The organism is Mobiluncus sp., assembly GCF_034180645.1.
Classification (GTDB): domain Bacteria; phylum Actinomycetota; class Actinomycetes; order Actinomycetales; family Actinomycetaceae; genus Mobiluncus.
Window position 1 is genome coordinate 1 of record NZ_JAXFNY010000007.1, and the last position, 57,671, is coordinate 57,671.

The following is a 57,671-nucleotide window of genomic DNA, read 5'->3' on the forward strand; positions in this document are numbered from 1 at the left end:
TTTCCGAAAACAGTGAAAGGCAATCTTTCGGCATAGTTCATGTTCTTGACGTAATAGGCCAGATTCGTCAGTTCGATACGCGAGAACTCATCGGAGAAACAGTGCGCGGAAAAGTAGCCGGCAGACTGCGCCACGTAGGCATAAGCCCGTTCTATCGCGTGCAAGATGGTGCCGTCAGTGTTGTTGGGTTCGGGCGGGAAATCCTCCCACTGCCAGTCTCGATCATATAGCGGCGCCAACGCGGCGGGACGGAACCAGAACATGGTGCCCAACGGGGCGATGGGCTCAACGTCCTTTGACAGGGGGACCTGGCATCCCAAATCGTTGAGAAGTTCCACAGTGTTGTTATAGTTCAAGCCCCAACTCGTGTAGATATAGGGCGCAAAATAGTCCGCATGGTTCGGAGGCGGCGGGAACATCATCCCCAAGCGTGGCTCTTGACGGAACTTATCAATCAGATTGGCCACATATTCCCTGGTGGCAAACATGTTCTCAAAGCACTTCAACGCAAAACCGTCACCAATCGAGCCCTGGCTCAGCTGAGTGACTTTCTTATCGTGAGCAAAGCACACCAAATCGTAATCATTGATGATGTCTTTGACCCCCACCAGCAGCGCGGACACGTCGCGGCCGCGATTCTCGATGAGGCGAATAATCACGTTGTAGGGAAGGTCCTGGGTTGCTTCCCGAACTATCTGAGCCTTTTCCTCGCTGCCGACCGTGATGATGATGTCAGTGCCGGCGGGCATAGTGGACACATAGGCCAAGAGTTTGGGCAGTATATCCACGTAATAAACGTGCAAAACCATGGCGATTTTCAAATCGGGGGCGTTTTCCACACTGGGCGGGTTCACAGCGCGAGTGGGGAACACGTAGGTGAGCTTCAGATTGTTCACCAAGTTCATGAGGTTCATGGTCCTTAGCGCATTGTTCCAAATCAGGTTCACATCGTAGTCGGTGTGATCGCGCAGATATTCATAGAGGTCACGAGTGTCCTGACCGGCTGATTGCATCAAGACGTCACGGTAATCGTGAAAGAACGAACGGCGCTTAAAAATCGGACAGCGTTTTTCCTGAATGAGTTTTACCGGAGCAAACATGATGGGGGCAAAGTTATAGCCCTGCAAATCCTCAGTATTGACGTACACATCGGATTTGAAACCGAGTTGTTCAAAACGTTTCGTAAAGGGAATCTCGTGTTTCCCGACCGAATCGTCATAATCCTTGATAGTTGGCAAATCGCGCCAATAGTCCTGGAACACCTGGGCGGTAATCAGGGAACGACGATAGGCGTGGAAATGCGACTGGAGATGACGGGGGATGTAGCCTTCCGGGGTCGTGCCGAAAGGATCCATGGGGTATTCATGAAACCAGGTGATGCCCCAGAAATCTATATCTCGCTGATTCATCTCGGTAAACATTTCCGAGAAAGGATAGACCGGACCCATAATCGTGGCATTGAACATGATGACTTCATCGAACTGCGCCAAATGGTCCCACCCGGTTGTTTCCAGGGCGGTCTTATAGGCCCAAGCGTCGAGCCCTTCGTTCTCACGTACAATCAGCCGATCCGACCAGGACTCGAATTTCTCCCGACCCGCCTGATTCAGCGCTCCGTTAACCACAATGCACAGTTCGTCAAGGTTTTTCCGCATGTCCAGGACCATCGTGTCAACGTAGTCGTCGACCACCCCGTCCCGATCATAGAAAAAGAAAATCCCGAACCGCTTGGGGTTTTCCGGCATGACAGTCATGTTTCACCTTCCATAATTTGCCTGTTGCTGAGGCGAGCCCAATCCCCAGGTCACCCGGTTGCTTTCACGAAGTGCTGGCTGATTCACTAGGAAACGATGGGGGCTTCGCCCGCGGCCGCAAGGATTTCGGTAATCTTGTCAGGATTTCCCCACTCGCCCGGAGAATCATAAGGACGGTCGGGGTAAGCGCCATAGTCGAGGGTGATGTCGAGATTGTTTTCCTTAATGTAGGACTCCACACGTTCAGCGAGGGACTGCGGTTTGCCAGTGCAAACGTTGATGATGCCGTCCACAGCGTCCTGAGTGGCGGCAACGGCAATCTGACGTGCCAGTTCGTCTACGGTGATGAAGTCGTAAAGGTTCTTGCCCATAGTAAAGGGAAAGCGCTTTTGCCCGGCCTGGCCGGCTTTCAACAGTTTGGAAAAAATCGAGTCACCGCGTAAATCGTCACCGGTGATGTAGTAGGCACGGAGCCACTGCACCTGAACATCATGCTGTTTAGCCGTCAGGAAAGTGAACTGGCGCAACGCATTTTTCGCAATGCCGTAAAGCGACTCGGGGTTGCAATTAGCGGTTTCATCGATAGCGCCCTCCCAATAACCCACTTCGTGCATGGTCCCCATGGTGGCAAAGTGCTTTAAGCCGCCTTTAAAGAGGTTCTCGGTGAAATGCATATGCGCCGCGAGGTCATCGATATGGCTGGCGGAATTGTGTTTGAACCCATCGCGCCAAGCCATGTGCAAGACAATCTCGGGACGGCCAATCTCATCATAGATAGTCGGCGACCCTGAAAAAATATCCGCCTGCACCACGGTGGCCCGCGGGTCAATCCCGGAGGTGACGCGGTCTATTACGGAAACCTCATGACCGCGCTCTAACAACTTCACGACAACGTGCCGACCAATGTAACCGCCAGCACCAGTAACCAGAATCTTCTTTCCCACGCCCCAATGCTACCAGCGCCATACCCGGCTTACCCAAATAGCTCCCAGTTTCGTTAGACTAAATGTGTTGGATATTCCAGGAGGAATCTTGAGCAAAGTCGCTGTCGTAACCCGTACCCACAACCGCCCCTTGTTCCTGGCTCGTGTCTTAAAAACCGTCGCGGAACAAACGTTTTCGGATTATGTGCACCTCATCGTGAACGATGCGGGCAGTCCGGATGCTGTCAGGGCTGCCGTAGCGCAGCTGCCCGCAGCTGCGCAATCTCGGGTCGAAGTCATTAACAACGAAGTGTCTCGCGGCCGCGAGGCGGCGGTTAATCCCGGCCTTTCCCGGGCTGGCGAAATGGGCGTGACCTATGTGGCAGTGTTGGACGACGACGATAGTTGGGAACCGGATTTCCTCACGGACTGTGTTTCTTGGCTGGATAGCAAGCCGAATTACGTTGGGGTCGCTACGCGCACCACCTTGGTTTATGAGGAAATCAACCCGGAGGGTAGCGCAGTGGTTGAGCTTCGCCGCGGCCCGCTGGCTCCAGATAAACATACCGTTGCTTTGGAGGACATTCTGCAGGTCAATTGGGTGCCCCCGGTTTCTCTGCTGTTCCGCACTGAAACGTTGCCGAAACTCACGGGTTGGCGCGAAGATTTGCCGGTTTTGTCCGACTGGGATTTTTTCCTGCGCATGCTTTTGTTGGGACCGGTGGGATTCATCGACTCACCCTTGGCGAACTGGCATCACCGGGCTAACGCTGTAGGCGATGATGGCAATTCGGTTGTGGTGGCCGCACAGGATCACAATGATTTTCACGCCATTATCCGGGACCAGGCTCTGCGCGAAGCGTTGACCTGCACCGTGTCCCCGAGTACGCAACCCGATTTGAAAACTTTGGCCCAGCCGCTTTTGCTGGCACATTACGCCAAAGCTCTGCGAGAAGAAAACGAAAGTTTAACCCAGCAGCTTACGGAGCTACAGCTCCAACAGCGGGAGCGCAACGAAGAAATCGTGCGCTATTTTGATGAAAAAACGCAACGCCTGAGCGTTCAGCTCGGAGAGGTCGGCGAATCCGTTTTGCTGCTGCACGAACGGATGAACTCGATGGGTTTCAAGGCGCGGTTGCACCGTCTATTTCATCGCGGCTGAGTCTGCTCCGCAGGCCTCGATTTTATACACCGTGGCTTCGCCCAGCTGCGCGACCGGAGTGAAGCCTCTGGCCACGTCCACGTTGTGCAGGCCCGGGTAGGTAAAGTCACCTGCGGACACTCCCGTGGCATCAGCGTAATAGTGGGTGATTTGTTCCTGCCGAATAATGGCGCAGACCTTGGGGTTCGTGCCGATTTCGCGGAAGTGGTCGGCCAGGTACTTGCGGTTTGCGTCAAAGGCCGACCCGGACAGCTGCAGGTAATAGGTCGGTATGCCCGTGACGGCGTACAGGAGGCCTTCTCCGGCGGAGGGATCGCCGATGACCAGGGAGTCTTGCGGCAGCTGGAGGTTAGACATGGCAGAGAATTCTTCGCTCGACACCCACGGGGCGTGGAATTGGGAACCGGGCACGAAGGCGATGGTGGCCAGCAGTACCCGGTCAGGATAGAACCGTGGAGCTATCGGAGCGGCCGCCAGCCCAGTGAGCAGGACCATGGTGAGGGAGGCGACCCCGACACGCGCCACGAGAACTCGTGACGGCACCGCGCGGGACAGAACGACCGCGAGTTCTCCTACCGCGCCCGCCGCGAATACGGGCAGGAACACGGCAATCCCGGATCCGATACGGTCATAAGCCCCGTACCACAGGCCGGTGAGGATGCTGAGCGGCCCCAGCGACACTTTTGTGGCCGCCACCAGGACCAATATCCCGGCAACAATCGTCACCAGCCGCAGGTCGCGGCATTTTGCGGTGTACCAAACCAGGCCTAGCAAGCTGAGCAGGCCCAAGGGAAGTGGCAGCCACCAGGGGTCTTGATAGATTTGGCTCAGGCCGAGCATGGCCGCGAGCGCCCGCAAGGTCTCCAGATTGTCCCCGGCTTGGGTGGCCCGCGCCCCGATTCCCAGCCGAGCCAGGCCGAGGGGCACCACCAGTCCCCCAGCCAGGGCTGCTAAGACAACCCCCAACCACCACCACGGCTTGAGTTGGCGTTTCACGACCGCGTTCAACAGGCAGGCGAACACGGCCAGACAGAGGAAACCGAAAATGGAGGGGTGGGCATGAACGGCGGCGAAAATCACCAAAGCACCCAACAAGGTCTTGGGAAAAAATCGCTCCCATAGCCGTGAGAGGGTGACGTCTGGGGCCTCGCCCGCATGCCAACTCGCCAAAGTATCCACCGATCTCAGGACGACCCACAGAGCCGGGGGCCACCACATGACCGCCAAAATGTAAGGGTAGAGGGATTGCAAAACCCCTAGGTAGTAAGGAAAAACCAGGGGCCAGGGGCTCAGCAGGACCGCCAGGGGGACGCTGGGGTGGCGCTGGCCAAAGGCGTATTGGGCCAGCAGGGCGACTCCGAGCGGCCACGCGGTGAGAGTGAGGGCCATCAGCAGGGCGTTGGATAGGAGCGTGGGGGTGGCGTAGGGGACAAAGAGGCTCAGCAGCGTCGCCCACTGAGCCGGGTAGTACACGCCCTGACGGCCGGGATACAGCGAGTCCAAGGCCCCTTTCCAGGCGGCGCCGCCGTCCTCAGCCACAACCCGCACCGAGGAATAATGGAACATCGCATCGAAAGATTGCGAGGGAGACGCCAGTATCGGCAAGGTTTGCACGAACGGTAGCAGTTGAATAATGCCGGCCGTCACCAGAGCCAGGACCAGCGAAATCACGAACCAGATCCGCGACACAGAGGCATCGGAGGACACCGGGCGCGCCGGAATCTGCGCAATCATGGCGTGTCCTCCCCGTGGCTGGTGTCTCAGGGAATACACCCGTTTAGAGCAGATTGCGGCCACCAGGAACACCAGGAAAGGCCCGACTACCTGCAGGTTCCACGGAATATGCAGCCAGGCCAGGACCTGACCGATTACGGCCAGAATACCGGCGGTAATCGGGGCTCCCAGAGCGAGGGCTGGCAGGAGGCGGAAACGCGCAGCCAAGGCCAGGAGAAAACCGGGAAGAATCAGGATAACCGCCAGCACGGCTATACACAGCAGGAATGCCGTCATCGCGCCGATCCCGATTCTGGCGCAGGCGACTCGCCTGACGCGGGGGGCGCGGCTGTCATCGGGGCGGGCATTGAACCCACGCCAGCACGCAGCGCCCGCAGGATTGTTGCGGCGCGCTGGGCCCGGTCACGGGTCAGTCGCGGGGCAAACACCAGGTTGAAGGCCACGAATTTCGCCAGCCACACCGCGTAACCCAGCCGCCAAGTCACCGGTATCGGGGCGATGCCACGAATCAGCCAGCACGTGTTGCGCACCAGGTAGAACACTCGGAACGGCGAGTGAACATGTACGACTTGGGCGCGACCCGGAATCTTCACGACATCGTCGCCAAGTTGATGGTCAATAGTCGCGCCGGTCACCAGGACGGTGCCGCGGCCGGCCGCGTTGGCTCGGGCGGACCATTCCAAATCTACGTGGTCAATGAACATGTCCGCGTTCATCGGCCCCACGGCTCGCCAGGTTTCCACCGGAACGTACAGTCCGGAGGCAATGAGGAAAGCCGCGGGCAGTATGCCCCCGTAGGAGAGATTCGCGGATGCCGCCCGCAAGGTCGTATCCGGATAGCGGCGCGGGCCGAAGCGGGTAAAGCGGTAGGCCAGTATGTCTCGTTTACTCGCATCGGTTTCGCGTTGGTCAAAAGCCAGGCCGCCCAGCGCCCCGATGTCGCCGACCAAACGCCCGTAAGCCTCTTCGATTTGTGCCACGTAGTCGCTGGCGAACACCGAGTCGTGGTCAAAGAACAGCAATGCGGTTGCGCCGTGACGGATAGCATGGCGGGCGCCGAGGTTTTGGGCAGCCGCGATGCCGAGGTTGCGCCCGAGTTCCAACACCACTACCCCGCGTTTAGTCCAAGACTGCCAGTATTCATGCAGTTCCGCAGGGGGTTCCGGGGTGTTGTCGACTATCAACACCCGTTGGACCTGGGATTGCAGCGAGGCAATGACTGCATCGAGCCGGGTCGTATCGGGAGCATAAGCCACCCCGATTGCCCACACTCTTGAGCCAGTCTGACCCACATAACCTCCTGAAACGAAAAGGAATTACGCGCCCAAAGACGCCACGTAATCCAAAGTCGCCTGGTAGTCCGGCAGTAAGCCCTGTTCACGAGCCTCGGCTAGACTCGGCGCGGCCGTGTCCTTTTCCGAAAGAATGACTTGCAGCGGCCGGCCCGCCAAGTCACAATCCGGCCACTTCAGCGCCACCTCAGGGTCGACCGGGGAAACCCCGTGTTCGCGCCCCGGATTGTAGCCCGCGGAGCACAGGTAAACCACGGTGGAGTTGTCCTCCAGCGCTACGAAACAGTGCCCCAAGCCCTCCGAAAGGTAGATGGCCCGGCGATGTTCGCCCTCCAGCAGCACCGAATCCCACTGACCAAAGGTGGGGGAACCCACGCGAATATCGACCGCGAAATCCAACACGGCACCACGCGGACACATCACGTACTTGGCCTGGCTAGGCGGCACCTGCGCGAAATGAATCCCGCGCACCACCCCGGCTTTTGAAATGGAGCAGTTCGCCTGCACCAGGTTTAGCGGATGACCCACGACCCCGGCAAACTCGTCCATCTTGTACATTTCCATGAACGCGCCGCGCTCATCGGGGAACTGTTTGGGGGTAATCTCCCAAGCTCCGGCAATTTTTAGTTCGCGGTATTCCATCGTGTATTCCCTCCCTAGTCGGTGGCTGTTTCAGCCAACAATAGTTTAGTGGGTTTTTCCGCGCCCGCTCAGCAGCTCAGGCCGGTTAGCGGGCAAATCCACTGGCCGCCATGGTTTCGGCGTAGACCTCGTCGTATTCCGCGGCGATGGCGGTCGGCGAGTAGCGGTCCCCGACAGTTTCAGCGACTTCGCGGGGCTCCATCGTGGCGGTAGCAGCCTGCAGCTCTTGGCAAGCCTCAGCCCAAAACTTCGAGTTCTTTTCCGTCACGATGCGCACGACCGGTTCGGTATCCGCGCTAATCCACTGCAAATCGCGGGCGCCTTCACCCAAGACCAGGGGCCGACCCGTCAGGAGGGCCTGGAGGGCGGGCACGTAAAAGTTTTCCTCCTTGGTGGGGCCAATGAACAGATCCGCGGCGTTGAGGGCTTCCATCACTCCGACCTCGTTGGCGGAGACAAAACGCACGTACTCCTCCAGTTTCAGATCCTTAATCTTTTCCTGACTCCGAATCTTCGCAACCCCTTCACCGACCCAGGTCAGGGTCGCGTCCACCCCGGCGGCGCGTAAGGTTTTCACCGTGCGAATCGCCACTTCCGGCTGATGTTTCGCGTTGACCGCACCAACCGAAACCAGGCGCAACTGACCCGCCACGCGCGGGCGTGGGACAAACTCGTTATCAGCGGGAACAGGGCTTTCTACCCCCTCGAGTGGCGGCAGCGAAGGATACAGCGGGGACGGCACAATGTAGGGCACCGCGGCGGTGTAGGACGAAAATCGCCGGGAGGCAATATCCTCGAGCATTTTTACCGCCGGGGCAATCAAACCGTCCGGACGCAGCAGGATTTCCTCCACCGGCAGGATTTCCTGAGGCCAGTCCATCGGGCTGGTCAGCTGCCACGGTTCGGTATGCACCCAGGCACATGCCAGCTGTTCTTCCTCCCGCTCGGGCAACCCAAACGGAATCAAGGAACGCTGATTCATGGTGTGAATAATGTCGAAACCTGGAGCTAGGGCGTACACAATCTGAGCGGCACGTTCGAAGTCCTCCGGGGCGCGCATTGCATTGGGAAAGCCCCGCACTTCCACGTTGGCGTCCACGTAGTGACTTTCCTCACTGCCAGCCGCTTCAGAACGCAAATGCACCACCGTCACCTGGTGATTCATCCCGATAGCCTGGGCATTCATGCGCACAAACACGCCGGTGTTGGGAGATTCAATCGTGGGATATTCAGTAGTAACAATGGCAACCTTCATACTGTCCATTATGTCTCATTACTTCGGCCGGGTTGCCGGTTCGGGGTTACTCGACGGTATTGGCCTGACAAGAGCGGGTGGGGCGGACCCACGGAGCTAGCGGACGGGGAGAGCCCACTAGCGCACGTGTCCGGGGCAGGTGTCGTAGTTAACGCGATACAGGCGCTGGCCGATGAACTCGTAGTCCCCCGTATCCACCACGTTTTCCGCAATCTTCCGAAGCATGTGCTGGGGCGGGCGAAACTTTACATTCGGTTCTTTCCACATCCAGATGTAGGTGCCGTATCGCGAGCCGGCCGCAGAAGTGTCGTTGTCCGAGTAATAGTGGGTCACCCCTTTTTCCTTTAGATAGTCACAAGTTTCGGGGGAAATTTGGCCGTCATAGAGGTCTTTCGTGACTTCCAGGGCTCGCCCGGTAGGGTAGCTCATGGCGGGACGCACCACGTGGACTCCACCCAAAATCCACCAAAACGGGGTGCCAATCTGCGGAGCGCCCCAAATGACGGCATCGCGCGGCAAAGTCGGAGCCACCCGTTCGATGAACGCCTGTTCTGAGGCCGTGACCATCGTGCCGCGAACGATGACCGCCGGATCATAGGAACCGTTGATAACCGTGAGGCGTCCCCCCACGGTCCCTCCGCATCCGCCGACCAGCACCACCGCGGCAAGTGACCACGAAAACCAGCGATAGGCCTGCGGGCGCGACACCCAACGAGGCATGGCGGCGAGCCGTTCCAAACCGCGCGACAGGGCTAGTGACCCCAGGGGATAGGCACACATCAATACCAGCGGGGCAATCCGACCGGACTGCAGATACCACGGCGCCGTGAGGTAGTATCCCGGCCACACCGGCCCGGCCGCCAGCAGGAAAAACGCCGTGCTCACGACTAGCCCGCCTACCAGCCACAACAGTCGGCGCTGACGCACCAACCACACGCTTGCCACCACCGCTGCCACCGTATAAATCGAGCCACCCAGCCCGAAACCCGCAAAGAACGGGCCTTTCGGGTAATCCACCAGCAGCCGCCAGGTCATGTCCCAAGTGTGGTTATGCGGGTTGGCAAACTTCGACATGGAAACCAGGCGAGGCACCATCACCTGCCAAAACCCGCCCCCCAGCACCGCCGCAATGACCAGTGGCACGAACAGCTTTATCCCTCGGGACACCTGCCAGCCTCGCCACCAGCGCCACCCCAGCACCAGCACCGGCCCGGACATCAGCAGCACCAGATTGAACACCGACGCCGGGTGGGTGCAGCCCAGACCGGCCAGTCCCACCAGCCAACCCAGGCTCATCCACGGAGCGAGCTGGGAGGACAGCAGGCTGCGGCGGAGGTTGCCGCGGACTTTTTGCCCGAGCCGTCGTGCCGCTTGACCGGCAGAAGGGGTGTCATCGGGTATTTCTAGGGACGTCCCGGCAGTCTCGTGGCGTGGATATTTCACCGGGGTGGGACGCAAGCGATAGATGGCGACGGCGAAAATCACCATGCCCGGGGTCGCTATGAGGGAGAAGGTGTAGGGCGGGGTGGCCAGGTTCGCCATGTAGTTGGCGGTGAAGGTCGAGCTGGTGGCCGCACCCAAGGCGGTCAAAGCCGCAATGGTGCGGCTCGCGTCTCCCGCGCCTTTCCAGGACGTCAGCGCCAATAGGGCAAACAGCCCCAACAGAGCCGGCCACAGCACCAGCACGGCGGTCATCGCGCCCGCGTAAGACTGTAGCGGGGAGCCGGGCAGCAGCGCCACCAGGTTATGGAAGATATTGGGGTAATAGGCCCCGACCCCTTCGTTCATGGGAGCCAACGTGACCCAGGGGCTGGCGGAGGCAAACTCACGCGTATAGCGAATCCCGGACAGGTGAAACACCACGTCCCAGGTTTGGGGCACCCGTGTCGCCATACGGGTCGCTACCAGGTAGGGCAACGCCGATAGCACCGCGCAGCCGACGAAAACTGCCCACAGACCGCCAGAAACGACAGTTGAGGGAACCCGGGGCCAAACCGCTCGTGACACTGAACGCAGGGTCCACAGCCGACCCACCACGAAAGGCAGACAGATGAGCACCAGCAGCGGCAACGCCAGCCACGCCCGCCACGGCAGGTGCAGCCCGATGGCAATCCAAGTCGCCCCGGCCCACACTCCCAAGCTCACCGCCGGAGCGGCCACAACGCGCAAAGCCCCGTGAACCCCCAAACCCCACAGCACCGTCAGCCCCGGCGCCAGCAGGTAGACCAGGGCTACCAGCGTCGCGCCGGCCAGTACCAAAACGTCAGTCACCGTGGGTGGCTCCTTTCGAGCCAGCGTTTGGTGGGGTTTTCAGGAAAGCATCGAGGATTTCGTCAATGACTTTCGACTGGGATTGAAAAGACAGCGGGTCGGCGGCAGCGGCGGCGGCTTGCTTGTAGCTGGTGATTGCTTGGGGGGTCAGACTTTGCAGGGCAGCCACGATGCTGGGCACACTGAAATCCTCAGAAACCACCCCGAGCCCGTATTCATCGACCACGTTGACCATTTCGACTGTTGGCCCGATGGCAACGGCCAGCCGGGCTTGGACAAAGTCGAAAAGTTTATTCGGCAAGGTCAAGCGGGCGTTCGTGTGCGTGGGGGGAATCCAGAAAACGCCTACATCATAAGCGTTGAGGGTGGCCGGCAGTTCAAAGGGCTTCACCGGGTCATGGAAGCGAATCCGCGGGTTGCCCCCCGCGACTTCGCGCAGTTTTGCCAGGTAAGCGCCCCCGTCCCCAGCGGGAATCAGGTACAAATCCAGGGTGAAACGCGAACCGGCTTGAATGGTGGCCTCAATCATGGCTTCAATATTGCGCCCGAATACCGCCCCGCCGGAATGCACCAGGCGGATGACTCCGTCAGGTACGGGCGTGGGTTGCAAATCCGCGTAGGGAGCCGCGTTCATCAACAGGCGGGGTCGCACCCCGTACTGGCTCTCATAAAGTTTGGCGATTTCGGTTCCGACCGTGGTCGCGGCGGCAGTTTGGGGCAAATATTTCCGACAAATGTGTTCCATCAGGGGTTTGACCAAGATTCGCCACGAGGCAATATGGGTGCGTTCCCCGGGAGCCCATTCATGCAGGTCAGCCCACACTGGAGCCTGGTTACGTCGGGCGATTGCGAAGGCTAAAGGCAGGGCTCTTGCGTCGTTGGCGACGATGGCGTCAAAAGTCCGGTCTGATAAAGCCCGTAGCGCGTACCGGTTTCCCGGTGCCGCCAGTTCTGCCTGGTTATGCAGGTGCAGAGCCAGGCGCAAAACCCCCAGAGGGGTTTGCGGCAAAGATTTTGCCCAGTCGGGCACTTGGATATGTTCGCTAACATAGTCGGGCTTTGGCCCGTAGCCCAAGCTGGTGACGTGACCGTGTTTGGCAACCACGCTAATCTCGCGCAGTACTCGCGCGTCACTTTCAATGTTTGAGAAAGAAATCACCAGGATTCTAGGGTCATTGGGCATGGTCACATCATACCGCCCGTAGGAAAAAACAGCGCTGGTATTATCGTTTCAACAAGAGGAGTCAACGTGAGCAAATCCAGTGAGGATTATCTGCGGGTCTTACACCTGGGTGACCCGGCGCATACCGCCACCCTGCTGGCTCGCGCCGCGAATGAGACTGGGCGAGACTGGCGGGTGCTACCACTGGCGCAAAGCCCACAGGCAGCGAACCCGGTTGCGCAAACGTTGGGTCGAGCCTGGCGCGGAGCCTGGTGGGAGGCACGTTTCTGGGGTGCGAAGTTGGCTCGTCCCCGTGTACATCTGCATTCGGCGATGGCACTGCCCCACGTGGGTTGGGCTTTGGGGGATTACGTGTTGCATCTGCACGGCACGGATATTCGCACACGTCGCTACGAACCTGCCTATACCAACCGGATTCATGACGCGGTAGCCCACGCCCGCCAAGTGTTTTATTCTACTCCTGACCTGCGTGAACATCTCACAGATTGGCGGCCGGAAGCGCGGCTGATCCCGGTGCCGGTGGACCTGGATTGCCCGGCCGCAATTAATCCTTATCGTGGTGAAGCACGCTCCACTGGTTCCTATGTTTTCTTTGTTTCCCGGTGGGAAGCCGTGAAGGGGGGAAACACCCAGGTAGAGGCCGCTAAGTGTCTGCGTGCACGGCTACCCCAGTCAGTTACGCTGGTCGGTTTGCAATGGGGAGACTCGCAGCTGATAGGTGCAGCCCGCCAGGCGGGAGTCTGCCTGATTCCAAAACTACCGGGAGCGCAATACCGCCAGGTTATCCGGGACGCGGCGGCCTGTGTCGGGCAAACCGCCGGGATTCTCAGCGCCTCTGAACTAGAAGCGCTGGCGGAGGACGTGCCGCTCATCGCCCCGTTGAATCCGTCTTGGTATGACGCCTCGCACCCGTCACTGGTTGACGTTCCTGTCTGGGGCGGAACCGCCTTGAATCCCATGGACAGCGAGAACATAGCGAAACTCACGCTAGCGGCGCTGCAGACTCCGGTCTCGCAGCGCCCACTGACCCGTGACTGGGTGCAGCGCTTCCACTCACCCACTGCTGCTCTCACCGGGGTTCTGGAAGGGTATCGCGCCGCAGGCTGGTAACGCGAGCTTTAGGCGTCGGTCGCCAGTTTCGCGTTGGCAAAAGCCGCGGTCGCGTCGCTGTCTGCACTGGCGCCGCCACCGACTCGCAGGTAGCGTGCGGCGGGGAAACGCGAGGGCGTGAGGATACCACGGCCGTCAAAAACCGCTTTTGCTCCAGGCAAGTCCATCGCGGACAGTTCCCGATATTCAGCGTGGTCAGCCTGGAGAATGGCGGCCTCGACCGGCTCGCCCAGGTGGTAGGGCTCCCAGCCAAACCCGCGCAACTCCTCGTCACTGAACATCGGGTCGTGTACCACCACGTGTGCCCCACGCTGCGAAAGCTCCGCGACAGTAGCAAACACGCCGGAAAACGCGGTTTCTTTCACACCGCCGCGATAGGCCGCGCCCAGCACCACCACGGTAGCTCCCGAAAGCGCCGTACCCCGCTCTTCCAGGGCTTGTGAGAGACGTTCCACCACGTAACCCGGCATTTCCGAGTTGGCCACCCGGGCAGAACGCACCACCGTTGCGTCAGGGTCGGTCGAGAGGTAGAGCCGGGGATAGACCGGAATGCAGTGCCCGCCCACGGCGATACCGGGACGGTGAATGTGGGAATACGGCTGAGAGTTACAGGCGTTGATGACCTTCATCACGTCAATCCCGGCGCTATCGGCGAAACGCGCGAACTGGTTGGCCAGCCCGATGTTGACATCCCGGTAGGTGGTTTCGGCCAGTTTCGCCATTTCGGCTGCTTCGGCGCTGCCCATATCCCACACGCCGTTCGGTTGGGGCAGGTCGGGGCGCTGGTCAAAATCCAACACCGCGCGATAGAACTCAATACCGCGCCGGGTGCCTTCCACGCTCAGCCCCCCCACGAGTTTCGGGTAACGGCGCAGGTCAGCGTACACCCGTCCGGTGAGAACCCGCTCTGGGGAAAACACCATCCAAAAGTCCTGGCTCTCGCGCAGACCCGAGAGTTTTTCAAGCATCGGCTGGAAACGGTGACGAGTCGTGCCCACCGGAAGGGTCGTTTCGTAACTGACCAACGTGCCGGCGGTGAGGTTTTCTCCGACCGAGGTCGTGGCGGCATCCATAATTGTCAGGTCTGGCTCCCAGGTCTGGTCGTTGACGAACAGCGGCACTACGATGACTACCGCGTCAGCTCCGGGAATCGCATCGGCATAGTCCGTGGTGGCGTGCAGCTGTCCAGCCGGAACCAGCTTCGCCAGGTATTCGCCCAGGTGGGCTTCCCCGGGAAACGGCTCCACCCCGCTGTTGATGGCCTCAACCGTGTGCGGATTGATGTCTACCCCCACAACCTGATGACCCTTTGCAGCGTATTGGGTCGCCAGCGGCAGGCCTATCTTTCCCATTCCCACAACAGCGATTTTCACGGCGTTTCCTTTCTTTCGCGGCACTTACGTGATATCTGTGCGGCATCGCAGCGCGGACTTCGCACCATCTGTCCACGGTTGATTCTACGCTAGACTGACACCATGAGTGCTGAGCTTCCCGCATCCCCAGCCGGGTCAAACCCGGAAAAGCCGGGGAACCCTGGGGAACACGAGGCTCCGACCGCACCGCCCTCGACCGCAGACACCCCCGGACTGCGGTCTTGGCTCGGCCGCCACCGAGTCCTCACCGATGTGCTGACTATGCTGGGCGGCACCGGCGGGGCTCAGCTGATTACCTTGCTGGGTTACCTGGTTTTGGCCAGGATTTATACCGACAGCGATTTCGGCGTGCTTTCCATCATTGTTTCTATCGGTTCAATCGGCGCGGTGCTCGCGGCGGGACGCTACGATCCGGCCATCATGCTGCCAGATACTGACCGGGAAGCGAAACAGGTCGTGCGCCTGTCGGTGACGATTAACGTGATTTTTTCTGTCATTTTCCTGTCCGGGTGCGTGGTGGCGACCTTTGCGCTGAGCCATGTCTGGCCACAGGTCGCCCCGCTGTTGATTTTTGCCGCCCTGTATGTCACGGTTACTTCCTTGAGTTCCATTTGGACGTTTTGGTTGAATCGGCTGGGGGAATATCGCCAAATTTCAGCCAATCGTCTGTTTAGCGCCGTGGCGCAGGTCGGGTTACAGATTGGGGCTTGGCTGGTTGGTTTGGGTGGGGCCGTCGGGCTCATTGGCGGGCGGATTTTGGGTGTCCTGGCGGCGACCATCACCTTAGGTTATCGGGCGCGAAGCAGCCGGGTGGAGGTGGACAAGACCCAGGGGGCGAGACGGCGAACCTTGCGCCGATACCGGAAGATGCCCCTGTTGAACGGGCCGTCCGCTATTGCGGACGCGGTGCGGGTAAACGGCATAAATCTGATGATTGCGGCGATTTTTTCCACCGCCATGCTGGGGCAGTTTTCTTTCGCGTGGCTCATCGTGCAGGCTCCGGTCGCCCTGATTAACGGCGCGGTGTCGCAAGTGTATTTCCGTGAGCTGACCAATACTCCACGCGGTCAATTACGGGCGATGGCCGCCAGCGTCACGAAACGCGGCGCTTTGGCGGGTCTGGTGCCGTTTGCGGCTTTGGCGGCGCTGTCCCCGTGGCTGATTCCGCTGATTTTCGGGGCACGCTGGGAGATGGCGGGGCTGATTGTGACGATTTTATGTCCGTGGCTCTACATGAACTTGGTGACATCCCCGGTTTCCAACATTTTTGTGGTCACCGAAACGCAGCAGGTTTCCCTAGGGTTTTCCCTCGTGTTTGCTGCGGTTCCCCTCGGGTTGCTGGGGCTGGCAGGCTGGCTCGGCTGGGGAATCCTCACCACCTGCGGGGTTTTGAGCGCCGCCATGACCGTCATGCTGGTCGTATTCATCGGGCTCGCCCTGCACGTCGCTGCCCGCTTCGACATGGTAGCAGCCTAGTTGTTCTTACTAATCCACACCTGTTTAATTCTCATAGTTATCTATTTGCACTAGAGCAAAATAAATTGCTGGAATCAACATCATGGCATACCCAAGCAACAGTTGGAGCGGCTCAACCAAAAAAGAATTCCTGGACCAAATAAAACCTGCTAGTACAACAACGATAACCACTGTTAGATACAGTAGTTTTTGAAGTCTACTAAATCGCGTCTTTAAGCAACAAAGCACACTAGCGAGTACCATTATTACCCAAAGAACCGAGCCTCCAACTAACATTATCCAGTCAATCACTGTTGATTCAGCTCTCGCGAAGTGAGGAGAATAAATGACCTGTTGATACCAGGCTAACCACGAAAGTAGCACTCCTGACATTACGACAAGGATTGATGCAACGATTAATCTGGAAATGTTTTTCATGAGACTTGATACTAACTACCGAGGGGATAAAAATCTACAGTTCGGCGTACCTTATGTATTTTGAGCGCCGCCATGACCGTCATGCTGGTCGCATTCATCGGGCTTGCCCAGCATCCGCGCGACCTCGTTTATTACAAACGAGGCCACTATCAGTGCGGTTCCTAAAGGCATTAAAAACCAAGAGCTAATCGAGCTGAGGAACTCCATGAACAGGTATACGCCGTCAATAGGACGCTCTTCTGCCACAAAGCCGGGCGTGAACTGGGGTTGAACAAATCGCATCACCACCGCAAGGACGACGACAACAATACCCGCCACCAAATACTTTCGCGCCCTGTATTCCATGACTCCCCCTTAGCTTCGGTCAGTAACACCGCAGATGAACTCCGCGACTTCATCGTCACGGCGCCTTAAAGTTAGCATTTGGGCAGTGGGCTGTCTAGGCTCTTTTTACAGACTAGATTCAGCCCTGGGCTGCGTGTTCGACCAGGATTTTTACGGCTTCATGCGCTGCGGTACCAGTTCCGTAGGGGGTGGCGGCGGTCGGCTCAGGCAGAGGCCGGGTCGCCGCCTGGACCAGCGTGGATGGTTCAGCCAGCTGGTTCCAGCCCAGCTCCACGGTTTCCACCCACTCGGTTTGGGGACGCACCGTGGTGGCAGGGACCCGTAGCAAAAATGCTTCCTTTTGCAGCCCCCCGGAATCCGTGACGATGTGGCGAGCCTGCTGCGCCGCCGCCACCAGCTGCGGATATGCCAGCGGTTCGTGCAGGTGAACGGCTCCGCGCGCCAGGTTCACGCCCGCCGCCTCCGCTTTGGCGCGCAAGCGCGGATGGGCTAGCAGCACGACGGGGAACGGCAGGTCCGCGAGAGCCGCCACCACGGCCTCGAGACGGCTCGGTTCGTCGGTGTTTTCGGCTCGGTGAATGGTGGCTAGGGCGTATTGGGAGGGTGCCAATCCGAGTTCGGCGGGGATAGGGTTCGCAATCTGCCCGGATTGAACCCGGTCGCGAATCGTGAACAGTACGTCAGTCATCACGTCTCCGACCAGGACCGAGCGGTCCTCTAGGCCTTCATCTGCCAGGTGGCGCATCGCGACCTGGGTGGGTGCCAGCAGCAAATCCGCGGCGTGGTCGGTGAGCACACGGTTGATTTCTTCGGGCATATCCCGGTTAAAGGAACGCAGCCCGGCCTCCAGGTGCGCGACCCGCTGGTGAACCTTCACCGCCGCGAGCGCCCCGGCCAGCGTCGAGTTTGTGTCCCCATAAACCAGCACCCAGTCCGGCTGCGCCTCACCAATGACCGGTTCCAGCTCAGCCAGCATCCGCCCGGTTTGCACCCCGTGACTGGCGCTACCCACGTTGAGATGTACGTCGGGACGCGGAATCTCCAGGTCTTGAAAGAACACTTCGGACAACATCGGGTCGTAGTGCTGACCAGTATGGACAATGACATGTTCCACCGACGCCTCGGCACATGCCTTCGCAATCGGCGCCAGTTTCACAAACTGGGGGCGCGCCCCCACAATCGACATGATTAACACGACTCTAACTTACCAAGCCTGGGGCATCTGTACCTAGGCGCGAAGCAAGCGAACCCGGGAAACACCGCACAAAACTAGTGACGTATCCGCGCCAATACCACCCGAGCCGCGTTCTGGCCGGTCAAACGCAACGAACGGTGCTCTTCCACCCACTTTCGCGTCTCACCGGTGCGCAATCGCCCCTCTAAAACGCTGGTCAGAGCCATTTTCAGGACTTCGCGGTCGTAAGGCAGAGCCAAACCTAACCGGTTTTTGGTGATATCCGCGCCGGCTGGGCCCGCACCCACGTAAATGACCGGAGTTCCGCAAGCCAGCCCCGCCAATACCTTGGTCGGGTAGGCGAAATCGTAGCCCAGCCCAGGTTTGATACTGACCAGGCAAGCCCGCGCCTGACGCTGCCAGGCCGCGGCCTCAACCGGAGACACCTGGTCAAACAGGATTCGCCCCGGCTCCAAGCGCTGGGCAATATCGCGCATCGCCGCGAAAGAACTGCCCTGCCCCAAGAACAGTAGGCGAGCGCGGGGAAACTTCGGGGCAACTTCGGCAAACGCCTCGGCAAAAATTTCCGCCCCCTGCCATTCCGAAGCCGTCCCGGCATAAACCAACCAATCCGTCTGTGCGACCTCATCGACGCTCAACCCCGCCACCGGCTGCGGGGTGGGACCGAGCGCGGTGAACACCTCGGTATCTATCCCGTTTTCTACCACCGCCACCCGCCGGGCTCCCAGCTCCTGACAACGGGATGCCACCTTGTCAGACACGGCAATGACCGTGGCGGCTCCACGCAGCGCGAAACGTTCCACCGCCCGCAACGCCCGCACCACCCAGGCAGGTGCGCTCGTCTGGGCCGCATCTGACCAAATATCGGCGGCGTAATACACGTAAGGACGGCGTTTCCAAGCTGCCAAAACGCGCAGCATCGCCCCCGTAGTCGGCGGCGGCTCGCTGACATAGACCCTGGGGCTCGGGGCGAACAGGAGCCGGAAAAACGCGGGAATGTCAAAGCTCATATAGGGCAGGTAGCCGCGAATGTAACCGGTTTCGTCACGTTTGGCCTGAACTCGTTGGATGTGCAAAAGGTTCCCCGCGCCGGTTTGCGTCTCGACTTGCGCCCGCGCGTCGCGCTCAGTGCCGGGAGCGGGAATCGTGGTCAGGACATTGACAGCAGCCCGGTGTTCCAGCAGGGCTTTCACCAGGGCTTCGAGCCGGAACGAAGCCGCGGCCGGCTCCGGGGCGAAAATCCGGGAAACCACGGTGACATCAGGACGTGCGCGCATAGTTCCATTCTTTCCAAGTTTTTCCGGTCACGAGGACGGATTGGCTGCGTTTTTCGGTTTGTCGAAGTGTGGCATTAAGGTGCCTATTGTTACGTCAGTCTGCCAGGCTCGGCGCAGCCAAGCGGTTTTGCGGGTCTGATGACGGACAGGTGCCGGCGTCGCGGCGGGTGGTCAGGAGCCCTACAGGTCGACCGTTTGTCCCGTGTCTCGCGACTGAACCATCGCTTCTAACACCCTGAGAGTCTGCAGCGCGTCCGTGAGCGGCACGATTCGGCTAGCATCCCCGTTCAGGGCGGCCACAAAGATCTCGTGCTCCACCCGCAGCGGTTCGCGCTGGTTCAAGGCGTACTGGGTGACTTCTCCAACGCTCACCCCGCGAACGTTCGCCACCTGATCCCATTCCACAGCTTTGGTGCCATTTTCATAGAACGTCAAAGTGGAGTTCATTGTGTCCGCAACCAGCGCACCCTTTTCACCGGTGACGGTGGTCAGGCGCTCCTTGAAAGGACTGAACCAGTTGACGATGTGGTTCACCAGCACCCCGTTTTCCAGCACCCCGGTGGCGAACAGCAAATCTTCATGTTCGCGCCCGGATTTGCGAGCCGTCCGGGCGGACACGGATTGGTAGCGCGAACCCGCAATCCACGCGGTCAAATCCACGTCATGAGTCGCCAGGTCCTTAATGACCCCCACGTCAGAAATTCGAGCCGGGAACGGGCCTTGGCGCCGCGTAGCAATCTGGAACACCTCCCCGAGCTCGCCGGCGGCAACCCGCTTTTGTAGCTCGATCAAGGCCGGGTTGCAGCGTTCTACGTAACCGGCGGCACCGACCAGGTTGGCCCGCTGGAAAGCGCTCACGATTTGCTCGCCTTCCGCAACCGTGCGAGCCAGGGGCTTTTCGATGAGAGCCGGAACACCCGCGGCGGCCAGCTGCAGCGCCACTTCCAGGTGAAAAGCCGTGGGCACCGCCACGACCGCGGCTTCAATATCGGCCTCAATCAGGGCTGACACGTCAGGAAGCACCTCCAGCTCCCCCGCCACCCCGAACTTGTCACCGGCCGGATCCGCTACGGCGACGAGGGTTTCGCCGGGGGTTTCGCGGACGTTGCGGACGTGGTGGCGACCCATTGATCCAATACCGATTACTCCAACACGTATTTCTTTCATGACTTTCCTATCTGCTTTGAGTTCCGGCTAAAACGGTCCCCCGGAGCGTTTCTAAACGCCTCCACACCACCACGCGGCGCCCCCATTAACGGATCGGCGCCACACCGTTGTCTAAGCACCGGCTTTGGCCAGGGCGTTGACGGCAGTCACGATACGCTCCAAGTCTTCCTGATCCAGGGAAGGATGCACCGGCAGAGACACGACTTCACGAGCGGCCGCTTCGGTCTGGGGCAGGTCCAAGCCCGGCGCGAAGTGGCACAAAGACGGCAGCCGGTGATTAGGAATCGGGTAGTACACACCCGAACCAATCTGGTATTCCTCGCGCAGCGCCTGGACAAACCCATCGCGGTCGGCCGTGACCCGAATCGTGTATTGGTGGAACACGTGGGAGGCTTGCGGAGCAATGGTCGGGACGGCGACTCCCTGCAGGTTCGCGCTCAGGAAAGCAGCGTTTTCCTGGCGTTTCGCGGTCCAGCCCGCGACCTTTTTCAGCTGCTCACGCCCGATTGCGGCGTGAATATTCGTCATGCGCAGGTTAAAGCCGATGACTTCGTTTTGGTACTGCTTTTCCATGCCCTGATTGCGGTACAGGCGGCACTTGCGGGCATGCTCGGGGGTTTCGGAAGTAATCATCCCGCCTTCGCCGGAGGTCATATTCTTGGTTGGGTACAGCGAGAATGCCCCAAAGGTCCCAAATGTTCCAACCGGCTGGCCGTTCCAAGTCGCTCCGTGAGCCTGGCAGGCATCCTCGAAAATCATCAGGTCGTGTTCGTGCGCAATCCGACCCAGCTCGGTCATATTCGCCGGGTGTCCATAGAGGTGGACCGGCAAAATCGCCTTTGTGTTCGGCGTGATAGCCGCCTCAACTGCGCCGGGATCGAGGCAGAAATGCTCCGCCTCAATGTCAGCAAACACGGGCTTTGCCCCGGTCAGCGCCACCGAATTCGCCGTGGCAGCAAAGGTAAATGACGGCACGATGACTTCGTCGCCCGCCCCGATCCCAGCCGCCAGCAGACCGCACAGTAGGGCGGAAGTGCCGGCGTTGACCGCCACGGTTTCCCTCCCCGCCCCCAGCTGGGCGCCGAAAACTTGTTCGAACTCAGCCACTACGCTACCCTGAGCCAACATTCCGGTGCGCAGTACCGCATCCACTGCTTCGCGTTCTTCCGCGCCGATAATCGGCTTGGCTGCGGGGATGAATTCTTTACTCATATTGTCTCCTTGCTTGTGTACTCTCTAAAGCCTCAGGCTTCGTCCAAAGTCAGCGTTCCGTCAGTTTCGGTATAGGTCTGTCCAGTCACGGGACACCGCCAGCACCCAGCTTTGCCTTCCACCGCTTCGAGGCGCACCCCGGCGCGCCCTACCCACCCAATCTGGCGAGCCGGAACGCCAACCACCAGGGCGTAATCGGGAACGTCACGGCTGACCACCGCGCCGGAACCGACTGTGGCCCACCGCCCCACGGTCACCGGGGCGATGCACACTGCCCGAGCCCCGATGGCGCAGCCATGGCGCAATGTCACCCCCACGGCTTCCCAATCAGTTGCGGATTTCAAGGTGCCGTCCGGGTTGATGGCCCGCGGCCACTGGTCATTGGTCAAGACCGCGGCCGGACCGACAAACACGCCGTCTTCCAGCACCGCCGGTTCATAAACCAGGGCATAGTTTTGAATTTTGCAATTCGCGCCGACTTTCACGCCGGCATCGATGTAGGCCCCGCGTCCCACGATGCAGTTTTCTCCCAACACCGCATCTTCGCGGACTTGGGCGTAATCCCAAATCGAGCAGCCGCCACCGATTGCAGCCGACGGCGCAATTTGGGCGGTTTCAACGATACGACCCATAGCTGCCTTTCTGACCAAATCAAACTCCTCCATCTTATCCCAACGGAGCCTGGCAGAACCTGGTGGAAAGCGGGCGGGCCAAACAATATCCGAATTTGGTAATCGAAATCTGCGATTAAATCGGGGTACGTGACTATATAGACCAGCAACCCCGATTTAAACGCAAATTAGAATCGCTCAGCAACGAACACCCCCGATGCCAAGGACTCCTACCCCGCAAAGCATCCGGGGCACAAAACACGGGGGCTCGGGAATCGCCCCGAGCCCCCGCAGTTCAGGCCCTATTTGGCGCTGGTTGTCGGGGTGGCACCGATGGATTGCAAGGTCACAAAGACCTGGTTAATTTGCTCCTGTGCCACCGCGCCGGGTCCACCCAGGGCCGTGGCCGTGTGCGCCTGGAGACGCACAATCTCAGCGGCGATGCTCCCGTTCAAAGATTTCCCTCGGGCGTTGGGCAACAGCAGAATCGGCCCGTCTGACAGCACCCCGCCAGCTACCGCGTCAACCGGGTTCTTTCCAGAAGCCAGGTAGACCTGCGCGGAGCCTTGCGGGAACTGATATTTACTGATTTCACGGGCAGTCTCGTAGCGGTCGGCCCCAAAGATACGTTCGGAGGCACGCCCGGCGGAGGCTTGGGACAAAATCCGATTCGAGACCGCGCCCGGTCCGCCCAAAGCCACCACTTTGGTCGGGTTTATGGCCGCAATCGTCTGGGTCACAACCGAGGGCAGCTTGCCGTTGGTGGGAACCAGAATGACCGGCCCAGCCGTCAACGAACCGGCCGCTAACGCGTCTATCCCTTGTGACATTTCCGCCAGGAACACAGCACTAGCCGGTCGCGTTCCCGCTGCGTGACGGGCAATGAGGGCGGAAGTCTCCACTCGGTCGCGGCCTCCGATACGCTCGGTAGCCACGCCTCCCGCCGCGGCATTCAACGCCGCGTTGCTCACCGCTCCGGGGCCGCCCAAAGCAACCACCTTCGTGGCTTTCGCTTCTCGCACATAGTTCGCGACCGCCGCTTGAGCGTCCCGTTTAGCCGATACCAGCACAATTGGGCCATCCGTGAGCGACCCGCCGGCCAGCGCGTCAGCGGTATTGACCGCGTTGGCCAGGTAGACCGTGCGCGAGCCTTGCGGGAAAGCGTGACGGGCAATCTCAATAGAGGTGCCCACACGGTCTGCACCAGCCAAAGCTAACGGAACGCCGGAATTAATCTGGTTTTGCTGGAGTTGGGCATAGTCGGGCACTTTAATCGGGTCGCCCGGTTGGGAAATGTATTCCGCGACCATCTGGCGCAACGTCGGCAGGAATTCGTAAAAGGCGTTGCCGGGGCAGGCTGTGGCACCGACGTCACGGTGTCCCGAGATGACCGGCGCGGTAATAGTTCCTTTGCCCTTGTGAATCGTGGTCTGAAGTTCCAGGGGATCCAGGCCGGTGGGCTTTAGTTTGTAGGCAATAACGCGAGACACCGTGTCTACCGCCGCGTCCGAGGGACGGAAATCCGTGTAATTGCCCAGCACGGAAATCCCGAAAGTCCAAGCGTTCACGCCTGAAGCATGGGCACCGACGGTGTTGTAGTGCCAGAAATCGCCGGCACGCCCCTGCCAGGCTCGCCCGAAGTTATCCACCAGCACGTTGTAGCCGATATCTCCCCACTTCAGACTGATGGCGTGGTAGCGGTAGATGGAACGCAGGATGCTGGGAACCGCTTCGGGGCTGTAGTCGTTGGCGGTGGCCGTATGGTGTACGACCGCTCCCGTCACCTCGCCGCGGTAGGCTCGCCAGCTCCGCCAAGATTCGTTAGCGCCCCAGTCTGCCCGCGTGTACAAGGTAGAGGGCTGGCCGGTAGCAGGCACTTTCGTCCATTCGTTTTCTACGTTAGAAGGAGGGATGACTTTGTTGCCGGCATCGTCCTGATTGTCCTTGGGAGCGAACGGGCCGCCGCCGTCCGGTCCGCTGGCCTGTCCCGGAGTGACGAGGGTAGGTGTTTTCGCAGAAACGAAGGCATGAGTGTGTCCCTGATCGTTCAGGGCGTAGTTTTGGTCGGCTTGACGCGTGCCGGGGTCGATGACCTCAACTTTGGGTTGGAATCCCACCGCTGATTCGGGCAGCACCACCGCCACTTCGGCTTTGGCCGCATTTGACACAATCCACGGCTCGCTGGCCGCAATGGAACCGTCCCGGCTGGACTCGAAGTCGTCGCCGATAGTTTGCCAGGTTGACCAGGCGCCGCCCTGCAGGTAGCGACCCAGTACCGCCAAAGGTTGGGGTCCGTCCGTCGGCCACTGCACCGCCACCAACGACACTGCGGACTTCAGGTCTACGCGCGATATCTGCTGTTTTGTGCCGGTGTTCGGGTTGGATTCTACGTGTCGAGACTGGGTCACCAGACCGCCGCTGCCCGAATGGGTCACTTCCCCGCGCAGGGACGCCTGGAATTTCGCAACGTGGTCACCGAGTTCTGACCCACTTAAACCGGGCAGGGAGGCCACGGCTGAAAAGTCTGTACTGTAAGTCTCGCTCGGCGCCGTATCTCCCCCGGAGGTCGGGGCCGCGAGAGCTGGACTGGCCAAAAGACACAGGGCGGACAGCGCCCCCAAGATGACGTACTTAGGCATTACTAACTCCAATCAACACTGCACAATAGCTTTCCCGATTTTTTGACCTGTGTCCAGATTTAATTTCGGAAACCACACAATTATTATGCGTTTTGATAGCTTTTGATGCTTAATTTTCACATCAGTAACAATAGTAACACATTCTGCAGGCGTACCCCTCACATTTTTCGCCTCGCTCTAAATCTGCTTTCACGCAACCCGCCCACCCATGACACAATAGGGTCGTGAGTGAAAACGGGAAAACTAGCGCCCTCGCCGGGTCTGATAGCGCCGCCCGGCGCGCCGGCCAGGAAGTCGCCTTGGTCATCCCTATCTATAACGAAGGCCCCGTCATCACCGAAGTTCTCCAGGAAGCCAAAAAAACTTTCCCCCACCTCATCTGTGTTGACGACGGTTCCAGCGACGACTCCGCCGCCCTGGCTCGCAGGGCCGGAGCCACCGTCCTGACTCACGCCATCAACTTGGGACAAGGCGCCGCTCTGCAAACCGGCATCACCTACTTCCTGCAAGACACCGACCTACCCTACGCAGCGACTTTTGATGCCGATGGCCAACACCAAACCGATGACGTCGTTTCCATGTGGAACCGCGCTAAAACAGACCAGCTCGACATTATCTTTGGTTCCCGATTTTTATCCAAGAAACAAGAGATGGGAGCCGCCAAGCGCATTGTGCTGAAAACCGCTGCTTGGGCGACCGCCCGCACCACCCATATGTTGCTGACTGACGCCCACAATGGACTGCGCCTGCTGTCTCGGTCCGCGGCCAGCACCTTGAACCTGAAGCAAAACCGCATGGCTCACGCTTCGGAAATCGTGGCGCAACTGGGAAAAAGCGGGCTACCCTGGGCGGAAATGCCGGTCCATATCCGCTACACCGACTATTCCAAAGCCAAGGGTCAATCCTTGTGGAACTCGATAAACATCGTCATGGATTTAGTGATGGGGGTGCGCTGACATGGGTGTTTTCACAAGTGTAGCCGGGTTGGTTTCTACTTCGGTTCCGACTTTGCTGGCGTGGGTAGCGGCCGGCCAGTGGGGTATCAAGATTGTCCTGTTAATTGTGGTCGCGGTGGGGCTGGTTTATGTGTCCCGCCTCCAAGGAGCCCGCGACCTGGCTTTGCGGCGCATCCTGGCGCTGCTGTTCGCGGTTTTGGCGGCCGTGGCGATTATCTATCCGCCCGTCATTTCCGCGGTAGCGGCATTCCTCGGCGTGGGACGCGGCACCGATTTATTGCTGTATATGCTGGTCATAGTGGTGTTGGCGACCTGGCTGGTGCAGTGGCGTTACAACATCGCGGTCCAGGCGCGCTTGACCGAGCTGACTCGGGCGCTGGCTCTGTCCGAGGCGCGGCGCACCGACCCTAACGACGAGCCAAAGCCCGATACCGCAGCCGCAGACCCCAGCTAATCAACATCAGCAGCGGCAAGGCAAACGGGCGATTTACATAGAGCCGGTCCAGGAAAATCCGCGCCGAATCGTGGTGAGCCTGCAAGACCCGCAAGTTCCGTTTCTGACCCGTCCCCAAGGTCTTGTTACCGGTCGTAGCCCCCTGTTCGTGTATCGCCACGGCGCTACCCACGAACAGCGCCCCGCGCCCCAGGAAACGCTGCGCCCGCCAAGCCAAGTCCACGTCCTCAAAGTACATAAAATATGCCGGGTCAAAACCGCCCAGCTGCTCCCAATCTGAGCGGCGAATCAGGATGCAAGCCCCGCTGACCCAGTCCACCTCAGCTGCGTCAGTCCCCCGCCAAGACAACCCCCAATACCGGCGAGTCCACGGGTTTCCCGGCCACACTCGCCCCAGCAGCGCGTGGCCGATTCCGATGGAAATATAGGGAAAAGACCGGCCGGTGGGGTAGCGTGTGCCGGTTTCGTCCACCAGGGCCGGGCCGATTATCGCCGCCGCGGGATGAGCCTCGGCGGCAGCAATCAGGGTGTCCAAAGCGCCGGGAGTCAGGCGCAAATCCGGGTTAGCGAATAATAGCCACGGTTCGCCGCCCCCGAAATCGGAACCAAAATTGTTGCCCGCCCCGAATCCCGGATTATCCGGCAAGGATCGGTATTCTGCGCCGAATTCTTGGCAGAGAGCCGCCACCGCGGTATCACAGTTCTCTGAGTTATCCACCACCACGGTGTGAATTGCCTGATGGGAAGCCTCGGGAAGGCTCTGTAACAGTCCGCGTATTCCCTCCCCACAGTGATAAGCGACCGTGACCACGCGAATGGCCGGGCGGGCGACACCGGGCATCGGGGCCGGACTGGTGGGTGCTGCGGACGAATTCGACACGAACTTTCCCCTCCCTACCGCACAAAATCTAGGAAAATCATCGGCCCAAGCACAACCGTGCCAGGAAATACCCGACGCTTAAGTCTACAATGGCCTGGTGTCATCAAAGCACCACCCTGCTGCTTCCCACGCCGCCGCTCTAACTCGCCCGCGGCGAGGACTACGCATTTTTAGCCTTGTGGTACTGTTCTTGGCGATTTTCAGCCTGAGCTTCGCGGGTCTGGTCAATGCCGATATTTCCTCGTGGACCAAGAAAGTGAATGTGAACGCTTTCCTCGAGGACGATCGCCGAGAGAAAGACCTCCCGGAGGACAGCTTCGCGAACCGAGACTTGAACGTGCTGGTCATCGGGTCGGACTACCGGGCGCAAAAGGAATATGACGAGATGGGCCGGCGGATTACCGGGATGCGCTCGGATACGACCCTGGTGGCGCATATCAGCGCGGACCGCACCCGCGTGGAGGTCATGTCTATCCCGCGCGACCTGATGGTGAAGCGCCCGGCTTGCCAACGCGCTGACGGAAAAACCGAGCCCGCCAGTCAAGGTTTGGTCCAGTTCAACTCCGTTTTTGCCCTGCTGGGACAGGACGAGGACGTGGCTGCGGCTACGGCCTGCACCTTAAAAACTGTGGAGCAACTGACCGGGATTTTCCTTGACGAATTTGTGGTCGTGAACTTTGACGGTTTCCAAGACATGGTGGCGGCCCTGGGCGGGGTGCCAATTTGCCTGGAAGAAAAGATGAAGGACAGCAAGGGCACCATTGACCTTCCAGCCGGGTGCCAAACGTTGAATTCCCAACAGGCTCTCGGTTTTGCCCGCGCCCGCTACGGGGTGGGCGACGGCTCGGACATTTCCCGGATTGGCCGCCAGCAGCAACTCATCGGCGCCATGATGAAGGAAGCTAAGAGCCGCAATATGCTCACCGATTTGCCGACTTTATACGCCTTCATGAAAGCGGGAATGAGGTCCCTAACCACCTCGCAAAGTTTTGGCAATGCTCAGAATCTGGGCGGTTTGGCGCTGTCCCTATCGAAGGTCAAACCCGACAATATCCGCTTTTACACCCTGCCTTTCGGGGAATACGCTCCCGACCGGGCGCGCGTGGCAGTGGCGGATAATGCCGTGGAAATGTTCGATGCCTTACGTTTAGACAAGCCGGTTCCCTCCATTTTCCCCTACCAGGACATGAACGGGGGTCTTCACGAGCCCAGCGAGCAGGCCTCCTCACTTTCGCCCGATTCCGCCAGTTCCGGCGGGTCTGTCCCTTCACAAGGGAGTAGCATCGGTCGCGTTGAAGGGTCGCCTTCCCGGGGGACGAGCGGGACGAATGGGGCCAATTCCGCCCACCTTGGGCAAACCGGGGGAACAACGAATAGCAACTCTGTCGGCAACGCCGCAAGCAGCCCGGAAGCCCCGGCGCACAACCCCGGCACCACGGGCCATCCGAACTCGGCAAACACCAGCGAAACGGAAGGAAATTCTGCCAATAACGCCCCATCCGGTGAAACATCCGGGGGCAGCGGCACTTGGCAGGACACCCAGCAATGACTTTGCCGCCGTCCTTTCCACCCGAAAGCTCCCTGCGTAGCCCGAACCCCGGAAGCTCTTCCAATGCTCGACCGGAGTCCCCTGCGCCAACTATCCCCAGCCACGAAACTTCACGGGGACGTCCGGATTCTCGCAACGCCGTGGTAGTGGGCGGCTCCTCCACACCTAACTCGCACCGGCAAGGGCTGAGCTATGAAGATTTGGCACTACCAGCCGCTTATGCCCCCGGTTCAGCAGCAAACTACCACCCTGACACCCCCGGTAGTCCCAACTCGCCCGGCACACCCCCGGTGCGGGCGGCTAGCCCGAGACCTGCACCCGACCTGGTGACCAGCCCCGAATCGGTACCGCCTGCCAGCCAACCACGTACCGGAACCACCCGGACTCGCAGCTGGCCGAAACGAATCTTTCTCACCATTTTCACCCTATTTTTAGCGTTGATTCTGGCCATAGTGTTTTGGGGACTGTTCCTGATACACCGAGTGGACACGAACCTGGGACGTACCGATGCATTGAGCGGGGCAGCAGACACCCCCGGCACGACCTGGCTCATCGCCGGTTCGGATTCCCGCGAAGGCACCGCCGAAGCGAACAGCGGGGTACAGGGCCAGCGATCCGACACGATTCTTTTGCTGCACCGGGCCACCAACGGCACTGCCACACTGGTTTCGCTGCCTCGCGACACCTATGTCGAGATTCCCGGCCACGGATACAACAAACTCAACGCCGCGTTTTCCGAAGGAGGACCACAACTGCTGGTTTCCACCGTCGAGGGCTTGACCGGGCTCAGCGTGGATCACTACGCCCAGCTGGGTTTCAACGGCGTAGCCCAGGTCGTTGACGGGGTCGGCGGAATCAACCTCTGCTGGGATCAGACGTTTTCCGACCGGATGACAGGGCTGAACTGGCAAGCCGGTTGCCATGATGTAGACGGGCCGACCGCCCTGCTGTTTGCACGGATGCGCTATTCCGACCCGCTGGGCGACATTGGGCGCACCCAACGCCAACGCCTGGTCATCAGCTCCACTCTGAAAAAGGCGCTGAGCCCGGAAGTGCTAGTTAATCCCGCCCGACAAGTGGCCCTAGCTGACGCGGGCGCGGCTGCCCTGACGGTTGACCGTTCCACCGGGACCCTTGACATTGGTCGGATGGCACTGGCACTGCGGAAGGCTGGGAACACCGGGTTGCAGGGGGTGCCACCTATCGCGTCGCTCGGTTACAACCCCGGCGGCGGGGTGGGCTCGACGGTGAAGCTGGATGAGAGCCGCACCCCCGCTTTCTGGGAAGGGCTACGCAACGGGACCCTCACCCCTGCCGACCTGACCCCGCAGTTCTAGGTTTTTACGCAAGTGTTTCACTGAGTTCCCGCCGCTCGAAAAGACACCCAGCTGGGCGGGGTATCGCTCGTCAGCGGGGCGAGAGGAGCGAAGGCGGAGGTACTCGCAGGCGACGCTAGGGGGTGAGGAAAATGCTATGCTCTGCAAGCATTTTCCGAGGGGGGTCTGTGACCCCCCAAGTCGCGCGAGACCTCCGCGAGCGATATCTCGCTCGCCCCAACCCAGGCGTGAGCGACGCCTCCCCCGCCCAGATCACGGCTCGAGCTGCACCCGGCCGAACGCGAGGACGAATGCTCCAATCCCCGCCCCGGGCTGGGAACCCACGGGGTAGAATGGCGCTATGAGCGAAGCTGAGAATACGCCCCTGGTGGGCTTGGTGATGGGTTCGGATTCCGATTGGGCGACAATGTCAGCCGCCGCGGAGGTGCTACGCGACTTTGGGATTTCTTTCGAGGCTCGGGTCGTGTCCGCCCACCGGATGCCTATCGACATGCTGGAGTACGGGACTTCGGCGGAAAAGCGCGGTTTGCGGGTGATCATTGCCGGAGCGGGCGGAGCGGCACACCTGCCGGGGATGCTGGCAGCAGCTACTGTCCTGCCGGTCATCGGCGTGCCAGTTCCGTTGAAACACCTGGAAGGCATGGACTCCCTGCTGTCTATCGTGCAAATGCCCTCCGGGGTGCCGGTCGCTACGGTTTCTATCGGAAACGCGAAGAACGCCGCCCTGCTGGCTGCCCGTATCTTGGGCGCCGGGGAAGGACCGGAGGCACAACAGATGCGCGAACGCATGTTGCAATATCAAGCTCTGCTGCGCCAAGTAGCCATCGACAAAGGCGAAGCTCTGAAAAACGTGATGGACACGGAGGAGAACTGAGTTGACCACCTATCATCCGCCCGTAGTGGCGTGTATCGGCGCTGGTCAACTGGCCCGAATGCTGGCTACTGAGGCCGGCGAACTGGGCTTTTGCCTGCGAGTTTTAGCCGACTCCCCCTCGGATCCGGCCGCTTTTGTGTGCCCGGAAACTGTGGTGGGTTCCCCTGACGACCCCGAAGCGTTGCGCGAGCTGCTGGACGGGGCTGACGTGGTGACTTTTGAACACGAGTTGATTCCAGACGCCGTTTTCGATGCTGCCGCCGCGGCCGGTGTCCCCGCCCGGCCCTCCCAATCCGCCCTGCTCTATGCGAAAGACAAACTGGCGATGCGCCAGCGTTTGGGTGAGTTGGGGCTGCCCATGCCCGCTTGGGCCAATGGGGCGGATTTGGATGCGGTCAAGGACGTGGGCCGGCGCTGCGGTTGGCCACTGGTGGCAAAAATCAGCCACGGCGGATATGACGGGCGCGGGGTGCGTCTGGTATCGAGTTTGGACGAGTTCAAGACCTGGCGGGAAGCCTTGGATGAAGGCATCGAGTGCCTGGTCGAGCAGCGGGTTCCTTTCAGCAGCGAGCTGGCAGTGATGGCGGCGCGGCGTGCTTCGGGGGAACTGCGCACCTATATCCCCATGCAAACCTGGCAGGAACAGGGACAATGCGCTTCTGTTTTGGAGCCGGCCCCGATTCCTGAGGACATCATTGACCAAGGTGAGGACTTGGCGCGCCAAATTGGCGTGGAACTCGACATCACCGGGGTGTACGCGGTTGAAATGTTCCTGGTGAAAACCCCCAATGGCAAATACCGCCTGTATATCAATGAGCTGGCCATGCGCCCGCACAACTCCGGACACTGGACCCAAGATGGCTGCGTGACTTCCCAGTTTGAACAGCATTTGCGGGCGGTACTGGACCTGCCGTTGGGCGACACTTCCCGCACCGCACCCTACACCGCGATGGCTAACGTTCTGGGCAGTAAGTTGGACGACCCGGCTCTGGCCGTGACCAGCGTGATGGAAAAATATCCCGAAGCCAAGATTCATCTGTATCGCAAGAGTAACCGCCCGAAGCGCAAACTTGGTCACGTCAACGTCTGTGGCACAGACCCCGACCTGGAGCTTTCCACCGCCCGCGCGGCCGCTAACCTGCTGATGGGCAAGTAAGCACCGCACCGACCTTGTGACCCTAAATATCGTGGCGGCCCGGAATACCGAGCCGCCACAATGAAACACCCAACTAACGCAACGACAGGTGTCGAGACAGCGAGTTGTGAGCAAACCAGTAGCCGCAGATTAACAGCGGGATTATCGCCAGCATTCCCAGCGGAATGAATACGCCGGCTCCCTCGTTGGACTGCGAGAAGATAGCGCCGTAGACCAACTGCATCTGGGGACTGCTTGTCGAACCCGTAATACTCAACGTCGCCGGCACCAGGAAAATAAACAGAGCCAACACCGCTTCATAAACCCCATAGATGAGAATCGCGCTGATGGTCACCGCCTTGTTGGTAGACAGGTAAGCGAAGCCGAAACGGTTAGCCAGGGCGGAAAAGCACACCACCCACAGCACAAACTGTGCCGCCACCAGCAGTAAGACCACAATCATAGTGACGATGAAGTAGGCGGGGGTGCTTTGCAGGAGTTGCCCGATAGCCTCCCAGGTGGCAACAAATTTATCGCCGAAACTCAGCTCGGGGCCTGCCGCCCCCGCCATCTGGGTAAAGATGACCCAGCCCAGCGCCAAGCAGCTCCAACAAATGCTGAGTAGGACCGCGATAAACAGCCACAGAGACTTCGCACCCAGCACGGTTCCGCCCGAGGCCGGCAGGGTGTTTGTAAAGTAGCCGCGCTGTCCGTAGGTGGTTTGGTAGTAGTACTTGGAACCCATGATAAACACGAGGAAGGGAATGATGATTGCCACGAGGACGCCGATGGTGGTGCCCGTGGTGGCCAGGAAACTTTGGTTAGTGAGGCTCAGCAGCCCCGAGGCAAAGACCACCACCAAGCCGACAACCAGATAGAGCAGCAGCTGCCAGCCCATTTCCTTGGCTTCATACTTGAATAACTTAGCAAACATGGGAGTATTCCTTCCTAAAGATGAGGTCTAGGGACATGCCGTAGGCTTCCCGCAGTTCATCAGCTTCGCCCTGTTTGAACAGCTTGCCCGCGTGCAGGAATACGGCTTCGTCCAGTACCGGCTCAATGTCGGTAACCAGGTGGGTGGAAATAAACAGAGTCGCTTCGGGGTTCCAGCCTTTCACAATGGTGTCCAGCAGGGTTTGGCGCGCCGCCGGATCCACTCCCGAAATCGGTTCGTCCAACAGATAGAGCCGGGCGGAGCGTGACATCACCAGCGCTAGCTGCAGTTTTTCACGCATTCCTTTGCTCATGTGGTTGGTTTTTAGGTCGCGTTCCAGCCCCAGGAATTCCACCAGTTCCCTGGCTTTTTTCGCGTCAAAGTCAGCGAAATAATCCGCGTGGCGACCGATTGCCGCGTCAACGCTGATAGATTCGGGCAGCCAGGCGGCGTCGGGCAGGAAAGAGGTCATGGCCTTGGTTTTCGCCCCGACTTCCGAGCCGTTGATGCGAACTTGCCCGCTGGTGGGTTCCAGTACGCCGGCCAGAATCTTTAACAGCGTGGTCTTGCCCGAGCCGTTTTCGCCCAGCAAACCGATGACTTTTCCGGCGCTCAAGTTGAGGGTGAGCTGGTCCAATGCCGGTTTCACCACTCCGTTTACTTTGATGCCTTGGTAGCGTTTGGTGAGGTTGGACACTTCCACTAAGGGTTGCATCTCAATCACGTCCTTTCCATTGACTGTTCAAGAGATTTTGGGCTTCGCTGAGGCTCAGTCCCAAAGTTTTCATGTCTGTTATGAAGTTACGTACGGAGGTTTTCGCCAGATCCTTGCCGAGTTCCCGGACGGTTCCGGCATCTTCGGTGACGAAACGTCCCAAGCCCCGGCGCGAGGCAACCAAGCCGGTGCGCTCCAGCTCGGTCAACGCCTTTTGCATGGTGTTGGGATTGACCCCGTACTCGGCGGATAAATCGCGTACAGAGGGAATCTGGGAACCCCGCTCCCACGCTCCGCTGGTGATACGCCGTGAGAAGTCGTCAAGTAACTGACGCCAAATTGGCGTTCCAGTATCAAAATCCATCAGCTTCTCCTTACCTAGACAAACGCGGTACCATGTTTGTGTACTACAACACTAATACACTGTCACACAGCTGTCAAGGGGAAACTATTTTGTAGCCAATAAAGAGGAAGATTTGGCTCAAGCCCACAGCGAGGGCCAGAAAATCCCCAGTTCGCCAGCCAGCTTTCGCAACAAGGGCAGGGAAATCCCGATGACATTGTGCGGGTCGCCCTCGATACCGCTGATGAATGCCCCGCCCAGACCGTCAATCGTAAACGAACCAGCAACTTCCAGCGGTTCCCCGCTGGCCACGTAGGCGCGAGCCTCCGCCTCGCTGAAATCCGCGAAATGCACCACGGTAGACTCGGTGCGCCCCACTTCTGCAACGGCCTCGGCCGCATCGCGGCGTAAACGTATCACCCAATGCCCAGTGTGCAACACCCCGCAATCCCCCGACAGGGCGCGCACCCGCGCGAGAGCCACCTCGGGATTGTGCGGTTTGCCCAACACTTCCCCGTGAAACTCCAGCATGGAATCACAACCCACCACCAACGTATCCGCACCCGGCGAAAGCGAAGTCTCCAGCTCCCCCGCTACCGCCCGCGCTTTTGCCTGCGCTAGAGCCAAAACCTGCTCGGCCGAGCCAGCCGCACGCGCACGCAACTTGGCGAGCAAAGCATCCTCGTCCACGTGAGAAACCCGCACCACCGGGCGCAACCCCGCCCCTTGCAACACTTTGCGCCGCGCCGGGGAGGCGGAAGCCAACACCACGCTCACCGCAGCCTCACCCCTGACAGAATCCGATTTTTCCATGCCTCTAGCCTAATCGCGCGGTTTTGATTCACGGCAACCCAGAAAACGGCCCAGCAGTTCCCGCAGCTCGGCCCAGGTTTGGCTGCCCGGCACTCGCAAAGCCCCGTGGAAGGTCCCGGCATACATATGCGCCTCCACCGGCACCCCGCAATCAGCCAGGTGCAGCGCTAGACGCAGCCCTTCGTCGCGCAGCGGGTCGATGGGGTTCACCACGATGAGACTGCGCGGCATTTTGCCCGCCACCGCCGGGCTGTCCAGGATTTCCGTCAGTTTCGCACGCAGGGCCGGGCTCGGTGCCGCCAAATCCCAAGCCTCCCGATTGGCCTGGGCCGTCCAGACCGGGCCGGCGGCGTGAGTTTGCATAGATTCACTCTCGCAGCGCGGATCCAAGCAGGGTTCAAACAGAATCATTCCCGCCACCGGACACTCCGCTGATTCCGCCAGCAGGTCCGCCACGGAATAATACGCCAGCCCGGCCCCGGCGGAATCGCCGAAAACAAACACTTCCAGCCCTAACTCGCGCCCCCGCTCCAGGGCATAAAGCAGCGCCGCCCGGCAATCCGCAATCGCTCGGTCCACCGGAAATTCGGGGGCGAGGCGATAATCCGCGGACAGGACTACGGCCCCCAAATACTCGGCCAGCTCAACATTGTGCACGTCGTCAAACCGGGCTCTACCAGCCACGTAACCGCCGCCATGGAAGGTGAGCAAGATGGCTGAATAACCCGCCCGACCTTTTGCCGCCGGGGGCTGCGCAGCGGGTTGCGGGGTGAAACAGCGCAGTTCCATGGGTTGGCCGTCTCCGCCGGGGATTTCCCTCACGTCGAGGTTCACTCCGGTCGGGGTTCCTGTGGACATACCCAACATTCGGTCCCCTTCGCTTCGCATAGTTTGCAGGTCACAAGGTGTTTGTGGGGGCGTAGCGGCGATTGCTGGCGTCAGTTCGGGGCACAAGAAGGGTTGCATCGTTTTGCCTTTCCGGTCAGCCCGCGTAGCGGTGAAGCCATTCGTCTAAACTGGCGTGGTATTGCTCCGGGGCGCCGAGCCGCACGCCGTGACTAGTCCCGGAAATAACCTCGGTTTGCACCAAAGGGTTACCCACCTGGGCGATAGCGTCCACTCCCGCCGGACCAATCAACACTTCATCAGTGTCTGAGGTAACAACTTTGGTCGGCACGCGCAGCGCCGCGACGATTTCAGGCCAAGGTTTACGAAAACTGACGATACCGGTGGCCAGCAGGCGCGGGTCCACCAGCCCTTTGCCTAATGCCCAGCCGTAGTGTGAGGCGGCGCTCCAGCCCGGGCGCTGCGCCACGTTGTCCGCCAGTGTTTCCACCGGATTGGCCTGCCAGGTGTGTTCACAGCGGGCGACCTGTTCACCAGCCCGCTGGCGATATCCGGCCGCTTGCGCCGGACTCAACCAGGCCGGGTCCTCGAGAAAGAGCGCTTTCATCAACTCGGGATGATGCCCGCCGAGGTAGCTGGAAATGGCCGCCCCCATGGAATGGGCCACGATGACCGGGGTTTGCCCATAGAGCTGTTCCAGATATTGCAAGGTCAGCGCCAATTCTGTTGCGGAAGCCGCAGCCGGGTCGGCTAGCTCCGTATCGCGCAGACGCCGCGAGGTGCCGTGTCCCAGCGAATCCAGCGCCACCACGAAGTAACGGTCGCGCAGGTGGTTTAGCAAATCGACCCAGGCCAAGGCCGAATCGCAGACTCCGTGAACCAACACCACCATCGGGTTTTGCGGCTCACCCGACACATAATGGGACAGCATCTCCAACTTCCTCTCCCGAAAAGACTTTGCGACCCTATTCTATCCTCAGAGTCGGCACAAAACCGGGATACTATTCAAACCCGCAAGCCTCGGAAAACCTGACTTCAAGCAGAAATGAAAATGCGCATTCGAATAGCGCAACGGGTCAAAAGATGGTAAAGTTTTACTCGATGATGACTTAGGGTTTCACCATTCTCCCAGTTCACGAACACCTGCGATAATCCAGAGTTTCGGTCAATTCGAGAGAACGGAACCAGGAGATAGAAAAGCGAAAGCAGAGGAAGAGGAATGACCAGAGTCCTTTTAGTCGAAGACGATCCCGCAATTGCCGAGCCGCTGACCCGCGCTTTACAACGCGAAGGCTACGAAGTCGGCGCCCACGTTACGGGCGGTTCTGCCCTGAAACAAGTCAATGACTCCGACATGGTGATTTTGGACTTGGGGCTGCCCGATATGGACGGTCTGGATGTGGCACGCACGATTCGCGCCCAAGGCCTGACCATTCCGATTCTCATTCTGACGGCACGTACCGGCGAAGTTGACATGGTGGTGGGCTTGGATGCCGGGGCGGACGACTACGTCACCAAGCCTTTCCGGCTGGGCGAACTGCTGGCTCGCGTGCGGGCTCTGCTGCGGCGCTCCGGCGGGGAAATCACCGAAGAAAGCGACCTGACCGCCCAGGACGTGCGCATCGAGGTTTCCGCGCACCGCGCTTTCCAGGGCGCGCGCGAACTGCAGCTGACCGCGAAAGAATTTGAACTGCTGCGGGTGCTGGTGCGCGAAGCCGGCGCGGTCGTGGAGCGGGAAGCCATTATGCGCGAAGTGTGGGGCGGGGATCCGTCGGGTTCCACCAAGACCCTGGACATGCACGTCTCGTGGCTGCGCCGCAAACTCGGCGACGACGCGAACAATCCGCATTACATCACCACCGTGCGCGGCATGGGCTTCCGTTTTGAAACTGCCTAGCCCTTGCGCAAGCAAATCCTGATTTCTATCCTCAGCGCGGTCATCATTGCCGTGCTGTTGCTGGGCGTGCCTTTGGCCGCTTTCGCCGTTAATCAGCTGTGGGATTCAGCCCGCGCCGATGTTGACGCAACCGCTAAACAATACGCGCTAGCCCTGGACCGTACGTCTCTGACCGGCCACTATGTGACTGACGTGACCGTGGCCAGCTGGCTGTGGCCGGGACGCTCGGCCGACACCAGGGTGGAAGTCACCACTCAGGACGGGCGGGATTTGAGCTTTGGAACTCGCCCGGTTTTCCCGCTCGTCTCCAGGGTCGAGACCGCCACGGGAGCCACCCTGACAGTCATTTCTTCCTCGGATAACGCCCGTTCACGTTCCGTAGTGTTTGTTTTGGTGACTCTTTCCGGGGTGGGGGCAGCAGTCTTGGTCGGCGCGTTCATCGCGCTGCGGTCCTCTCGCCGAATCTCGGCGCCGCTCATTTATCTGTCCGCACAGGCTGAGCAACTCGGTTCCGGCGGGGTACGTCCCCGCGTGACTCCCTCCGGGATTGAAGAAATCGACCTGGTACAAGACGAACTGGTTAGGGCCAGCGAAAACCTGGCGGGGCGTATCGCCGCAGAACGCCAGTTCGCCTCGGACGTATCCCACCAGCTGCGCACCCCGCTGACAGCCCTGTCTATGCGACTGGAAGAAATCCAGATGATCAGCAGTGAACCGGAAGTACAGCAAGAAGCCGAACAGTGCCTGGAACAGCTGGAACGCCTGACCGGCGTGGTCGAGGATCTGAAACGCAACTCCCAGAATGCCGGCGGGGGCACCACCCAGGCGATTAACGTCGACGAATTCCTGGTACACCAGCAGAACGAGTGGGAAAACCAGTTCCGGGCAGCGAATCGTCCACTGGTGTTCCGTAACGAAACCGACCGCCCCGCCCTCGCCACTCCCGGCTCGCTGGGACAAGTCCTCGCCACTCTGCTGGAGAATTCGTTGAAGTACGGGGCGGGCACGACTACGGTACGCGCCAAGATGAGCGGCAACAAGAAGGGCATGTATTTCGAGGTCAGTGACGAAGGCGAGGGCGTGGACGATGAAATCGCCCCGGATATTTTTAAGAAAGGCGTGTCGGGACACGGTTCGACCGGGATTGGCTTGGCGCTGGCGAAACAGCTCATCGAAGCCGACGGCGGGAAACTCGAACTCATTGTGCGCCGTCCCCCGACTTTCCAGGCTTTTGTCGCCACCGTGCCGGCTTCCCTGGATCCGAACAAGGTGTTGCCCCAGGGCGCCATTATTTCCGTGTCCCATCCCAAGCGCCGGTTCTGACTTTCCCGGTTCGACCGGCGATTTTTCCCGATACGCGGCACGAGGCTCGGTAGGATTTTTTCGTGGACGATTTTCGGGAAGGTAACTGGCTGTTGCGTGCCGATGCCGCGGCAGGTTTACGGACTCTGCACCAAGCCGGGCAACGCGTGAAGATGATTTACATCGACCCGCCCTACAACACCGGAAACACTTTCGCCTACCACGATCGGCGCGCCAAAGACGAGTGGCTCGCGATGATGCGCCCGCTATTGGCGGAGGCGCGTGAACTGCTCAGCACTGATGGCCTCATCTTTATCTCGATTGACTTTAACCAACTGTGCGAACTGAAACTCGAGATGGACCGCATTTTTGGCACCGCAAATCTGATTGGCAACTTCGTGTGGGTTTCTAACCTGAAAGGCCGCCAATTGGGGGCCGGACCGGCGGGAACGCACGAGTACATATTGACTTATGCCCGCGACGCCGCCCAGGTGGGCCAGCTTCGCGGTCGCACCGAGCTGTTGCAAAAACTCATGCCAACCGTGTACCACCTGCCCCAACGCCAGGTAAAACACGATGCGCGCGGCGCTTACGTCACCAAGAACGAGCTGTACAACACGAACTCGAAGTTCAACGAAATCACCGCCCCTTCGATGGTGTTCGACATTCACTATCACCCCCGGAGCGGGGCGGTGCGCACCAGTGAGGTCGGAGCCGCTGACCCCGAACTGGCAGAAGCGGGCTGGGTCAGCGCCCACCCCCATCCGAATGCGAAACCAGGACTGAAGTATCACGCTTGGCGCTGGTCACGAGCGAAGGTGGAACGCGATTATGCAGACTTGTAATTTCAGGTACACGGCCGGGGGGCACACCGCAGCCTAAAGATTTATACGAAAATCCGGAATTTTCATGAAACTGCCCTGAAAGACCTGGTCATGGGCCCCTCTACGATTTCAGGGCAGCGAGAACTGCAGCATCTGGGGCTCGGCGGACTGTTTGAAACCCCCAAGCCCACGAAGCTGCTGCAAGTCCTCATCGAGGCCGCTACCAGCCCCGGCGACACGGTCCTGGATTTTTTTGCCGGCTCGGGCACCACCGGGCAGGCGGCGCACACCACCGGGCGGCGTTTTTTCCTGATTCAGCTGGAAGAACCGTTTAGTTCGGCTACATCCGGCCCGGCTGGCGAGCAGGGGCTACATACCATCGCCGACCTCACCGCCGCCCGCCTGCGGACTGCCGAAGTTCCGTTCCGGGAACTGCGCTGTTAGCCAGCTTGACGCTGACGGTGGCCCACTCCGCGCACTGCTTCGCTAAATAGCTGACGCAAAGTTGGTTCCCGGGCCCGGGCGAGCGCCAGCCGTGACCCCCGGGTTGGGCAATCCCGCGCGACCGACCTCCTCACACCGCCTCCCTTGACCGCCCATCTCGCGTCACCGGCCTTGACCGACCCTAACCAACCCGACTCCCCGCCCCTAAAATCCTTGAGAAACCGGGGAATTCCTGGTAAATCCGACTTGTGCTAGGCTTGGAATCCGGGAAAGTCCCGCCAATTTGCCACCCATCAGGAAGGCTATATATGAATTCCCCTAGCCGTAAAGGCTTCGACACCTACCTTTTAGTTTCCGGATTTGCCCTGTTCGCCATGTTTTTCGGCGCAGGCAACCTGATATTTCCGTTCCAAGTCGGCGTCAGCGGCGGGGCCAACGTAATCCCCGCGGTTATCGGTATTTTGCTGACGGGCGTGCTGTTCCCGGTGGCGGGGATGATGGCGGCCTCGACGGATGCTTATGGAGCCGGGCGGATTGCGGACCGTATCGGGCACATTCCAGGGCTGATTTTGACCGTGGCTATCTTTCTGTTTTGCGGAATGCTCTACGCGATGCCCCGGGTGGCGACCGTGTCTTGGGAGATGGCTATCCGGCCTTTGACCAGCCTCGGGACCCAGACCGGTGATAACGCCGCGAATCATGTCGGGCTGTTTATTTACTCGTTGATTTTCTTTGCCATCGTGTTGATTTTGCTCAACCGTCCCGACCGGATGCTCGATCGCATCGGGCAATACCTGACCCCGGCGCTGCTGATTTTGCTGCTGGTGATGATTGCCATCGCCATGTTTAAACTGCCCAGTGTCGAGACACTCCACCCCAACCCGGCCTATCAGGCTTCGCCCTTTACCGAGGGGCTGAAAACCGGTTACGGCACGATGGACGCCTTGGCCTCCCTGGTGTTTGGCGTCGTTATCATTACCCAGCTGCATGCTCACGGCTACAACGAAAAGCGTTCCGTGTTCCGGGCCACGACCTTTACCGCCGGGATTGCCGGAGCGTCCCTAGCTATTGTTTACACCGGCTTGGCGTTCGTGGGTACCCGCGTGGCAGACCAGGAGATTGCTAACCCGGCAGCCGGTCTGTCCCTGGCGGCGCAAATGATTTTCGGCCCGGTCGGCCAAAGCCTGTTCTCGATTATCGTGTTCCTGGCCTGCTTGACCACCGCTACCGGGCTGATGGGAGCCTCGACCCAATACTTCTGCGACCTGTTGCCGAAAGTACATCGGTCGGCCATGCTGGGGATTCACGTGGTGATTTCCCTGCTGGTGGCCAACCTAGGGTTAGAGAATATCCTCGCCATCGTGGTGACGATTGGTCTGGCGACCTATCCCCCGGCTATCTGTCTGATTCTCATCGCCCTGCTGGATTACACCATGAAGCGCCAGCTGTTCTGGACCTACCGGCTTTCCGCGTGGGTGGCCGGCATCATCGGGATTTTTGAAGCTATCTCGACTTTCAAGCTGCCGGCTTGGGAGAACGTCAGCGGCTGGCAGCAGGCTCTGCAAGACGTTTTGCATATCCTTCCGCTGGGGAATGTCCAGATGGGCTGGCTGACCCCCGCTCTGGCCGGGGTCGCGGTAGGCATCGCCATCGACCTGCTCCACCCCGTTGATGTGTCTAAGCTCCCGGTTTCCCAGACTCCGACCGGGATTCCCGACCGGAACTCGGAGACGGACGACCTGCCGGTCGAGGGCTAACCTCCGGTCGCAAATCCGTAAATGCACGTTGGGCACTGCAGATATCTGCAGTGCCCAACGGATTTAAGCCTGTGAACGGCTTTCGGAGTGCGATACACCCCGAAAGCGTTGCTACTTCAGGGTAACGGTAGCGCCGGCCTCTTCGAGGTCAGCCTTGGCCTTTTCAGCGTCTTCCTTCTTGGCGCCTTCGAGGATGGCCTTGGGAGCGCCATCAACCAGGTCCTTGGCTTCCTTCAAGCCCAGGCCGGTCAGAGCCTTGACGACCTTGATAACCGGCACCTTGGAGGAGCCAGCGCTCTCGAGCACTACGTCAAACTCGGTCTTTTCTTCGCCACCAGCGGCTTCGCCACCAGCAGCCGGAGCAGCCGCCACGGCCACCGCAGCCGGAGCAGCGGCGGTCACGTCAAAGACCTCCTCGAACTTCTTAACGAAGTCAGAGATCTCAATCAGGGTCATATCCTTGAACACGTCGATCAGTTCATCAACAGTCATTTTCGCCATTTTAGGCATCCTTTCGGTTTATCCGCCTGGTGGTTCCTGTACACCGGGCGTTGCTCGCTAGGGCGAGCGCATTTCTCTTTGAATCTAGGTCTAAAGTAAAGCGCCTTAGGCCGCGAGTTTTTCGCGGTAGGCGTCGATGGTGCGAACCGTCTTGGAGGCCGAAGCCTGGAACAGCCCGGCAGCGCGAGTTTGCAGCGCCTTGAGCAATCCAGCGGACTTCGCCAGCAAAACTTCGCGGGATTCCAGGGAAGCGAGTTTCTTAACAGCGTCAGTATCGAGGATTTCCCCGTCCATGATGCCAGCCTTTAGAACCAGCGCCTTGTTATCCTTCGCAAAGGTATCCAGAGCCTTGGCGACGCTAACAACATCACCATCGGCCGGGACGAAAGCGATAGCGGTCGGTCCCACGAGATATTCGTCGAGACCCTCCAACCCCGCTTCCTTCATAGCCAGCTTCGCGAGCTTGTTCTTCGCTACGGAGTAACGTACTCCTACCCCAAGCGAGGTACGCAGCTCTTTCATCTGCTTTACGGTCAGACCACGGTATTCGGTCAAAATGACAGCGGCGGAGTCCTTCGCGGATGCCGCGAGAGACTGCACATCTGTGACTTTATCAGGCCTTGCCATGAGCCCTCCTTCCGTTTTTAGCCGGCGTCACGGAGTTTTGGGCAATAGAAAAGCCCCGGGCGCAAGATCCGGGGCGTACAGTTACGGTTTCCGCCCTCTTAGGGTTTTTATCCCTGCACAAGGTCGGTGGGTACCGTTCGTGATTCGCTTATCGTTTCCTGCGCAGGCTCAGCTATCGCTGAATTATCCATTCGGACCGGCGGTCTTAGGCCTGTCTAGGTTAGCACAGTCGCACCATCCCGCCAAAATCGAAGTGAAGCCAGCAGATCGACAGTGATGGCGTAGCGAACGTAGGGAGCGTAGCCCGAACCGTCGATCTCGATGGCGTAGCGCCCCAAACCGATCACGCAATCACCCCAAAGGAAAGGTAAACCTTACCCCAAAACCGCAGGTCAAACCAAGAAACCACCACGGAAACCTATTGAATAGTTAAAATTTTGAACTTTGTCCTGGCAAACGGCGTTTATCTGTTGCCGACCCCAGAACCCGGGGGTTACTATCTTGATATCGAGATAAAATTCTCGAGTTTTTTGCAGGAACTCTCTCAGAGAAGGAGCTTCAATGGAAGCTAAGATTTACAAGACTTTGTCCCGTATTGTCGGGATTGTGCTGATTGTCCTGGGCATCGGTGCCTTTGGCGGCGGCGTGTTTGACCACTCCTTCATCGCCGACCAGCTGAAAGCGCAAGGCATCACCATGCCGAGCCAGCAGGAAATCGAGAACAGCACGACCGACAAGGGCGGCCAGTACGCCCCCGAGGACGTCGCCGCGCTGAAGCCGTTCTACGGCCAGTCGATGACCACCGGCGCCCAGGCCAAAGCCTTCGCCGAGCACTACATGGGCGTGCATATGAAGGGCTCCGCCGCCCGCGCCGGTGTGCCCGAGGAACTGCAGACTTTCAACGGTATCGGCGAATACTCCACCCAGTTCGAGGACAAGGTGTGGGAGCAACTGAAGGCCGACGACCCGACCCTGACCGACGACATGCGCCGCGGCAAGATGGCCGAAATCACCAAGGCCAAGGACGTTGACCCCAAGATCGCCGAAGACGTGGCAAAGATTGGCGAGCTGGCTAACCTGAAGAACAACACTTTCTTCCAGGGCAACATGATCCAGGGCACCTTGCTGAACGCCTACGGCTGGAGCATGATCGGCACCGTCGCCAAGGCCGCCGGTATTGGCCTGGCTGTGGTCGGCCTGATCTTGCTGATCGTGCCTTCTTTGGTGAAGGGCAAGAAGGTCGAAGCCTAAGCGAAGTTAGGTAAGGATTCAATGGTCCTGTCCAAGACCAATCGGGTCCGGTTCGCCGCGTGCGGGCCGGGCCCGAGATGTTTAAACGTGAATCCCCGCGAGCACGCCCGCGGGGATTCACCTAAAAGCCAGTATTACTCAGCCAGCGACACCGGAATCGAAGGACCCATCGTCGTTGAGATGGAAGCCTTCTTAATGTAACGGCCCTTGATGGTCGAGGGACGCAGACGCTCGACTTCCTCCAGCACAGCCCGGAAGTTCTCGGCCAGCTGGGCGGCCTCGAACGAGCACTTACCCACGATGAACTGCAGGTTAGCGTGCTTGTCAACGCGGAACTCGATACGCCCGCCCTTGATATCCTTGACCGCCTTCGCCACGTCCATGGTGACGGTACCGGTCTTGGGGTTCGGCATCAGGCCGCGCGGACCGAGCACCTTGCCCAAGCGACCGACCTTGCCCATCAAGTCAGGAGTCGCTACGGCCACATCAAAGTCGGTGTAGCCTTTGGAGACCTTCTCAATAAGTTCGTCCCCACCGACCTCGTCAGCGCCCGCCGCCTCGGCGTCAGCGGCCTTATCACCTACGGCAAAAACCAGGACCCGAACGGTTTTGCCGGTGCCGTGAGGCAGAGAAACGGTGCCGCGCACCATCTGATCAGCCTTGCGGGGGTCAACGTTCAGACGCATCGCAACCTCTACGGTCGCGTCGAACTTCACGCTGGAAGTTTCCTTTACCAACTTGAATGCGTCGTCGATGGGATAGAGAGTGTCCGGAAGAATCTTCTTCGCGGCCTCGTTGTATTTCTTGGCGTGTTTCATGTTCTGCTCCTTACGCAGTCGTGGTGTGGGCAAACACTAAGCCCCTCCACAGTTTTTGACGATTAACCGACCGTGATGCCCATGGACCGAGCGGTACCCGCGATAATCTTTTTCGCGGCCTCGATGTCATTAGCGTTGAGGTCTTGCATTTTTTCCGAAGCAATCTTTTCTACCTGATCCCAGGTCAGATTCGCTACCTTGACGGTGTTCGGGGTGCCCGAACCTTTCTGAACCCCCGCAGCCTTACGAATCATCTCGGAGGCCGGCGAGGTCTTCAGCACATAGTCGAAGCTGTGATCCTCGTAAACGGTGATTTCCACAGGAACCACGGAGCCGCGCATCGACTCGGTCTTGGCGTTGTAGTCCTTGCAGAATTCCATAATGTTTACGCCGTGTTGGCTCAATGCCGGGCCAATCGGCGGTGCCGGGTTTGCCCCACCGGCTTGAATCTGGAGTTTAATCACTCCGATGACTTTTTTCTTAGCCATATTTTTGGGTCCTTTTCCATAGGGGTGTCGACCTGGCAGGTTTCCACCCAAACTGTTTCGACTTCGTGAGGGCCGTGGTGACGCGGCTTTCACTCGGTCTGCATCGTTTTCTCGCGGTAATCTCCCCGCGAGACGCCGCCCGTTTACGGGTAGCAAAAGGCGCACGCCATCAAGACGCACAAGGAAATATTCTAACGCTCCCCCGGCTTTTACACCAATTTAGCCGATTCCCAAGTGCGCGGCGGAGGGCCGCGGCAAAAACACCAGAAGCACGTAGAACCCCAGCAGCACCAAGAAACCGAAGTGCAGGCCTACAGCCGCCAAGAGCAGCCCCAGCAGCAGCGGCGTCACGATAGCGCCAATCCCGGAAAGACAACTAATGACCGCCGCTGCATGTTGCTTTTGCACCCCTGGCAAGCCGGAGAACTCCGTCGCGCTGATGGGATACAGGCAGCTCACCCCCAGGCCACTGATGAACAAACCGACTACCGCCACTCCGACTGAGGGCACGAAAGCGACCGCGGCCGTACCACAGAATCCTAGCCCCACAAAGACCCACCAGGCTCCATAGCGCCGCGCAAAGACGGCTCCGCCCAGACGGCCCACCGCCATGCCGACAGCAAACGCGGTTGCCAGTCCCGAGGCCGGTGCCAGCTCGACCCCCAACTCCCGCAGGCGCGTCACAGCCCAGGCATACATGGCGAACTCGACTCCGGCCGTGAGGATGAGGCGCAGGATTTGGGAAGTAAACAACCACTTGGAGGGCTTCACGCCGGGTGTTCGGGAAGCGCCGGAGTCACGGGAGTCCGCAGAAGCGCTGGGCTCACCGGGTTTTACGCCCGCAGCAGCGGGGGTGGGCTGGTCGCTGGCGGCATCACCCGTTGCGGACGGCGACTCGGTTGGCGTGCTCAAGCCCTTTTGCAACACCTGCCGGAATGGCACAGCCGGGAGTCTCCACCCCCACACCAAAGTCGGCACGGCCATCAGCAAGACAAACCACAGCGCCATGCGGCCAAAACCGGGAAATACGCGCTCTACCAGAGCAAAAACCACCGTCGTTGCAATAGACACCGAAGAGGAAATCCCGACGGTCAATGACAGGTACTTCGTCCCCTCGGTACCGACGAATGTGCCGGCGACCGCGGCCGAAACTGTGCTGCCACCCAGGCAAGCCAAAGTCACGCCCACCAAGCTGACCGCAATCGAGGGACTCCAAGCCACCATCCCTGTGCCCAGCAGGACCAACAGCGGGGCAAGCCGCAGCGACCAGACCGGGCCGTTGCGCATCACCCATGGCGCCAGCAGCCCCGACACCAGCATGCCAAAGCCGTAGGCGGCGCCCAGCCAGGTGAAAGCCTCGGGTTTCACGCCAAGGTCGCGCGACAGGGTGGCGATGAGAGAACCGGCAGCGGTGACGTAAAATCCTGCCATCGATAGCCCGATAGCCATCGGCGGGAACATGCGCTTTTGGTTGTGCCAGATTTCTGGCCCTATGTTGGCGGAATTCTGAGGATTTACTGCGTTCACGTCACTTCTTCATTTTCTCGCGGCGACCGGGCGCGGTTGACGGGGAAAGAAAACAAAGACAACGGCCGCGACCAGGGCTATCGCCAGGAATCCGGCGGAACCCGCGAAAGACAGCACATAGCCGTGACTCCAGGCTTTCGCTAAAGTCAGATTCGCTCCAGGCACGGTAGCTTCCAACCCGGCGGTCGCCCCAAAGAACACTCCGGTGAGAACAGCGGAACCGATGGCGGTAAAGATACGCTGGCCGGTTTGTTGGATGCCCCCGGCAATACTGCCTCGGGAGGGCGGGACTTCCAGCATCGCCTGCGTTTGGTTCGCCGAACCCATCGAGCCTGAGCCGAGCCCCAGTACCGCCAGCCCAATACTGATGAGCCACACAGAACCGCCGTGGGTAAACAGCACCGCCATAACCGCGGTCAACACCACCCCCACCAGCATTATCGCCAGCGACCAGGCCTGGATGACCCGGCCGTGCTTGATGGTCTGGCGCGCTACCGCGATGGAAGTCACACCGGACAGGATTGCGCCGGGCATCCCGCTGAGGCCCGCAATGAGCGCGGTTTGACCGAAGCCGTTTTGCAAGAACATGGCATTGATGGCGTACACTGAGGGCACGCCCAAGAACTGGATAGCGCCAATCGCGCTGGCAAAGCTGTAGGAGGGAATTTTGAACAGCCGCAAGCTCACCATCGGGTAACGTCCCCGGGCCTCATACGCCCGCTCCCACCAGACCCACAGGACGAATACGGTGAGAGACGCGGGAATCAGGACGAAACGCCACAGCGATCCGGTGGTTACGAAAGGCAGCATAATGCCGATAACCGCCGCCCCCAGCAGGATCATCCCCAGCGGGTCAAGGTCGACGCGGGGCCGCTTCGGGACTTTCTTGCCAGCTTTGACGGCCCGGGCGATGTCAGCTTCCAAGGCTTCAATGCGGGCGCGGCGGGCAAAGATTCGTTCCCGTTTAAACGGCAGCCACAGCAGCGCACAAATGACCCCAATCAGACCCAGCGGCAGGTTCAGGGAAAACGAGAGACGCCAGCCATTTTCCCGGCCAAAAATCGCAATCAGGATACCGGCCAGCATCGGGCCCAGAGCCACGGTAACGGACACGACTAAACCCATCAGGGCGTAAGCCAGCGCGCGGGCTTGGCCGGAAAAATACTGCTGAATAATTCCCGCGGTCTGGGGACTATAAATACCGGCCGCGAATCCTTGCAAGATTCGCATCCAGTCCAGCATCGACCCGGAAGTCGAGATGGCACACAGGAACGAGGACACGGAAAACAGCGCGAGGCCCAGGACAAACAGGAGCGAGCGGCCAAACAAGTCGCCAAGGCGTCCCATCGGCACCATCGACAGCCCGATAGCGAGGGCATACCCGGAAATGACCCATTGCACCTCTTGTGCACTGGCTCCGATAGAGTCGGGCAGCACCGCGAGGGCGACGTTCACGGTGGAGACTTGCAACAGGGTCAAAGCCAGTCCCATCAGGACCACGACCAGGATCAGTGAGGTGCGATATTTCTTGGAGGAACCGGGGACAGTGACAATCCGCGGGTCACCGTCATTGGTCTCGTGAGGAACCTGCGGACTGCTGTTTTCATCGAAGAGTTCGCCGTTTTCGCCGGGTACTTCAGTATTCTTTGCCATATGTCGCCTGCGATTTCTGTGCCGTAAAAATAACCCAGAATAAAGTAATGGTGGCGGGTAAGGGATTCGAACCCCTGAAGCATTGCGCAGCTGATTTACAGTCAGTCCCCTTTGGCCACTCGGGAAACCCGCCATACGCCGAAAGCGCCCAACTAGACTACCAGATACGCCGCTATTTTCGCAAACGTCGCCCCTGGCGAGCGCAGGGGCGACGATATTTTGCGGGATATAGGGGGAGTATAACCGGGTAGCTGCCATTATTGGCAGCTACCGCCCAAATACCCCGGTTTATTGACAACCCTGGCGGGTATCCCCGGATTCTCACCGGCTTTGAAAACCGCTGAGGCATATGCATGAACGACCGATTTCGAGTTGGAATCCGCAGTCACGCCCGTCGTTCCGTTTATAAAACTGCTGGTAGACGCATTTTCGAGTCGGGAGAGTGGCGCTCGGAGGCGGTGAAATCGGTCATTCGTGCTGGATAGTGCGAATCTAGGTGATTCGCAAAGTGCTACAAAATGACCGGCTCGGGAACCAGGGTAACCCCGTAAGCCCCCTGCACCGCGGCGATGATATGGCTGGCCAGAGCCTGAATGTCCGCGGCCGTGGCGTTGCCGCGGTTTGTTAGCGCCAGGACGTGTTTCGTCGAGACTCCCGCGCCCGCTCCCGGCAGGGCAAATCCTTTCGTAATGCCGGAGTGCTCAATGAGCCAGGCAGCAGACAGTTTCACTCCCACCTCCCCGGCACGGCCCGGCAGCGCCGCCTCCCAGCGGGGAGCATTCTCCGTTAGATCCAAAGCTGCGGCCGCCTCGACCGGCAATATCGGATTAGTAAAGAACGACCCTACTGACCAGGTGTCATGGTCGGACGGGTCCAAAACCATGCCTTTGGAATGCCGCAGTTCCAGCACTGCCGTGCGAATCTGGGCCGCCGGTACGACCGTGCCCATCGGTACTCCGAGTGCCGTCGCCAACTGGGCGTAACGAACGGGTGTGCCTCCGCCGCGGCGCAGCGCAAAATCGACTTCCAGCACAATCCACCGCCCGGTAGCAGGGTTTGTTCCGGGGCGCGCCGGCGCAAACCGTGACCGCCCCGAATCTGCCTCAGTCTGCAATCGAGACTGTTTTAGTAGGGAATCTCGGTAGCCGAAACGGAGGTCCGCGGCGCTCAAATACACTAGCCTGTTCTCCTGGCGGTCCCACGCCGTGACTCCCAGCAGGCAGTCCGCGACCTCCCCACCGTAAGCCCCAATATTTTGCACGGGCGCCGCCCCAACCACGCCGGGAATCCCACTCAGCGCCTCCAGCCCGGAAAACTCTTGCGTCACGCAATACTCCACCAGCCGGTCCCAGGCCAGTCCCCCGGACACGCTGATAAATACGCACGAGGGCGTGGCGGCGGCAAGCTGCTGGGCTTTCGCCACGACCACGGCGGCATCACGAATGCCGCGAGACGCATCAGGGTGCAGCTCAGTGTCGGGTTCACGCCCCTGAGATGGTTGCTCCCCGCCAGCGCGTAGTTCACTGAACTCCTGCAGGGTCAACACCCGCACGTCCTCGCGACCGTCGCGGATCACCAATCCGGGAAACTCGCCGTCCACCGGCACCAGATTCGACCCTCCGCCCAGGAACAGCAGTGGCTCCCTGGCCGCATCAGCTTGAGCAATCGCCTGAATCAGCTCGTCGCGGCGTGTCCCCAGCAAAAATCGGCGCGCTTCTCCCCCCACGCGCAAAGTACACAAATCGCCCAATCGCACTGATTACGTCTCCTTTATACCCAAATGCCGCCCCGGGTTCGAGCCGCGCCCCCTAGGGCAGTTCTTCGATTTCGGCTTCGTCCTCAACGAATTCTTCGTACTGTCTCGGGACGGGCCGCGGTTTGGCAAAGGTCGGTGGGTACACGGCCCGAGGGTCGATGGCCTCCTCGACCGCTTCCGCGTTCGCCGGGGTGTAAGGCTGGGGCGGACGGGAAACATTCGGCCCGGCGGGGTTCACAAGGCCGGGATTTTGGGGGAATCCCGGATTCGCTGGCGGAACTGGCTGGACGGGGTTGGCCGGCACGCCCGGAACCTGCGGGCCGGGCTGACCCAAGTTAACTAGCGGGTGCAGGGACGGTGGCGACGCGGGAGCACCCACGGTGGAATAGCCTTCCATCGTTCGCGCCACAAAGGGATAACCCGGCACAGCCTGATGTTCTGGCACCCCAGGATTCGCCGGATCCACGTGATTCGCGGGATTGTTTAGCATCGGCGCGCCAACTCCGGCTGGGGCTCCGAGCCTGGCCGGATCCATCGGCGCACTTCCTGCCACCGGCGCACTAGGCTCCATGGGGGCACCGGGAATAGCTGGCGTAGTTCCCGCACCCGGCCCCACTGGCGCACCGAAACCGGGAACCTCAGGTTCACCGGGCTGGCTGGCCAATGCTGCGTTCTGGGGCTCGCCGCCCGGCCAGTTATTCGCAGGATTCGCTTCACCGGTGCCCATCCCCCCGGGGGAAAGGGGGTCGCCAGGAACCGGGAACGCCCCGCCCTGCGGACCCACCGCAGACTGACAGGGGAACATAGAGCCTTCCGGCCCTGCCCCGGAAACCGCCGCGGGATTCCCGGGAGCCTCCGAGGCTGCACCATTAGTCCCTCCCGCATCCAAGTAACCGTAAGGCTGCGGATTGGGAATAGTGGGCGCGCCGTTGGGCCAGCCCCAAGGATATGCACCGTAAGCCCCCGCCATGTTGGGATTCATCTGCCAATATCCCGCGTTGTAGCCGTAAGGATCATAGCCATATCCGCCGTAGGGGTCTGCGTATCCGGAATCCGCATACAAATCTGCATAAGGGTTCGACGTCCCGTAGCCGTAACCGTTCGCATAAGGCTGGGTGTAAGGGTCGGCTCCAAAATCTTCGTACGGGTTGGCGTAACCGCCGTAGGCATTCCCGTAGGGGTTGGCGTAGCCGTAAGGGTCGTAGGCATAAGGGTCGAAACCAAACGTTTTGATGGCAAGTTCCTGCATTTCCTTTTGTTTTTCCCAAGCCTTTTCCTGGCGCTCCATCTCATCTTTTTCTTTGTAGAACTCGTCCCATTCCTGCAAAGATTGGGAATCCAAGCCAACCGCAGTGTCGATGACGGACTGACCCAACAGGTGCGCCAAGCCCGAATCCAGAGGTTCGCCTTCCTCTGCCTGCCCTTCGGGCAGCCCGACTGTGTCCCCATGCTCACCGTCCTGGGCCAGCGCGGCATTGGGGTTCATCGGAATCAAGTTGGATGCCACACCCTCATTCAAAGCGACACGGTGTTCCACCAGTTCCCGTACAGCTTGGCGAATCTCTGCCAATCCCTTGCGTTCCTCCGGGGTCAATCCCACTCCTGCACGGGCAGCCAACTTGGACATATACGTGAAAGCCTGGGCGACTTCTTCGGGAGCCGAACCGGAACCGGGGGCGGTCAGCAGATCCTTTTGGGGATTTTCCAGCGTGGACACAAACAGATTTTTCCTTGGCTGGGGTATAGATCCCTTAATGAGTTCGTCCTCGTCATAGTCCAACATGTTCCGGAAATTTTCCAAGCTGAACAGATTCGGGTCGCGTTTTTCGCTCATCACCTTTTTTCTCAGCGCCGTCATGAGGCGTCGAGACGGATCCGTCTTGCGCATAAACCACCAGGTCGGAATGCAGGCGAGAGCCAACGAACTCAGAGACACCACCCAACTCAACACCAGAGAGACGGCTGAGATAACGAACGGCCCGCTTTCGTATTGAAGTTGCGCCAGGAATTGCAGACACCGCGACACTCCCGCACCCAAAATAAACGTGGCGAATTTTTGCACATTGTTCAAGTCCTCGCGGCGCAGCGCCATATCCACCGCCAGCGGCACTCCCGGAACGGGATTCCGCCACGAAATGCGGTACTGGATATATACCGACATAGACAGGAAGATGATGCCTTCTATCAGGTAATACCCTGCCGCGGCCAGAATTTCTTCGCTCGAAACGGAGGCATTCGGCCTTTCGAACGCGATTCCGCCCACCACCATCATGATTTCGGTCGCTATCCAGATGAGGATATACACAAGCCACGCCCACAACCGGAAGCGCGGGCTGATGACCCAGTTGCGATTCGGCAGCCAGTTCAGGGGCCGGGGAAACCACACGTGAACCATCAACAGGTAAGGCAATTGGAAAGCGACCCCCACCAACAGCACCAGCATGGTATTCATCGAGTTAAACGCGTTTTGCGTCAACAACCCGGAGTTGTACAAGCTGATGAGGGCAGCCGGGCTGAGCATTACGGTAATCAGGGCGAAAGACAGGGCGACACGGAAAGTCCACTCCATCTGGAGAATAGCTCGGCGGTGGTGCATTGGCATGGTTCGGGGAACCTGAGGCCGAAATGGAACCATGATGATAAAAATTGCCAGCATGATTGGCAATGGCCCGAACTTGGTAAAAATCTGGAATGCCCAGGCCACCCCATTGGAGGGGAAGGTCAGCCATTCATCAAACACTGCGACGCCTTCCCGCTGGTGAATCCAAATGCTGCCCACCGGGCAGATTGCTGAAAGTTTGCCGGCAACAGGCTTTCGGCCGTTTCCGTGGCAGCCTTCACAGGATTAGCTAGAGGCACACAGCAAAACTCGTCGCCATCCCGGAAAGCAACTATCATCAGATTTTACCCGTTTAATTCCCAGGATTGGAACTCTTGAGCCACAAATCGATTTGCTCCAGCAGTTTTGTCTTGGTTGGCGCACTGGCCAGCGAGGCACGGACAGAGCCTGCAGCCAGTTCGGCCAGCTCCCGGTCGGTAAACCCGGCGACCTGACGAGCAAATTCATACTGGTCCAACAGCCGAGACCGGAACAGCAGCGGATCGTCTGCCCCCAGCGCAACCGTAGCGCCGGCCTCAGTCAAGGTACGCAAGGGAACTTCGGCGAGCGTGGGATACACCCCTAGGGATACGTTCGAGGCTGGACACACTTCCAGAGCTATACCGTGGTCGACCAGCGACTTCAGCAGGTCGGGTTGTTCCGCGGCCCTGACCCCGTGGCCCAGGCGGGCGGGATGCAGGTGGCGCACCACTTGGGCGATATGTTCCGGGCCGCGCAGTTCCCCGCCGTGGGGAAAGCTGGCCAGCCCCGCCCTCGCGGCGATGCGAAACGCCGGTTCAAAGTCAGGGGTGGAACCGGCACGTTCATCGTTGGACAGCCCGAATCCGATGACTTCCCCCGGCTGATCCCCGGCATAGCGAGAGGCTAAACGCGCCAAAGTCCGGGCATCCATCGGGTTGCGAGTGCGCGACGCCGCCACAATGACCCCGATTTCCACCCCGGTTGTGGCGGCGGAAACTTTCGCTTCGTCCAGGATGATTTCCAGGGCGGGAGTCAGCCCACCCACCCAGGGGGCATAAGACGTGGGGTCGACTTGTATTTCTAGACGCCGCGAGCCTTCCGCCGCGTCATCCTCGGCAGCCTCCCGCACAATGCGACGCATCACCGTTTCGCAGCGCACCAAGGCTCGTGCCAGGTCATAGGAACGTTGAAAACGGAACCAACCACGCTCGTCAGCCGGGACGTGCAGGGGGTCGCCTTCCCCCATAAAGCGCGGCAGACGCTGCTGAGTTTCCCGAGCCAACTCCAGCAGGGTCTGGGGACGCATCGCCCCGGTAAAGTGCAGGTGTAGATGCGCCTTGGGCAAAGCCCGCAAATCCCGCTTCAGTTCACTCACGGTTACTAATCTAGGGGTTTTTCCCGCCGGAAAAAACTTCGCCCCCAGCCCCCGGGTTTCCGGGACTAATATCCCGCCATTTCTTCCAGACGCTTTATCCTCTGATCCATCGGGGGGTGGGTCGAAAACAGGTTACGCGCCCGAAACGGGTGGGCAATCATCATGGCGGACACGGTTTGACGCTGCGGAGTGGGCGTCAACGGGGCGCGAGCCACCCCGGTTTCCAGCTTCTTGAGCGCCGAAGCCAGCGCCAGCGGGTCATTAGCCAGGCGCGCACCGTCCTCGTCCGCATCAAACTCGCGAGTCCGGGAAATACTCAGCTGAATGAGTGAAGCCGCGATAGGTGCCACCAAGGCGAGCAACAGACCGGCAATCACCCCCCCGTCTTCACGGTCGCGCCCTCCAAAATACAGGGCAAACTGGGCTATAGACGTGATGACTCCGGCCAAACCAGCCGCCACCGAGGACGTGAGAATATCCCGGTTGTACACGTGCATGAGTTCGTGACCCAGCACGGCCCGCAGTTCGCGCGGCTCCAGAATGTCCAGAATGCCCTGGGTGACGCACACCGCCGCGTGCTGCGGGTTGCGTCCGGTCGCGAAGGCGTTGGGAGTTTGGGTCGGGGCAATGTACAAGGCCGGCATGGGCTGGTCAGCTTGCTGGCACAAGCCCTGCACCATCGAGTACAGTTCGGGGGCTTGCTGGGGGGTGAGCGGCTGGGCGTTCATGGCACGCAAAGCGATTTTGTCAGAGTTCCAATAGCCCACCGCGGTTTGAATCAGGGCGATGGCCCCGAACACGATAATCCACGTGCGGTTTCCGGTGCCGCCCGCTAACAGGGCGCCGATTGCCAACAGTACCATCCACAGCACTCCCAGCAGCACTGCGGTTTTCAAGCCATTGAAATGTTTCTTCACGCTTTGATTGTAACGATAAGTGAGCTAAATCTCGCCGGGAAGTCTCCACCTACGGTACGAATTTTCCGCGCTATTTATTGTTTTTCGCGCCCTCCGGGGAGGCTCCGGGCGAGACAGCTTCGGTAGCAGGCGGCGGTGTCTGGGGCTGCTGGTCGCTCGGAGGCGGCTGGTTGGTCGGGGGCCGGGCCGTCTTGGTCGCGCGAGGCAGCTGATTGAGGCCCGGGTTGGAAAAAGTCTTAATCCGGCTCACGGGGAAATAGCGCAGCACAGTGCGGCCCACGATTTGTTCCTCGTCCACGAAACCGTGGTTGTTGTCGTCCTGATGGTAGCGGGAATCCCCGGAATTATCGCGGTTGTCCCCCATCACCCAATACTTGCCGGCGGGCACGGTCACATCAAAAGACACCGGTATCGTGTTCGCGCCCTTCTTCACATAGGGTTCCGCCACGACCTTGCCGTTAACCTCAATCTTATTTTGGACATTGCAGCAGGTCACGTGGTCCCCGCTAACTCCAACGACCCGTTTGACCAGGTATCCCCCGGGATATTCGGGTTTCAGCTGCAACACCCGCAGCCCTTTATCGAGGGCCTGTCCGAAGGCGGTAGCGGCAAAACCGGTGGGGTTGTCGTTCTTAAACTCGTCAGGCAGCCAGTTGTGGCGATCCTCGAACACTACGATGTCGCCGCGCTCAATTGGCTGAAAGTTCTTCATTTTCGAAACAAAAATCCGGTCGCCCTTCATCAGGGTATTTTCCATTGACTCGGAAGGAATCACGAAAAATTGAAAAACAAACGCTTTGGCCAGCGCCATTAAGACAACAGCGACGACCACCCCCACAACCAAGTCCACCCACCACGGCGAGTTCTTAGTCCTTTTGTGGTGAGTGCGCGACAGTGCAGCCTCGGGGGTCGCTGCGGCGCGTTCGGCGGGGTCCCCAGTGTCCCCGGTCAGCTGCGTCTTTTTTCTCACGTCCTCAATCCTACCGTTTGACCCACACCGATTGCGTCTCAGTAATAGAATTTGGTCTAATCCGGGGTCTATGTCAGCCCTCGGTGGGAACATTCTGCAGGAAGGCGGGCAAGATGTTGTTTTTCAAACCTTTCAAGGCCCCGGTAAAGGGTGCCGTGGTGTTGATTACCGGGGCTGGGTCCGGGATTGGCCGGCTGATGGCCGTGGAAGCTGCCCGGCGCGGAGCCAGAGCCGTCATCATTTGGGATTTGAATGCCGAGGCCGGCACGGAAACGGCCGGTATGGCGGAAGCTGCCGCCACGGCGCCGCGTTTCCGTTCCGGGGCGTTCACGGTGGACGTCACCGATGCCGAGGTCGTACATGAAGCTGCTCGACAGACCTTGAGCGAGTACGGCAGGGTTGACATCCTCATCAACAATGCCGGTATCGTCACCGGCAAACCTGTGTTGGAAACGACCGACCGCGATGTGCAGCGTTCTTTCGAGGTGAACACGATTGCCCACTACCGTACGGTTCGCGAGTTTTTGCCGGGCATGATTGCGCGTGACCGCGGTTCAGTCGTGACGATCGCTTCGGCTGCTGGGTTGGTCGGGGTGCCGCGCCTGAGTGACTACAACGGTTCCAAGTTCGGGGCGGTCGGTTTTGCCCAATCCCTGCGTGCGGAACTGCGCCATATGGGTTCACACGTCCATACCTTGCTGTACTGCCCGTATTACATTTCGACCGGGATGTTCGCCGGGGTGAAAACAAAGTTTTCCCTGGTTTTACCCATCCTTACTCCGGAAAAAGTCGCCGCGCAGGTGTTGGACGCAATCGACAAAGGTACCCAGTTTAAGGTCCACCCCCCAATCGTGCGCCTGGTACAGGTTTTGCAGGCCTTCCCGGTACCTTTCATGGACGCGATGGTGGAATTCTTCGGCGTCGCCGACACAATGAATGAGTTCACAGGGCGCGCCGGCGACGCTACGAAGTAGCGTCAAATCGGCGCGCCAACAGCGCGGAGCCGTTAAGAAACGGCACCGATGTGCCGTTTCAGGCGAAGCACCACATAAATAAAACGGCGACGCTACGAAGTAGCGTCAAATCGGCGCGCCTGCGTACCCCAATCC

Annotated in this window: 50 protein-coding genes and 1 tRNA gene; 16 read left to right on the forward strand and 35 right to left on the reverse strand. The window is 59.7% G+C overall.

Going from position 1 to position 57,671, the window contains the following annotated elements; translation table 11 throughout:
- A partial coding sequence (locus tag SPI05_RS02375) for a rhamnan synthesis F family protein (RefSeq protein WP_321075794.1) occupies nt 1-1,754 on the reverse strand: 1,754 nt, incomplete at its 3' end.
- 86 nt (nt 1,755-1,840) lie between these two features.
- Nucleotides 1,841-2,698: an NAD-dependent epimerase/dehydratase family protein gene (locus SPI05_RS02380; RefSeq protein ID WP_321075796.1), complete on the reverse strand. Its 858-nt coding sequence runs from the start codon at nt 2,696-2,698 to the stop codon at nt 1,841-1,843.
- A gap of 88 nt (nt 2,699-2,786) precedes the next feature.
- On the opposite strand from SPI05_RS02380, the gene SPI05_RS02385 reads away from it, so the two are divergent.
- Nucleotides 2,787-3,839 (forward strand): glycosyltransferase family A protein, encoded by a 1,053-nt coding sequence (locus SPI05_RS02385; protein WP_321075798.1) that lies wholly within the window; start codon nt 2,787-2,789, stop codon nt 3,837-3,839.
- Here SPI05_RS02385 and SPI05_RS02390 read toward each other — a convergent pair.
- The 6 genes from SPI05_RS02390 to SPI05_RS02415 all read right to left on the reverse strand — a co-directional run bounded on the left by SPI05_RS02390 (nt 3,822) and on the right by SPI05_RS02415 (nt 12,216).
- Nucleotides 3,822-5,849 (reverse strand): DUF6541 family protein, encoded by a 2,028-nt coding sequence (locus tag SPI05_RS02390; RefSeq protein WP_321075799.1) that lies wholly within the window; start codon nt 5,847-5,849, stop codon nt 3,822-3,824. The two genes, SPI05_RS02385 and SPI05_RS02390, sit on opposite strands and share 18 nt — an antisense overlap.
- The gene (locus SPI05_RS02395; protein WP_321075801.1) at nt 5,846-6,865 is read right to left on the reverse strand and encodes a glycosyltransferase family 2 protein; all 1,020 of its coding nucleotides are present in this window, start codon (nt 6,863-6,865) and stop codon (nt 5,846-5,848) included. Before SPI05_RS02395 ends, SPI05_RS02390 begins: the two co-directional genes overlap by 4 nt.
- 24 nt (nt 6,866-6,889) lie before the next feature.
- A complete protein-coding gene (locus SPI05_RS02400) occupies nt 6,890-7,507 on the reverse strand; it encodes a dTDP-4-dehydrorhamnose 3,5-epimerase (RefSeq protein ID WP_321075803.1) in 618 nt (205 codons plus the stop codon).
- An 85-nt stretch (nt 7,508-7,592) separates the two neighbouring features.
- A complete protein-coding gene (locus tag SPI05_RS02405; protein ID WP_321075805.1) occupies nt 7,593-8,771 on the reverse strand; it encodes a glycosyltransferase in 1,179 nt (392 codons plus the stop codon).
- Between the two features lie 108 nt (nt 8,772-8,879).
- Complete coding sequence (locus SPI05_RS02410) at nt 8,880-11,033, reverse strand: DUF6541 family protein (protein WP_321075806.1); 2,154 nt, start codon at nt 11,031-11,033, stop codon at nt 8,880-8,882.
- Entirely contained in the window at nt 11,026-12,216 is a 1,191-nt protein-coding gene (locus SPI05_RS02415; RefSeq protein ID WP_321075808.1) for a hypothetical protein, read from the reverse strand. Before SPI05_RS02415 ends, SPI05_RS02410 begins: the two co-directional genes overlap by 8 nt.
- A gap of 66 nt (nt 12,217-12,282) precedes the next feature.
- Here SPI05_RS02415 and SPI05_RS02420 point away from each other — a divergent pair, with 66 nt between their 5' ends.
- Complete coding sequence (locus SPI05_RS02420) at nt 12,283-13,326, forward strand: hypothetical protein (protein ID WP_321075810.1); 1,044 nt, start codon at nt 12,283-12,285, stop codon at nt 13,324-13,326.
- A gap of 8 nt (nt 13,327-13,334) precedes the next feature.
- Here the strand turns inward: SPI05_RS02420 and SPI05_RS02425 are convergent, their stop codons facing one another.
- Nucleotides 13,335-14,699 (reverse strand): nucleotide sugar dehydrogenase, encoded by a 1,365-nt coding sequence (locus SPI05_RS02425; RefSeq protein ID WP_321075811.1) that lies wholly within the window; start codon nt 14,697-14,699, stop codon nt 13,335-13,337.
- A gap of 102 nt (nt 14,700-14,801) precedes the next feature.
- On the opposite strand from SPI05_RS02425, the gene SPI05_RS02430 reads away from it, so the two are divergent.
- Nucleotides 14,802-16,175 (forward strand): lipopolysaccharide biosynthesis protein, encoded by a 1,374-nt coding sequence (locus tag SPI05_RS02430; protein ID WP_321075813.1) that lies wholly within the window; start codon nt 14,802-14,804, stop codon nt 16,173-16,175.
- A 468-nt stretch (nt 16,176-16,643) separates the two neighbouring features.
- Here SPI05_RS02430 and SPI05_RS02435 read toward each other — a convergent pair whose 3' ends face one another.
- The 7 genes from SPI05_RS02435 to SPI05_RS02465 form a co-directional block, all read right to left on the reverse strand.
- On the reverse strand, nt 16,644-16,937 hold the full coding sequence (locus tag SPI05_RS02435; RefSeq protein ID WP_321075815.1) for a hypothetical protein: 294 nt from the start codon (nt 16,935-16,937) through the stop codon (nt 16,644-16,646).
- Between the two features lie 118 nt (nt 16,938-17,055).
- Nucleotides 17,056-18,132 carry a non-hydrolyzing UDP-N-acetylglucosamine 2-epimerase gene (gene wecB, locus SPI05_RS02440; protein WP_321075816.1) on the reverse strand — a complete coding sequence of 359 codons (1,077 nt, stop codon included), beginning with the start codon at nt 18,130-18,132 and terminating at the stop codon, nt 17,056-17,058.
- 74 nt (nt 18,133-18,206) lie between these two features.
- Entirely contained in the window at nt 18,207-19,409 is a 1,203-nt protein-coding gene (locus SPI05_RS02445; RefSeq protein ID WP_321075818.1) for a glycosyltransferase, read from the reverse strand.
- 180 nt (nt 19,410-19,589) lie between these two features.
- Nucleotides 19,590-20,576: a Gfo/Idh/MocA family oxidoreductase gene (locus SPI05_RS02450; RefSeq protein WP_321075821.1), complete on the reverse strand. Its 987-nt coding sequence runs from the start codon at nt 20,574-20,576 to the stop codon at nt 19,590-19,592.
- A 111-nt stretch (nt 20,577-20,687) separates the two neighbouring features.
- Entirely contained in the window at nt 20,688-21,788 is a 1,101-nt protein-coding gene (locus tag SPI05_RS02455) for a DegT/DnrJ/EryC1/StrS family aminotransferase (RefSeq protein WP_321075823.1), read from the reverse strand.
- Between the two features lie 32 nt (nt 21,789-21,820).
- Nucleotides 21,821-22,453 (reverse strand): acyltransferase, encoded by a 633-nt coding sequence (locus SPI05_RS02460; RefSeq protein WP_321075825.1) that lies wholly within the window; start codon nt 22,451-22,453, stop codon nt 21,821-21,823.
- Between the two features lie 248 nt (nt 22,454-22,701).
- The gene (locus SPI05_RS02465) at nt 22,702-25,038 is read right to left on the reverse strand and encodes a cell wall-binding repeat-containing protein (protein WP_321075827.1); all 2,337 of its coding nucleotides are present in this window, start codon (nt 25,036-25,038) and stop codon (nt 22,702-22,704) included.
- Between the two features lie 224 nt (nt 25,039-25,262).
- On the opposite strand from SPI05_RS02465, the gene SPI05_RS02470 reads away from it, so the two are divergent.
- Both SPI05_RS02470 and SPI05_RS02475 read left to right on the forward strand, forming a co-directional pair.
- Nucleotides 25,263-25,994 (forward strand): glycosyltransferase family 2 protein, encoded by a 732-nt coding sequence (locus SPI05_RS02470; protein WP_414601958.1) that lies wholly within the window; start codon nt 25,263-25,265, stop codon nt 25,992-25,994.
- Nucleotide 25,995: 1 nt separating this feature from the next.
- A complete protein-coding gene (locus tag SPI05_RS02475) occupies nt 25,996-26,448 on the forward strand; it encodes a DUF2304 domain-containing protein (protein ID WP_321075828.1) in 453 nt (150 codons plus the stop codon).
- Here SPI05_RS02475 and SPI05_RS02480 read toward each other — a convergent pair.
- Nucleotides 26,402-27,328, reverse strand: a complete 927-nt coding sequence (locus SPI05_RS02480) for a glycosyltransferase family 2 protein (protein WP_321075831.1) — start codon at nt 27,326-27,328, stop codon at nt 26,402-26,404. The two genes, SPI05_RS02475 and SPI05_RS02480, sit on opposite strands and share 47 nt — an antisense overlap.
- A gap of 97 nt (nt 27,329-27,425) precedes the next feature.
- Between SPI05_RS02480 and SPI05_RS02485 the strand changes: the two genes are divergently transcribed.
- From SPI05_RS02485 to SPI05_RS02500, 4 genes are all read left to right on the forward strand, one after another.
- The gene (locus SPI05_RS02485) at nt 27,426-28,877 is read left to right on the forward strand and encodes an LCP family protein (RefSeq protein ID WP_321075833.1); all 1,452 of its coding nucleotides are present in this window, start codon (nt 27,426-27,428) and stop codon (nt 28,875-28,877) included.
- Nucleotides 28,874-30,214 carry an LCP family protein gene (locus SPI05_RS02490; RefSeq protein ID WP_321075835.1) on the forward strand — a complete coding sequence of 447 codons (1,341 nt, stop codon included), beginning with the start codon at nt 28,874-28,876 and terminating at the stop codon, nt 30,212-30,214. The genes SPI05_RS02485 and SPI05_RS02490 overlap by 4 nt, the downstream gene beginning before the upstream one ends.
- Nucleotides 30,215-30,554: 340 nt before the next feature.
- On the forward strand, nt 30,555-31,088 hold the full coding sequence (purE, locus tag SPI05_RS02495) for a 5-(carboxyamino)imidazole ribonucleotide mutase (RefSeq protein ID WP_321075836.1): 534 nt from the start codon (nt 30,555-30,557) through the stop codon (nt 31,086-31,088).
- Nucleotide 31,089: 1 nt separating this feature from the next.
- Complete coding sequence (locus SPI05_RS02500; RefSeq protein ID WP_321075838.1) at nt 31,090-32,244, forward strand: 5-(carboxyamino)imidazole ribonucleotide synthase; 1,155 nt, start codon at nt 31,090-31,092, stop codon at nt 32,242-32,244.
- Nucleotides 32,245-32,317: 73 nt separating this feature from the next.
- Here the strand turns inward: SPI05_RS02500 and SPI05_RS02505 are convergent, their stop codons facing one another.
- The 6 genes from SPI05_RS02505 to SPI05_RS02530 all read right to left on the reverse strand — a co-directional run bounded on the left by SPI05_RS02505 (nt 32,318) and on the right by SPI05_RS02530 (nt 36,805).
- Nucleotides 32,318-33,157: an ABC transporter permease gene (locus SPI05_RS02505; RefSeq protein ID WP_321075839.1), complete on the reverse strand. Its 840-nt coding sequence runs from the start codon at nt 33,155-33,157 to the stop codon at nt 32,318-32,320.
- Entirely contained in the window at nt 33,147-33,881 is a 735-nt protein-coding gene (locus tag SPI05_RS02510) for an ABC transporter ATP-binding protein (protein ID WP_321075840.1), read from the reverse strand. The genes SPI05_RS02505 and SPI05_RS02510 overlap by 11 nt, the downstream gene beginning before the upstream one ends.
- Complete coding sequence (locus tag SPI05_RS02515; RefSeq protein ID WP_321075842.1) at nt 33,874-34,236, reverse strand: GntR family transcriptional regulator; 363 nt, start codon at nt 34,234-34,236, stop codon at nt 33,874-33,876. The genes SPI05_RS02510 and SPI05_RS02515 overlap by 8 nt, the downstream gene beginning before the upstream one ends.
- A gap of 117 nt (nt 34,237-34,353) precedes the next feature.
- Nucleotides 34,354-35,028, reverse strand: coding sequence for a Maf family protein (locus tag SPI05_RS02520; RefSeq protein ID WP_321075844.1), 675 nt, complete (start codon nt 35,026-35,028; stop codon nt 34,354-34,356).
- A gap of 9 nt (nt 35,029-35,037) precedes the next feature.
- Nucleotides 35,038-35,994 carry an alpha/beta hydrolase gene (locus SPI05_RS02525; protein ID WP_321075846.1) on the reverse strand — a complete coding sequence of 319 codons (957 nt, stop codon included), beginning with the start codon at nt 35,992-35,994 and terminating at the stop codon, nt 35,038-35,040.
- A 16-nt stretch (nt 35,995-36,010) separates the two neighbouring features.
- Nucleotides 36,011-36,805: an alpha/beta fold hydrolase gene (locus SPI05_RS02530; RefSeq protein ID WP_321075847.1), complete on the reverse strand. Its 795-nt coding sequence runs from the start codon at nt 36,803-36,805 to the stop codon at nt 36,011-36,013.
- Between the two features lie 288 nt (nt 36,806-37,093).
- On the opposite strand from SPI05_RS02530, the gene SPI05_RS02535 reads away from it, so the two are divergent.
- The 5 genes from SPI05_RS02535 (at nt 37,094) to brnQ (ending at nt 42,098) form a co-directional block, all read left to right on the forward strand.
- Nucleotides 37,094-37,771 (forward strand): response regulator transcription factor, encoded by a 678-nt coding sequence (locus SPI05_RS02535; RefSeq protein WP_321075849.1) that lies wholly within the window; start codon nt 37,094-37,096, stop codon nt 37,769-37,771.
- 3 nt (nt 37,772-37,774) lie between these two features.
- A complete protein-coding gene (locus tag SPI05_RS02540; RefSeq protein ID WP_321075851.1) occupies nt 37,775-39,094 on the forward strand; it encodes a HAMP domain-containing sensor histidine kinase in 1,320 nt (439 codons plus the stop codon).
- Between the two features lie 62 nt (nt 39,095-39,156).
- The gene (locus tag SPI05_RS02545) at nt 39,157-39,918 is read left to right on the forward strand and encodes a site-specific DNA-methyltransferase (RefSeq protein ID WP_321075853.1); all 762 of its coding nucleotides are present in this window, start codon (nt 39,157-39,159) and stop codon (nt 39,916-39,918) included.
- A gap of 90 nt (nt 39,919-40,008) precedes the next feature.
- Nucleotides 40,009-40,341, forward strand: coding sequence for a site-specific DNA-methyltransferase (locus SPI05_RS02550; protein WP_321075855.1), 333 nt, complete (start codon nt 40,009-40,011; stop codon nt 40,339-40,341).
- A 308-nt stretch (nt 40,342-40,649) separates the two neighbouring features.
- Nucleotides 40,650-42,098 carry a branched-chain amino acid transport system II carrier protein gene (brnQ, locus tag SPI05_RS02555; protein WP_321075856.1) on the forward strand — a complete coding sequence of 483 codons (1,449 nt, stop codon included), beginning with the start codon at nt 40,650-40,652 and terminating at the stop codon, nt 42,096-42,098.
- 111 nt (nt 42,099-42,209) lie between these two features.
- Here brnQ and rplL read toward each other — a convergent pair whose 3' ends face one another.
- Nucleotides 42,210-42,599, reverse strand: a complete 390-nt coding sequence (gene rplL, locus SPI05_RS02560; protein ID WP_296182796.1) for a 50S ribosomal protein L7/L12 — start codon at nt 42,597-42,599, stop codon at nt 42,210-42,212.
- A gap of 105 nt (nt 42,600-42,704) precedes the next feature.
- A complete protein-coding gene (gene rplJ / locus SPI05_RS02565; RefSeq protein WP_282921048.1) occupies nt 42,705-43,226 on the reverse strand; it encodes a 50S ribosomal protein L10 in 522 nt (173 codons plus the stop codon).
- A gap of 561 nt (nt 43,227-43,787) precedes the next feature.
- On the opposite strand from rplJ, the gene SPI05_RS02570 reads away from it, so the two are divergent.
- Nucleotides 43,788-44,477 (forward strand): hypothetical protein, encoded by a 690-nt coding sequence (locus tag SPI05_RS02570; protein WP_321075861.1) that lies wholly within the window; start codon nt 43,788-43,790, stop codon nt 44,475-44,477.
- Nucleotides 44,478-44,611: 134 nt separating this feature from the next.
- Here SPI05_RS02570 and rplA read toward each other — a convergent pair whose 3' ends face one another.
- The 10 genes from rplA to lepB all read right to left on the reverse strand — a co-directional run bounded on the left by rplA (nt 44,612) and on the right by lepB (nt 56,562).
- Nucleotides 44,612-45,295 (reverse strand): 50S ribosomal protein L1, encoded by a 684-nt coding sequence (gene rplA, locus SPI05_RS02575; protein WP_321075862.1) that lies wholly within the window; start codon nt 45,293-45,295, stop codon nt 44,612-44,614.
- A 62-nt stretch (nt 45,296-45,357) separates the two neighbouring features.
- Nucleotides 45,358-45,783 (reverse strand): 50S ribosomal protein L11, encoded by a 426-nt coding sequence (gene rplK / locus SPI05_RS02580; RefSeq protein ID WP_282921039.1) that lies wholly within the window; start codon nt 45,781-45,783, stop codon nt 45,358-45,360.
- 219 nt (nt 45,784-46,002) lie between these two features.
- Nucleotides 46,003-47,310, reverse strand: coding sequence for an MFS transporter (locus tag SPI05_RS02585; protein WP_321075865.1), 1,308 nt, complete (start codon nt 47,308-47,310; stop codon nt 46,003-46,005).
- Between the two features lie 9 nt (nt 47,311-47,319).
- Complete coding sequence (locus SPI05_RS02590) at nt 47,320-48,963, reverse strand: MFS transporter (RefSeq protein WP_321075867.1); 1,644 nt, start codon at nt 48,961-48,963, stop codon at nt 47,320-47,322.
- Nucleotides 48,964-49,011: 48 nt separating this feature from the next.
- Nucleotides 49,012-49,096: transfer RNA gene (locus tag SPI05_RS02595), tRNA-Tyr, on the reverse strand.
- A gap of 378 nt (nt 49,097-49,474) precedes the next feature.
- Entirely contained in the window at nt 49,475-50,719 is a 1,245-nt protein-coding gene (locus SPI05_RS02600) for a UDP-N-acetylmuramate dehydrogenase (RefSeq protein ID WP_321075869.1), read from the reverse strand.
- A 52-nt stretch (nt 50,720-50,771) separates the two neighbouring features.
- Nucleotides 50,772-53,459 carry a translation initiation factor 2 gene (locus SPI05_RS02605; protein WP_321075871.1) on the reverse strand — a complete coding sequence of 896 codons (2,688 nt, stop codon included), beginning with the start codon at nt 53,457-53,459 and terminating at the stop codon, nt 50,772-50,774.
- A gap of 172 nt (nt 53,460-53,631) precedes the next feature.
- Entirely contained in the window at nt 53,632-54,675 is a 1,044-nt protein-coding gene (locus SPI05_RS02610; protein ID WP_307741641.1) for an adenosine deaminase, read from the reverse strand.
- Between the two features lie 65 nt (nt 54,676-54,740).
- Entirely contained in the window at nt 54,741-55,592 is an 852-nt protein-coding gene (gene htpX, locus SPI05_RS02615) for a zinc metalloprotease HtpX (RefSeq protein WP_321075875.1), read from the reverse strand.
- A gap of 70 nt (nt 55,593-55,662) precedes the next feature.
- Complete coding sequence (gene lepB / locus SPI05_RS02620; protein WP_321075877.1) at nt 55,663-56,562, reverse strand: signal peptidase I; 900 nt, start codon at nt 56,560-56,562, stop codon at nt 55,663-55,665.
- Between the two features lie 113 nt (nt 56,563-56,675).
- Here lepB and SPI05_RS02625 point away from each other — a divergent pair, with 113 nt between their 5' ends.
- On the forward strand, nt 56,676-57,536 hold the full coding sequence (locus SPI05_RS02625; RefSeq protein WP_321075879.1) for an SDR family oxidoreductase: 861 nt from the start codon (nt 56,676-56,678) through the stop codon (nt 57,534-57,536).
- Nucleotides 57,537-57,671 lie beyond the last annotated feature (135 nt).

Excerpts from the sequence above, each read along its gene's own strand:
- SPI05_RS02390 (WP_321075799.1), bottom strand. The coding sequence starts at position 5,849 with ATGACGGCATTCCTGCTGTGTATAGCCGTGCTGGCGGTTATCCTGATT.
- SPI05_RS02400 (WP_321075803.1), bottom strand. The coding sequence starts at position 7,507 with ATGGAATACCGCGAACTAAAAATTGCCGGAGCTTGGGAGATTACCCCC.
- SPI05_RS02405 (WP_321075805.1), bottom strand. The coding sequence starts at position 8,771 with ATGGACAGTATGAAGGTTGCCATTGTTACTACTGAATATCCCACGATT.
- SPI05_RS02415 (WP_321075808.1), bottom strand. The coding sequence starts at position 12,216 with ATGCCCAATGACCCTAGAATCCTGGTGATTTCTTTCTCAAACATTGAA.
- SPI05_RS02430 (WP_321075813.1), top strand. The coding sequence starts at position 14,802 with ATGAGTGCTGAGCTTCCCGCATCCCCAGCCGGGTCAAACCCGGAAAAG.
- SPI05_RS02435 (WP_321075815.1), bottom strand. The coding sequence starts at position 16,937 with ATGGAATACAGGGCGCGAAAGTATTTGGTGGCGGGTATTGTTGTCGTC.
- SPI05_RS02445 (WP_321075818.1), bottom strand. The coding sequence starts at position 19,409 with ATGCGCGCACGTCCTGATGTCACCGTGGTTTCCCGGATTTTCGCCCCG.
- SPI05_RS02450 (WP_321075821.1), bottom strand. The coding sequence starts at position 20,576 with ATGAAAGAAATACGTGTTGGAGTAATCGGTATTGGATCAATGGGTCGC.
- SPI05_RS02455 (WP_321075823.1), bottom strand. The coding sequence starts at position 21,788 with ATGAGTAAAGAATTCATCCCCGCAGCCAAGCCGATTATCGGCGCGGAA.
- SPI05_RS02460 (WP_321075825.1), bottom strand. The coding sequence starts at position 22,453 with ATGGAGGAGTTTGATTTGGTCAGAAAGGCAGCTATGGGTCGTATCGTT.
- SPI05_RS02465 (WP_321075827.1), bottom strand. The coding sequence starts at position 25,038 with ATGCCTAAGTACGTCATCTTGGGGGCGCTGTCCGCCCTGTGTCTTTTG.
- SPI05_RS02475 (WP_321075828.1), top strand. The coding sequence starts at position 25,996 with ATGGGTGTTTTCACAAGTGTAGCCGGGTTGGTTTCTACTTCGGTTCCG.
- SPI05_RS02490 (WP_321075835.1), top strand. The coding sequence starts at position 28,874 with ATGACTTTGCCGCCGTCCTTTCCACCCGAAAGCTCCCTGCGTAGCCCG.
- purE (WP_321075836.1), top strand. The coding sequence starts at position 30,555 with ATGAGCGAAGCTGAGAATACGCCCCTGGTGGGCTTGGTGATGGGTTCG.
- SPI05_RS02505 (WP_321075839.1), bottom strand. The coding sequence starts at position 33,157 with ATGTTTGCTAAGTTATTCAAGTATGAAGCCAAGGAAATGGGCTGGCAG.
- SPI05_RS02515 (WP_321075842.1), bottom strand. The coding sequence starts at position 34,236 with ATGGATTTTGATACTGGAACGCCAATTTGGCGTCAGTTACTTGACGAC.
- SPI05_RS02520 (WP_321075844.1), bottom strand. The coding sequence starts at position 35,028 with ATGGAAAAATCGGATTCTGTCAGGGGTGAGGCTGCGGTGAGCGTGGTG.
- SPI05_RS02525 (WP_321075846.1), bottom strand. The coding sequence starts at position 35,994 with ATGCAACCCTTCTTGTGCCCCGAACTGACGCCAGCAATCGCCGCTACG.
- SPI05_RS02530 (WP_321075847.1), bottom strand. The coding sequence starts at position 36,805 with ATGCTGTCCCATTATGTGTCGGGTGAGCCGCAAAACCCGATGGTGGTG.
- SPI05_RS02535 (WP_321075849.1), top strand. The coding sequence starts at position 37,094 with ATGACCAGAGTCCTTTTAGTCGAAGACGATCCCGCAATTGCCGAGCCG.
- SPI05_RS02550 (WP_321075855.1), top strand. The coding sequence starts at position 40,009 with ATGGGCCCCTCTACGATTTCAGGGCAGCGAGAACTGCAGCATCTGGGG.
- brnQ (WP_321075856.1), top strand. The coding sequence starts at position 40,650 with ATGAATTCCCCTAGCCGTAAAGGCTTCGACACCTACCTTTTAGTTTCC.
- rplL (WP_296182796.1), bottom strand. The coding sequence starts at position 42,599 with ATGGCGAAAATGACTGTTGATGAACTGATCGACGTGTTCAAGGATATG.
- rplJ (WP_282921048.1), bottom strand. The coding sequence starts at position 43,226 with ATGGCAAGGCCTGATAAAGTCACAGATGTGCAGTCTCTCGCGGCATCC.
- SPI05_RS02570 (WP_321075861.1), top strand. The coding sequence starts at position 43,788 with ATGGAAGCTAAGATTTACAAGACTTTGTCCCGTATTGTCGGGATTGTG.
- rplA (WP_321075862.1), bottom strand. The coding sequence starts at position 45,295 with ATGAAACACGCCAAGAAATACAACGAGGCCGCGAAGAAGATTCTTCCG.
- rplK (WP_282921039.1), bottom strand. The coding sequence starts at position 45,783 with ATGGCTAAGAAAAAAGTCATCGGAGTGATTAAACTCCAGATTCAAGCC.
- SPI05_RS02590 (WP_321075867.1), bottom strand. The coding sequence starts at position 48,963 with ATGGCAAAGAATACTGAAGTACCCGGCGAAAACGGCGAACTCTTCGAT.
- SPI05_RS02625 (WP_321075879.1), top strand. The coding sequence starts at position 56,676 with ATGTTGTTTTTCAAACCTTTCAAGGCCCCGGTAAAGGGTGCCGTGGTG.